The sequence below is a fragment of the Gemmobacter aquarius genome, assembly GCF_003060865.1.
Lineage (GTDB): Bacteria > Pseudomonadota > Alphaproteobacteria > Rhodobacterales > Rhodobacteraceae > Paragemmobacter > Paragemmobacter aquarius.
On the sequence record NZ_CP028918.1, the window covers coordinates 3,368,787 to 3,422,743 of the forward strand.

62 protein-coding genes, 1 tRNA gene and 1 riboswitch (2 of these 64 cut by a window edge) are annotated in these 53,957 nt (G+C 63.8%); of the genes, 23 read left to right on the forward strand and 40 right to left on the reverse strand.

The window, feature by feature from the left end:
- Window positions 1-272 carry the 3' portion of a DUF1643 domain-containing protein gene (locus HYN69_RS16275; RefSeq protein ID WP_108436670.1) on the forward strand. Its footprint begins 241 nt before the window's first position, so the window shows 272 of its 513 coding nt (coding positions 242-513); the start codon falls outside the window, past its left edge; the stop codon is at window positions 270-272.
- Here HYN69_RS16275 and HYN69_RS21815 read toward each other — a convergent pair.
- Window positions 264-1,313, reverse strand: coding sequence for a calcium-binding protein (locus HYN69_RS21815; protein WP_159082506.1), 1,050 nt, complete (start codon window positions 1,311-1,313; stop codon window positions 264-266). The genes HYN69_RS16275 and HYN69_RS21815 overlap by 9 nt on opposite strands.
- A gap of 260 nt (window positions 1,314-1,573) precedes the next feature.
- Here HYN69_RS21815 and rpsO point away from each other — a divergent pair, with 260 nt between their 5' ends.
- Entirely contained in the window at window positions 1,574-1,843 is a 270-nt protein-coding gene (gene rpsO / locus HYN69_RS16285; RefSeq protein WP_108436672.1) for a 30S ribosomal protein S15, read from the forward strand.
- Window positions 1,844-1,900: 57 nt separating this feature from the next.
- Here rpsO and HYN69_RS16290 read toward each other — a convergent pair whose 3' ends face one another.
- Together HYN69_RS16290 and HYN69_RS16295 are read right to left on the reverse strand one after the other, a co-directional pair.
- Window positions 1,901-2,197 (reverse strand): type II toxin-antitoxin system RelE/ParE family toxin, encoded by a 297-nt coding sequence (locus HYN69_RS16290; protein WP_108436673.1) that lies wholly within the window; start codon window positions 2,195-2,197, stop codon window positions 1,901-1,903.
- Window positions 2,194-2,427: a type II toxin-antitoxin system ParD family antitoxin gene (locus tag HYN69_RS16295; RefSeq protein WP_108436674.1), complete on the reverse strand. Its 234-nt coding sequence runs from the start codon at window positions 2,425-2,427 to the stop codon at window positions 2,194-2,196. Before HYN69_RS16295 ends, HYN69_RS16290 begins: the two co-directional genes overlap by 4 nt.
- Before the next feature lie 212 nt (window positions 2,428-2,639).
- Between HYN69_RS16295 and pnp the strand changes: the two genes are divergently transcribed.
- Window positions 2,640-4,778: a polyribonucleotide nucleotidyltransferase gene (gene pnp, locus HYN69_RS16300; protein ID WP_108436675.1), complete on the forward strand. Its 2,139-nt coding sequence runs from the start codon at window positions 2,640-2,642 to the stop codon at window positions 4,776-4,778.
- A 67-nt stretch (window positions 4,779-4,845) separates the two neighbouring features.
- Here the strand turns inward: pnp and HYN69_RS16305 are convergent, their stop codons facing one another.
- From HYN69_RS16305 to HYN69_RS16315, 3 genes are all read right to left on the reverse strand, one after another.
- Window positions 4,846-5,580 (reverse strand): FkbM family methyltransferase, encoded by a 735-nt coding sequence (locus HYN69_RS16305; RefSeq protein WP_108436676.1) that lies wholly within the window; start codon window positions 5,578-5,580, stop codon window positions 4,846-4,848.
- Complete coding sequence (locus HYN69_RS16310) at window positions 5,577-6,422, reverse strand: glycosyltransferase family 2 protein (RefSeq protein ID WP_159082507.1); 846 nt, start codon at window positions 6,420-6,422, stop codon at window positions 5,577-5,579. Before HYN69_RS16310 ends, HYN69_RS16305 begins: the two co-directional genes overlap by 4 nt.
- A gap of 154 nt (window positions 6,423-6,576) precedes the next feature.
- On the reverse strand, window positions 6,577-7,233 hold the full coding sequence (locus tag HYN69_RS16315) for a peroxiredoxin (protein ID WP_108436678.1): 657 nt from the start codon (window positions 7,231-7,233) through the stop codon (window positions 6,577-6,579).
- Between the two features lie 291 nt (window positions 7,234-7,524).
- Between HYN69_RS16315 and HYN69_RS16320 the strand changes: the two genes are divergently transcribed.
- Window positions 7,525-8,976, forward strand: coding sequence for an aldehyde dehydrogenase family protein (locus HYN69_RS16320; protein ID WP_108436679.1), 1,452 nt, complete (start codon window positions 7,525-7,527; stop codon window positions 8,974-8,976).
- A gap of 218 nt (window positions 8,977-9,194) precedes the next feature.
- On the forward strand, window positions 9,195-9,581 hold the full coding sequence (locus tag HYN69_RS16325; protein ID WP_108436680.1) for a GFA family protein: 387 nt from the start codon (window positions 9,195-9,197) through the stop codon (window positions 9,579-9,581).
- Here HYN69_RS16325 and HYN69_RS16330 read toward each other — a convergent pair whose 3' ends face one another.
- The 9 genes from HYN69_RS16330 to hspQ form a co-directional block, all read right to left on the reverse strand.
- On the reverse strand, window positions 9,582-11,555 hold the full coding sequence (locus HYN69_RS16330; RefSeq protein ID WP_108436681.1) for an oxidoreductase: 1,974 nt from the start codon (window positions 11,553-11,555) through the stop codon (window positions 9,582-9,584).
- 168 nt (window positions 11,556-11,723) lie between these two features.
- A complete protein-coding gene (locus HYN69_RS16335; protein WP_108436682.1) occupies window positions 11,724-12,371 on the reverse strand; it encodes a pseudouridine synthase in 648 nt (215 codons plus the stop codon).
- Window positions 12,371-13,267, reverse strand: a complete 897-nt coding sequence (locus HYN69_RS16340) for a homocysteine S-methyltransferase family protein (RefSeq protein WP_108436683.1) — start codon at window positions 13,265-13,267, stop codon at window positions 12,371-12,373. Before HYN69_RS16340 ends, HYN69_RS16335 begins: the two co-directional genes overlap by 1 nt.
- An 11-nt stretch (window positions 13,268-13,278) precedes the next feature.
- The gene (locus tag HYN69_RS16345) at window positions 13,279-13,662 is read right to left on the reverse strand and encodes a GFA family protein (RefSeq protein ID WP_108436684.1); all 384 of its coding nucleotides are present in this window, start codon (window positions 13,660-13,662) and stop codon (window positions 13,279-13,281) included.
- Entirely contained in the window at window positions 13,662-14,120 is a 459-nt protein-coding gene (locus HYN69_RS16350; RefSeq protein WP_407925236.1) for a GAF domain-containing protein, read from the reverse strand. The genes HYN69_RS16345 and HYN69_RS16350 overlap by 1 nt, the downstream gene beginning before the upstream one ends.
- The gene (locus HYN69_RS16355) at window positions 14,110-15,687 is read right to left on the reverse strand and encodes a gamma-glutamyltransferase family protein (protein ID WP_108436685.1); all 1,578 of its coding nucleotides are present in this window, start codon (window positions 15,685-15,687) and stop codon (window positions 14,110-14,112) included. Before HYN69_RS16355 ends, HYN69_RS16350 begins: the two co-directional genes overlap by 11 nt.
- A gap of 231 nt (window positions 15,688-15,918) precedes the next feature.
- Window positions 15,919-16,287: an ATP-binding protein gene (locus HYN69_RS16360; RefSeq protein WP_159082508.1), complete on the reverse strand. Its 369-nt coding sequence runs from the start codon at window positions 16,285-16,287 to the stop codon at window positions 15,919-15,921.
- A gap of 45 nt (window positions 16,288-16,332) precedes the next feature.
- Window positions 16,333-16,662, reverse strand: a complete 330-nt coding sequence (locus tag HYN69_RS16365) for an STAS domain-containing protein (protein WP_108436687.1) — start codon at window positions 16,660-16,662, stop codon at window positions 16,333-16,335.
- A 54-nt stretch (window positions 16,663-16,716) separates the two neighbouring features.
- Window positions 16,717-17,043, reverse strand: a complete 327-nt coding sequence (hspQ, locus tag HYN69_RS16370) for a heat shock protein HspQ (RefSeq protein WP_108436688.1) — start codon at window positions 17,041-17,043, stop codon at window positions 16,717-16,719.
- A 249-nt stretch (window positions 17,044-17,292) separates the two neighbouring features.
- Here hspQ and HYN69_RS16375 point away from each other — a divergent pair, with 249 nt between their 5' ends.
- A complete protein-coding gene (locus HYN69_RS16375; protein ID WP_108436689.1) occupies window positions 17,293-17,877 on the forward strand; it encodes a transglycosylase SLT domain-containing protein in 585 nt (194 codons plus the stop codon).
- Here the strand turns inward: HYN69_RS16375 and HYN69_RS16380 are convergent, their stop codons facing one another.
- Entirely contained in the window at window positions 17,878-18,477 is a 600-nt protein-coding gene (locus HYN69_RS16380; RefSeq protein WP_108436690.1) for a LolA family protein, read from the reverse strand.
- Window positions 18,478-18,775: 298 nt separating this feature from the next.
- Between HYN69_RS16380 and HYN69_RS16385 the strand changes: the two genes are divergently transcribed.
- A complete protein-coding gene (locus tag HYN69_RS16385; RefSeq protein ID WP_108436691.1) occupies window positions 18,776-20,074 on the forward strand; it encodes a D-amino acid dehydrogenase in 1,299 nt (432 codons plus the stop codon).
- Window positions 20,075-20,157: 83 nt separating this feature from the next.
- Here the strand turns inward: HYN69_RS16385 and HYN69_RS16390 are convergent, their stop codons facing one another.
- From HYN69_RS16390 to petA, 3 genes are read right to left on the reverse strand one after another with little or no spacing between them, the layout of a single operon-like run.
- Window positions 20,158-20,979 carry a cytochrome c1 gene (locus tag HYN69_RS16390; RefSeq protein WP_108436692.1) on the reverse strand — a complete coding sequence of 274 codons (822 nt, stop codon included), beginning with the start codon at window positions 20,977-20,979 and terminating at the stop codon, window positions 20,158-20,160.
- Window positions 20,980-20,992: 13 nt separating this feature from the next.
- Window positions 20,993-22,330, reverse strand: coding sequence for a cytochrome b (petB, locus tag HYN69_RS16395; RefSeq protein ID WP_108436693.1), 1,338 nt, complete (start codon window positions 22,328-22,330; stop codon window positions 20,993-20,995).
- Between the two features lie 12 nt (window positions 22,331-22,342).
- Window positions 22,343-22,906, reverse strand: a complete 564-nt coding sequence (petA, locus tag HYN69_RS16400) for a ubiquinol-cytochrome c reductase iron-sulfur subunit (RefSeq protein WP_108436694.1) — start codon at window positions 22,904-22,906, stop codon at window positions 22,343-22,345.
- Between the two features lie 347 nt (window positions 22,907-23,253).
- On the opposite strand from petA, the gene HYN69_RS16405 reads away from it, so the two are divergent.
- Window positions 23,254-23,862, forward strand: coding sequence for a phosphatase PAP2 family protein (locus HYN69_RS16405; protein WP_108436695.1), 609 nt, complete (start codon window positions 23,254-23,256; stop codon window positions 23,860-23,862).
- Here the strand turns inward: HYN69_RS16405 and HYN69_RS16410 are convergent.
- From HYN69_RS16410 to HYN69_RS16425, 4 genes are all read right to left on the reverse strand, one after another.
- Window positions 23,819-24,469, reverse strand: coding sequence for a LysE family translocator (locus tag HYN69_RS16410; protein ID WP_108436696.1), 651 nt, complete (start codon window positions 24,467-24,469; stop codon window positions 23,819-23,821). The genes HYN69_RS16405 and HYN69_RS16410 overlap by 44 nt on opposite strands.
- Entirely contained in the window at window positions 24,470-25,075 is a 606-nt protein-coding gene (locus tag HYN69_RS16415) for a glutathione S-transferase (RefSeq protein WP_108436697.1), read from the reverse strand.
- 235 nt (window positions 25,076-25,310) lie between these two features.
- On the reverse strand, window positions 25,311-25,436 hold the full coding sequence (gene ykgO / locus HYN69_RS16420; protein WP_023666132.1) for a type B 50S ribosomal protein L36: 126 nt from the start codon (window positions 25,434-25,436) through the stop codon (window positions 25,311-25,313).
- Window positions 25,437-25,505: 69 nt separating this feature from the next.
- Window positions 25,506-25,580, reverse strand: a tRNA-Val gene (locus tag HYN69_RS16425).
- Window positions 25,581-25,714: 134 nt separating this feature from the next.
- On the opposite strand from HYN69_RS16425, the gene HYN69_RS16430 reads away from it, so the two are divergent.
- Entirely contained in the window at window positions 25,715-26,575 is an 861-nt protein-coding gene (locus tag HYN69_RS16430; RefSeq protein WP_108436698.1) for an N-formylglutamate amidohydrolase, read from the forward strand.
- A gap of 59 nt (window positions 26,576-26,634) precedes the next feature.
- On the opposite strand, the gene HYN69_RS16435 is transcribed toward HYN69_RS16430, so the two are convergent.
- A complete protein-coding gene (locus HYN69_RS16435) occupies window positions 26,635-27,888 on the reverse strand; it encodes a DNA polymerase IV (protein WP_108436699.1) in 1,254 nt (417 codons plus the stop codon).
- 67 nt (window positions 27,889-27,955) lie between these two features.
- Here HYN69_RS16435 and HYN69_RS16440 point away from each other — a divergent pair, with 67 nt between their 5' ends.
- From HYN69_RS16440 to HYN69_RS16455, 4 genes are all read left to right on the forward strand, one after another.
- On the forward strand, window positions 27,956-28,462 hold the full coding sequence (locus HYN69_RS16440; RefSeq protein WP_108436700.1) for a GNAT family N-acetyltransferase: 507 nt from the start codon (window positions 27,956-27,958) through the stop codon (window positions 28,460-28,462).
- Window positions 28,463-28,527: 65 nt separating this feature from the next.
- A complete protein-coding gene (locus HYN69_RS16445) occupies window positions 28,528-29,406 on the forward strand; it encodes an SPFH domain-containing protein (RefSeq protein ID WP_108436701.1) in 879 nt (292 codons plus the stop codon).
- Complete coding sequence (locus tag HYN69_RS16450; protein WP_108436702.1) at window positions 29,406-29,678, forward strand: NfeD family protein; 273 nt, start codon at window positions 29,406-29,408, stop codon at window positions 29,676-29,678. The genes HYN69_RS16445 and HYN69_RS16450 overlap by 1 nt, the downstream gene beginning before the upstream one ends.
- Window positions 29,671-30,132 (forward strand): NUDIX domain-containing protein, encoded by a 462-nt coding sequence (locus HYN69_RS16455; RefSeq protein WP_108436703.1) that lies wholly within the window; start codon window positions 29,671-29,673, stop codon window positions 30,130-30,132. The genes HYN69_RS16450 and HYN69_RS16455 overlap by 8 nt, the downstream gene beginning before the upstream one ends.
- A 24-nt stretch (window positions 30,133-30,156) precedes the next feature.
- Here the strand turns inward: HYN69_RS16455 and HYN69_RS16460 are convergent, their stop codons facing one another.
- From HYN69_RS16460 to trxA, 3 genes are read right to left on the reverse strand one after another with little or no spacing between them, the layout of a single operon-like run.
- Window positions 30,157-30,309 carry a Trm112 family protein gene (locus tag HYN69_RS16460; RefSeq protein WP_108437271.1) on the reverse strand — a complete coding sequence of 51 codons (153 nt, stop codon included), beginning with the start codon at window positions 30,307-30,309 and terminating at the stop codon, window positions 30,157-30,159.
- 29 nt (window positions 30,310-30,338) lie between these two features.
- Complete coding sequence (locus tag HYN69_RS16465; protein ID WP_108436704.1) at window positions 30,339-30,983, reverse strand: LON peptidase substrate-binding domain-containing protein; 645 nt, start codon at window positions 30,981-30,983, stop codon at window positions 30,339-30,341.
- 27 nt (window positions 30,984-31,010) lie between these two features.
- The gene (gene trxA, locus HYN69_RS16470) at window positions 31,011-31,913 is read right to left on the reverse strand and encodes a thioredoxin (RefSeq protein WP_108437272.1); all 903 of its coding nucleotides are present in this window, start codon (window positions 31,911-31,913) and stop codon (window positions 31,011-31,013) included.
- Window positions 31,914-32,054: 141 nt separating this feature from the next.
- Here trxA and HYN69_RS16475 point away from each other — a divergent pair, with 141 nt between their 5' ends.
- The 7 genes from HYN69_RS16475 (at window position 32,055) to HYN69_RS21235 (ending at window position 38,024) form a co-directional block, all read left to right on the forward strand.
- The gene (locus tag HYN69_RS16475; protein ID WP_108437273.1) at window positions 32,055-32,693 is read left to right on the forward strand and encodes an SGNH/GDSL hydrolase family protein; all 639 of its coding nucleotides are present in this window, start codon (window positions 32,055-32,057) and stop codon (window positions 32,691-32,693) included.
- 18 nt (window positions 32,694-32,711) lie between these two features.
- Entirely contained in the window at window positions 32,712-33,266 is a 555-nt protein-coding gene (rfbC, locus tag HYN69_RS16480; protein WP_108436705.1) for a dTDP-4-dehydrorhamnose 3,5-epimerase, read from the forward strand.
- Window positions 33,263-34,303 carry a dTDP-glucose 4,6-dehydratase gene (gene rfbB, locus HYN69_RS16485; RefSeq protein WP_108436706.1) on the forward strand — a complete coding sequence of 347 codons (1,041 nt, stop codon included), beginning with the start codon at window positions 33,263-33,265 and terminating at the stop codon, window positions 34,301-34,303. Before rfbC ends, rfbB begins: the two co-directional genes overlap by 4 nt.
- Window positions 34,300-35,160: a dTDP-4-dehydrorhamnose reductase gene (gene rfbD / locus HYN69_RS16490; RefSeq protein WP_108436707.1), complete on the forward strand. Its 861-nt coding sequence runs from the start codon at window positions 34,300-34,302 to the stop codon at window positions 35,158-35,160. The genes rfbB and rfbD overlap by 4 nt, the downstream gene beginning before the upstream one ends.
- The gene (gene rfbA, locus HYN69_RS16495) at window positions 35,157-36,029 is read left to right on the forward strand and encodes a glucose-1-phosphate thymidylyltransferase RfbA (protein WP_108436708.1); all 873 of its coding nucleotides are present in this window, start codon (window positions 35,157-35,159) and stop codon (window positions 36,027-36,029) included. Before rfbD ends, rfbA begins: the two co-directional genes overlap by 4 nt.
- Before the next feature lie 92 nt (window positions 36,030-36,121).
- On the forward strand, window positions 36,122-36,304 hold the full coding sequence (locus HYN69_RS16500) for a hypothetical protein (RefSeq protein ID WP_216824617.1): 183 nt from the start codon (window positions 36,122-36,124) through the stop codon (window positions 36,302-36,304).
- A 70-nt stretch (window positions 36,305-36,374) separates the two neighbouring features.
- Entirely contained in the window at window positions 36,375-38,024 is a 1,650-nt protein-coding gene (locus HYN69_RS21235) for a peptidoglycan-binding protein (protein ID WP_216824618.1), read from the forward strand.
- Between the two features lie 6 nt (window positions 38,025-38,030).
- Here HYN69_RS21235 and HYN69_RS16515 read toward each other — a convergent pair whose 3' ends face one another.
- The 10 genes from HYN69_RS16515 to HYN69_RS16560 all read right to left on the reverse strand — a co-directional run bounded on the left by HYN69_RS16515 (window position 38,031) and on the right by HYN69_RS16560 (window position 48,029).
- Entirely contained in the window at window positions 38,031-38,723 is a 693-nt protein-coding gene (locus tag HYN69_RS16515; RefSeq protein WP_108437276.1) for a thiamine ABC transporter ATP-binding protein, read from the reverse strand.
- Window positions 38,707-40,245 carry a thiamine/thiamine pyrophosphate ABC transporter permease ThiP gene (locus HYN69_RS16520; protein WP_108436709.1) on the reverse strand — a complete coding sequence of 513 codons (1,539 nt, stop codon included), beginning with the start codon at window positions 40,243-40,245 and terminating at the stop codon, window positions 38,707-38,709. Before HYN69_RS16520 ends, HYN69_RS16515 begins: the two co-directional genes overlap by 17 nt.
- On the reverse strand, window positions 40,242-41,237 hold the full coding sequence (gene thiB / locus HYN69_RS16525; protein ID WP_108437275.1) for a thiamine ABC transporter substrate binding subunit: 996 nt from the start codon (window positions 41,235-41,237) through the stop codon (window positions 40,242-40,244). Before thiB ends, HYN69_RS16520 begins: the two co-directional genes overlap by 4 nt.
- Window positions 41,238-41,275: 38 nt before the next feature.
- Window positions 41,276-41,378: riboswitch (TPP riboswitch) on the reverse strand.
- A 39-nt stretch (window positions 41,379-41,417) separates the two neighbouring features.
- A complete protein-coding gene (locus tag HYN69_RS16530; protein ID WP_108436710.1) occupies window positions 41,418-41,864 on the reverse strand; it encodes a GAF domain-containing protein in 447 nt (148 codons plus the stop codon).
- A 33-nt stretch (window positions 41,865-41,897) separates the two neighbouring features.
- Window positions 41,898-42,974 carry an HPP family protein gene (locus tag HYN69_RS16535; RefSeq protein ID WP_108436711.1) on the reverse strand — a complete coding sequence of 359 codons (1,077 nt, stop codon included), beginning with the start codon at window positions 42,972-42,974 and terminating at the stop codon, window positions 41,898-41,900.
- An 84-nt stretch (window positions 42,975-43,058) separates the two neighbouring features.
- Window positions 43,059-44,084, reverse strand: coding sequence for a DNA polymerase III subunit delta (gene holA, locus HYN69_RS16540; RefSeq protein WP_108436712.1), 1,026 nt, complete (start codon window positions 44,082-44,084; stop codon window positions 43,059-43,061).
- On the reverse strand, window positions 44,081-44,563 hold the full coding sequence (lptE, locus tag HYN69_RS16545; protein WP_108436713.1) for an LPS assembly lipoprotein LptE: 483 nt from the start codon (window positions 44,561-44,563) through the stop codon (window positions 44,081-44,083). Before lptE ends, holA begins: the two co-directional genes overlap by 4 nt.
- Window positions 44,550-47,108 carry a leucine--tRNA ligase gene (gene leuS, locus HYN69_RS16550; protein ID WP_108436714.1) on the reverse strand — a complete coding sequence of 853 codons (2,559 nt, stop codon included), beginning with the start codon at window positions 47,106-47,108 and terminating at the stop codon, window positions 44,550-44,552. Before leuS ends, lptE begins: the two co-directional genes overlap by 14 nt.
- 68 nt (window positions 47,109-47,176) lie before the next feature.
- On the reverse strand, window positions 47,177-47,410 hold the full coding sequence (locus HYN69_RS16555) for a DUF378 domain-containing protein (protein WP_108436715.1): 234 nt from the start codon (window positions 47,408-47,410) through the stop codon (window positions 47,177-47,179).
- Between the two features lie 70 nt (window positions 47,411-47,480).
- Window positions 47,481-48,029, reverse strand: a complete 549-nt coding sequence (locus tag HYN69_RS16560) for a DUF3576 domain-containing protein (RefSeq protein ID WP_108436716.1) — start codon at window positions 48,027-48,029, stop codon at window positions 47,481-47,483.
- Window positions 48,030-48,438: 409 nt separating this feature from the next.
- Here HYN69_RS16560 and HYN69_RS16565 point away from each other — a divergent pair, with 409 nt between their 5' ends.
- From HYN69_RS16565 to HYN69_RS16575, 3 genes are all read left to right on the forward strand, one after another.
- The gene (locus HYN69_RS16565) at window positions 48,439-49,341 is read left to right on the forward strand and encodes a porin (RefSeq protein ID WP_108436717.1); all 903 of its coding nucleotides are present in this window, start codon (window positions 48,439-48,441) and stop codon (window positions 49,339-49,341) included.
- A 240-nt stretch (window positions 49,342-49,581) separates the two neighbouring features.
- Window positions 49,582-50,466, forward strand: a complete 885-nt coding sequence (locus HYN69_RS16570) for a porin (protein ID WP_108436718.1) — start codon at window positions 49,582-49,584, stop codon at window positions 50,464-50,466.
- Window positions 50,467-50,588: 122 nt separating this feature from the next.
- Window positions 50,589-51,245, forward strand: a complete 657-nt coding sequence (locus tag HYN69_RS16575) for a YggS family pyridoxal phosphate-dependent enzyme (protein ID WP_108437277.1) — start codon at window positions 50,589-50,591, stop codon at window positions 51,243-51,245.
- Here HYN69_RS16575 and HYN69_RS16580 read toward each other — a convergent pair.
- The 3 genes in view from HYN69_RS16580 to ribA are tightly spaced (at most 58 nt apart) and all read right to left on the reverse strand, a layout consistent with a single transcriptional unit that may run on beyond the window.
- A complete protein-coding gene (locus tag HYN69_RS16580) occupies window positions 51,238-53,124 on the reverse strand; it encodes an amylosucrase (protein WP_108436719.1) in 1,887 nt (628 codons plus the stop codon). The genes HYN69_RS16575 and HYN69_RS16580 overlap by 8 nt on opposite strands.
- Window positions 53,125-53,182: 58 nt before the next feature.
- Complete coding sequence (locus HYN69_RS16585; protein WP_108437278.1) at window positions 53,183-53,641, reverse strand: L,D-transpeptidase family protein; 459 nt, start codon at window positions 53,639-53,641, stop codon at window positions 53,183-53,185.
- 41 nt (window positions 53,642-53,682) lie between these two features.
- On the reverse strand, window positions 53,683-53,957 hold the 3' end of the coding sequence (ribA, locus tag HYN69_RS16590; protein WP_108436720.1) for a GTP cyclohydrolase II. It continues 814 nt past the right edge of the window; only the last 275 of its 1,089 coding nucleotides appear in the window; the start codon falls outside the window, past its right edge — the gene reads right to left on this strand; its stop codon occupies window positions 53,683-53,685.

The window sequence follows — 53,957 nt, forward strand, 5'->3', positions numbered from 1 at the left end:
GCGCCACAGATCCCCGCGTGATGCGGGCACAGCCCGATCCGGTAGGGCCTGCGAATGACACGGCGATCGGCGACAGCGCGGCGCACTGGGCCGACAGCATCATTTGCGCCTGGGGCACCCATGGCGCCTTTCTTGACCGCGGTCGGCAGGTCGAAACCTTGCTGCGTGCCACGGGGCACCCGCTTTACTGTCTCGGCCTGACCGCCAGTGGACACCCCAAGCACCCGCTTTACATCGGCTACGACAAGCAACCCGAAATCTGGTCAGGCTGACCGCAATTCGACCTCTTGTACCGTCAGCCCAGCCCCGCCCGAGATGCTGGCAATCTCGATCCCGTCGAGGCGGATCAAAGCATCGTTGCCAGCGTCTTCGACGGTAATCGCCGGTGACGGGTGCAACACCGGATCGTAAACCACGACCAAGCGGTCGGCCGCGCTGTCAAAATCGGTGACAAGGCTGCTGCCGCCCGTCCCGAGCATGAAGTCATCCGCACCCGATCCGCCAGACAACATTGTTCCCGATCCGGCCCAAAGCGTGTCATCCCCGGCCCCGCCGTTCAGCACATCGACACCCTCTCCGGCGGCGAGCAGGTCATTTCCGTCACCACCGTCAATTTCGTCATTGCCCGCGCCACCATAAAGTCCGTCATCGCCCAAGCCGCCGACGACCCTGTCGCCGCCGTCGCCGCCGCGCAGCACGTCTGCGCCCTCGCCCCCGTTGAGCGAATCGGCCCCAAGCCCGCCGGCGAGCGTATCGTCACCCGCCCAGCCATCGACAGTGTCATCGCCGGAATTGCCCCAAAGCAGGTCATCCCCTGCTCCGCCGCGCAGCCAATCGTCATCATCGCCACCGCGCAGACTGTCATTGCCATCGCCACCGTCCAGAATGTCGGCACCGGCATCACCGAACAACCGGTCATCGCCAGCGCCACCGGCAAGCATGTCGCGGCCAGCCAGCCCACGCAGGGCGTCATCCGCACCGCCACCGTTCAGCACATCATTCCCGCCGCCGCCGACCAGATCGAGCTGCGCGCCCGGCGTGTCGGGACTGTCGTCCGACTGCGGCATCCCGTCGTCGCTGGTCGGGTTCAGCCGAAAGCTGGCAGGGCCGGTGTCATCGGTCGCCAGATGACCGTCGGGCAGCAGCGATGATTCGGCCAAGGCAACATCGGTACTGTCCGCTTCCGGTTGCTGCGGTTCGCTTTCCTCGATGTCGGCAGGGTCGTCATCTGCTTGATCATTGGACATGCCGGTGACGGCATCTACCATGATGCCCGCCGCGAACAGACCCATCAGGCTCAACAGCCCAAGCATAATCGCACCCCATACACCCTGCGCACCCCTGCGCCGATAGCCAGATTGCTTGGCCAAGGTGAATAATCGTTTGCCGCTTGCAAAAAAGCGACCCTTTTTTCGACACGTGGTTAACGGTGCCGCCCGGTTTCTGGCACTGCGGGCTTTTCTTTTACGGGGATTTCCCCTATACGCCCGCATCCTTTGCTTGCCAAAGGTGCCAACGGCCCTGCTGGACGACATCCCGGCTTGTGCCTTCACCCTCTTCACAGGAGACACCGATGTCGATCACCGTCGAAGAAAAAGCCCGCCTGATCAAGGAATACGCCACCAAAGAGAACGACACCGGCTCGCCGGAAGTTCAGGTTGCGATCCTCTCGTCGCGTATCGCCACGCTGACCGAGCACTTCAAGGGCCACAAGAAAGACAACCACTCGCGCCGCGGCCTTCTGATGATGGTCGCCCAGCGCCGCAAACTGCTCGACTACCTCAAGGGCAAGGACGAAGGCCGCTACCAGTCGCTGATCGGTCGCCTCGGCCTGCGTCGCTAACGCGAACACGGTTAACCAACGGAACGCCCGTAGCGAAAGCTGCGGGCGTTTTGCTTTTCAGTCGGTCAGGAATGCCAGCCAATCGGTCCGCCCATGGACCACGCGGATCACCTCGAGCGTTTCGCCGCTTTGAAAGATGATCAGATGGGCGCGATAGGGGTGCAGACGCAAGGGCGGCACGAATTCGGTGCGAAGCCGCGCGATCTCGGGATGCTCGGCCAGCAAGTCGAATATTTTGCCCAGACCCGCAAGATAGGCCTCGGCCTGACGCGATCCCCATTCCGCAAGCGTATGGTCCCAGATTTCTGCCAGATCGGCTTCGGCCAAGGGGCGTAGCTGAACCGGTCGCGTCACGCCTTGCGCCGCGCCGCCAGAAACGCGGCCATGTCGAACGGGCGCGGCGGCCCGCTTGCCATACCCTGCTCGGCCAATGCCTGAATCTCGTCCCGCGCCTTTGCCCGTTCCTGATCGCGGCGGATCAGGTCGCGCATATAATCGCTGACATTTGCAAATCTTCCGTCGCGGGCCTGCGCCTCGGCATAGGCTTTCATCGCTTCGGGAAGGGAAATGTTCATCGTCGCCATTCCGCAAAAGATGCGCGCTTGGCAAAGTTTGTCAAGACACCCCCCGAATCTCCACGCTTCCCAAACACACGCTTTTGCTGTATGCGCGCCCAATCTGCGACGTGAGGCCCGCCCCCGGCCGCATGCAAAGGATAGGGGGCGGCGGCAATGGGGCCGCCATTGACACGAGAGACACGGCAGGGGCCGTGGGTGCTCTCAGATAGGATCCGCTGATGTTCAACGTTCATAAGAAATCGATCCAGTGGGGCGGTGAAACGCTCACGCTGGAAACGGGCAAGGTCGCGCGTCAGGCCGACGGCACCGTGATCGCCACGCTGGGCGAGACCTCCGTCATGGCCAACGTGACCTTTGCAAAGGCCGCAAAGCCGGGGCAGGACTTCTTCCCGCTGACCGTGCATTACCAAGAGAAATACTATGCCGCCGGCAAGATACCGGGCGGCTTCTTCAAGCGTGAAGCGCGGCCTTCCGAAAAGGAAACGCTGACGTCGCGTCTGATCGACCGTCCCTGCCGCCCGCTCTTCGTCGAAGGCTTCAAGAACGAAGTGCTCGTGATGTGCACGGTTCTTTCGCACGACCTGCACAACGAACCCGACGTTCTGGCGATCATCGCCGCCTCGGCAGCGCTGACCATTTCGGGCGTCCCCTTCATGGGCCCCATCGGTGCGGCCCGCGTCGGCTTCTCCAAGGGCGAATACGTCCTCAACCCGTCGGTCGACGATCTGCAGGGCCTGCGGAACAACCCCGACCAGCGCCTTGACCTTGTCATCGCCGGCACCAAAGACGCCGTGATGATGGTGGAATCGGAAGCCTACGAGCTGACCGAGGAAGAAATGCTCGGCGCGGTCAAGTTTGGCCATGCAGCGATGCAGCCGGTGATCGACCTGATCATCGACCTCGCAGAAGTGGCCGCCAAAGAGCCGTTCAACTTTGACGCGCCCGACTATTCGGCCCTTTACGCCAAAGTCAAAACCGCTGGCGAAACCCAGATGCGCGCCGCCTTTGCGATCAAGGACAAGCAGGAACGCACCAACGCGATCTCTGCCGCCGTGACCGCCATCAAGGGCGCGATGTCGGAAGCTGATCTTGCCGATGCCAACCTCGGCTCGGCGATCAAAAAGCTGGAATCCTCGATCCTGCGCGGCGACATCATCAACGGTGGCGCACGCATCGACGGACGCGACAACAAGACCGTCCGCCCGATCGTTTCCGAAACCGGCATCCTGCCGCGCACCCACGGCTCGGCCCTGTTCACCCGTGGCGAAACCCAGGGCCTGGTCGTGACCACGCTGGGAACGGGCGAGGATGAGCAGATCATCGACGCCCTGCACGGCAACAGCCGCTCGAACTTCCTGCTGCACTACAACTTCCCGCCCTATTCGGTCGGCGAAGTCGGTCGCGTGGGATCCCCGGGTCGTCGTGAAATCGGTCACGGAAAACTGGCATGGCGCGCCCTTCAGGCCGTGCTGCCCGCCCCGACCGACTTCCCCTACACCATCCGCGTCGTGTCCGAGATCACGGAATCGAACGGCTCGTCCTCGATGGCTTCGGTCTGCGGCGGATCGCTGTCGATGATGGACGCGGGCGTTCCGCTGAAGGCTCCGGTCGCTGGCGTGGCGATGGGTCTGATCCTCGAAGATGACGGCCGCTACGCCGTTCTGACCGACATCCTCGGCGACGAAGACCACCTCGGCGACATGGACTTCAAGGTTGCGGGCACCACCGCCGGCATCACCTCGCTGCAGATGGACATCAAGGTTGCAGGCATCACGCCCGCGATCATGGAGCAGGCTTTGGCGCAGGCCAAGGACGGGCGTCTGCACATCCTCGGTGAAATGGCGAAGGCCATCTCGGCACCGCAGGGCTTCAGCGAGTATGCCCCCAAGATCGAAACGCTGACCATCCCCACCGACAAGATCCGTGAAGTGATCGGCTCGGGCGGCAAGGTCATCCGCGAGATCGTCGAACTGTCGGGCGCCAAGGTCGACATCAACGACGACGGCATGATCAAGATCGCCTCGTCGTCGGCAGAAGCCATCAAAAAGGCCTATGACATGATCTGGTCGATCGTGGCAGAACCCGAAGAAGGCCAGATCTACACCGGCAAGGTCGTGAAACTGGTCGATTTCGGCGCTTTCGTGAACTTCTTCGGCAAGCGCGACGGTCTGGTGCACGTTAGCCAGATTGCGTCCAAGCGCCTGAACCACCCGAACGAGATCCTGAAAGAAGGCCAAGAGGTCAAGGTCAAACTCCTCGGCTTTGACGACCGCGGCAAGGTCCGTCTGGGCATGAAGATGGTCGATCAGGAAACCGGTCAGGAAATCGCCGAACCGAAAGAGCAAGCCGACGCGTAAGCGGAGCTCTTGTTCAAGACAAAGGCCCCGGCAGCGATGCCGGGGCCTTTGCTTTTGAAACCGTTGCTCAGTCGCGTGTCCATAGGCCGACATCGGCAAACCGCTGCCGCAGATGCAGACCCGAAACTTGCAAGGTTCCGATGATCTCGTCTTCGGTCGCAACACCGCCCTGATAGACGGCGGGGTGCATCTCCATGATGACCATACCCGCGGCTTCCAGAACCCGCCTGTCTGTCGCCACCATCTGCGCCTCAGCGCCTTCGATATCGCAAACCAGCGTAAAGCCGTCGGGTGCGCCGATGTCCTGCCAAAGGGTTTCCAGCGTTACAGCCTTTACCTCGATGACCGATGCCGTGTCACCCTCGCGCGCAAGGTGGTTGGCATGCACGTTCCCGCCCACCGAAAAACGGGCCACAGGTCCGCCATAAGCCACGGCCGCATGCTGCACTTTCGCCAATGGACGCCGCGCCACGGCAGCGTTCAGGGCACAGGCTTCAAGCAAAGCGGGGTTCGCCTCGACGATCACATGGGCAACGGTGTCGGCCAGACGCGACGCTATCAAGGCCGATACGACCCCCATCGACCCGCCCAGTTCAATCACCGGTCGATCCGGCGGCAGGTGTGCTGCGATCAGCTTGGCTTCCTCGGCCTCGTATTTGCCCTGCAGCAGCGCACTGGCGCAACCCGGCGTATCCATTTCGGGCAAGGTGACGGAAATGCCATGGAATTCAAACGTCCAGCCGTGCAAGGCCACATGACGCCTGACACGGCGCCAGCGCATGAAATCGCGCAAGAAACTCATTTCGTTTTATATCCGCCGTGATCGCCAAGCGACGAAAGCGCCCCCATCAATTGTCCCAGACTGCGCGACCGGCGACGGGTGGAAAAAAGGTTGTGCGGAAGCAGCAACTCTCCAAAGGCAGGAAACAGCGTGCGTAGAAACGGCATGGGACGGGCGTGCTTTTTCAGCACGAAATGCCGCGAGCGCGCCATGTGATAGCCCTTGAACCAAGCCAGTTGTGCCGTTCGCGAAGCCCCCGTCCCTTGCAGATGCCGCACCAGCGCCTCGGGAACGCACCAGAGCGATCCGTGCTGCGACAGCCGAACGGCAAGATCGTGGTCTTCGTGATACAGAAAAATCGCCGGATCGAACCCGCCCACCGCCTCGAACAAGCTGCGCCGCACGAAGAGCGCGCACCCCGAAAGAACCGGAACCTGCGTCGTGGTCTGCGGCAAGGGCGCACGCGTTCCGCCATCGGGCAGAAGAATCGATGTGGTCTTGAATTTTGACCGCCCTTCCGCATCGACCACGCGCGGGTTAGCGGCTGCAAAATCGGGCCGCTGGCGCGCGGCTTCTTCGAGCGCGTCGATGCAACCGGGGGCAATCACTGCGTCGGGATTGACGAAAAAGATGAACTCGGTCTTGACCAATGCGGCACCGGCGTTGCAAGCCCGCCCGAACCCCTGATTTCCTTCGTTCCGCAACAAATCCGCGCCAAACTCGGCGGCAAGGGCGCTGATGCCATCGCTTCGCCCGTTATCCACGACGATGCAGGGCGTCTCGCCACGAACCGATTCGAGCAATTCCCGAATGACGGTGCTGCTGTTAAAAGAAACCGTAACTATGGTCGTATTGTTGGACAAAAGAAACCTGCTCGAAAACCACGCGCAAACAGCAAACGGTTTCGAGGCGCGAAGGTCAAGCCGACATAATCCGTTACGCGTGATTGCGCCGGTAGTAAAAGTCTATGTGGGGGTAATCCGCCAGCCGGACCGCCCCCACAACCGTAAGTGTATATTAACGCGGCGCTTTTGCAAAACGCAAGTAAGGAAGCTTAATATCAAGCGCGCCGAACCGCTCCGTCGCCTGTTCATTGTTAAGTGCCAGCGCCACGATCACATCCTGTCCGGGCACCCAGTTTGCCGGAGTGGCCAGCGGCACACCGTCCGTCGCCTGCACGGCATCGAGCGCACGCAGGATTTCGGCAAAGTTCCGGCCAACCGACATCGGATAGGTCATGGTCAGCCGCACTTTCTTGTCCGGTCCGACGATATAGACCGTCCGCACGGTTGCCGAATGCGCGGGGGTGCGCCCCTCGGTCGGCAGGTAGTAATCGGCGGGCAGCATGTCATAGGCCTTGGCCACTGTCAGCGACGAGTCGTCGATGATGGGAAAATCTGCCGGAGCACCGCCGAAAGCCTCGATGTCGCGCTTCCACTTTTCATGGTCACCGACCGAGTCCACCGACACGCCGATCACCTTGGTGTTGCGCTTCTTCCATTCCGCCGAAAGCTGGGCGACCGCCCCGAATTCGGTGGTGCAGACCGGCGTGAAATCGCGGGGATGCGAAAAGATGATGGCATATCCTCCATCCAGCCAGTCGTGGAAACGGATCGTGCCGGCCGTCGACTCGGCGGTGAAATCGGGGGCGATATCATTGATGCGAACAGACATGGGCGTCTTCCTCTTCTGTGGTTGCCAAAGAAATACGCCAAACGGAACGAAGTTTCACCCCCCTTGGCGCAACCGCCCTCAAAAGAGAACAACCGTCCGCCTGCGCGCCCTCGGCGTGGCAGATTTTCCGCTTATCGCCACGTGCCGCACAACCGATCCCGCCCCGCGCCGCCGCAACGCACCGCCGTTCCGGCCAGCCCTGCATCCGTTCCCGACCTTTTCGCGTCGTAAGGTGGTTGCGGACTCGGCTACCCCCTGCCAAAATATGATCAAATCGAAATGGAGGCCCCCATGCTCATCAAGCGCGACTTCTACATCAACGGGCGCTGGGTCGCCCCCGTCACGCCGAATGACCTGCACGTCATCGACCCCTCGACCGAAGAACCCTGCGCCGTCATCTCGATCGGCAGTGCCGCAGACACCGAAGCCGCCGTCGCAGCGGCTAAAGCCGCCTATCCCGCATGGGCGGCCACGCCCCCAGCCCGGCGCAAGGAGCTGGTCGCAGGCATCCTCGCGCAATACGAAAAGCGGGCCGAGGAAATGGCTCAGGCCATCGCCATGGAAATGGGCGCACCGATCGACTTTGCCCGTTCCGACCAGGCCCCCTGCCTGCCGTGGCACCTGACAAACTTCCTGCGGGCCTTCGACCAGATCCATTGGCTCAAACCCCTTGGCGACCATGCGCCGGGTGCAATGATCGCGCTGGAACCGATCGGGGTCGTCGGCCTGATCACGCCATGGAACTGGCCGATGAACCAGATCGCGCTGAAAGCCATTCCCGCCATGCTGGCAGGCTGCACCTGCGTTCTCAAACCGTCCGAGGAAAGCCCGCTCAACGCGATGCTCTTTGCCGAATTCTGCCACGACGCGGGCATCCCTGCGGGCGTGTTCAACCTCGTGAACGGTGACGGTCCCGGCGTCGGCTCCACCCTTTCGGCCCATCCCGATGTCGAGATGATCTCTTTCACCGGCTCGACCCGTGCAGGCAAGGCAATCACCAAAGCCGCCGCCGAAAGCCTCAAGCGCGTGACGCTGGAACTGGGCGGCAAGGGCGCGAACCTGCTGTTCGCCGATGCCGATGACCGCGCCGTGCTGCGGTCGGTCAAGCGGATGATGGAAAACTCGGGCCAGTCCTGCAACGCCCCGTCGCGCCTGCTGGTCGAACGTTCGGTCTATGACGAAACCGTTGCCAAAGCGGCCGAGATCGCCAACGCCATCGCCGTCGCCCCCGCCATGCAACCCGGCAATCATATCGGCCCCGTGGTCAACAAACGCCAGTGGGACCAGATTCAGGGCTATATCCAGAAAGGCATCGCCGAAGGCGCGCGCCTTGTTGCCGGTGGCCTTGGCCTGCCCGAAGGGATGAACAAGGGCTACTTCGTACGCCCCACGATCTTTGCCGATGTCAAACCCGGCATGACAATCGAGCGCGAGGAAATCTTTGGCCCCGTCCTGTCGATCATCCCCTTCGAGGATGAAGCCGAAGCCGTCCGCATCGCCAATGACACGCAATACGGCCTGACCAACTATGTCCAGACCGGCAGCCCCGAACGTGCCAACCGCCTGTCGCGCCAACTCCGGTCCGGCATGGTCGAGATGAACGGCAAACCGCGTGGCGCAGGCTCGCCCTTCGGTGGCGTCAAATCCTCGGGCCGCGCCCGCGAAGGCGGCATCTGGGGGCTGGAGGAATTCCTCGAGGTCAAAGCCATCTCGGGCTACGACAGCAGCATCGCTGCGGAATAACCCCCACCCCGACCCTCCCCCCGAACGGGGGAGGGAGCAGCACCCCTGCCCTAGGCGGGCACAACACCCCGTTAACGTTAACGCAGCCGTCTGCTCTCACGTTGGCCCAAATATCCTCGGGGGGCGACGCGCAGCGTCGGGGGGCAGACAGCCCCCCTTCCACATCGGCCAAGGAACAAGCCCGCCCGCCCTGCGCTATCCCCGCAAAGGGGAGAACCATGCGCGCCACCGGCCATTGCCTTTGCGGCACCATCAGCTACCGCATCGACAGCCAAGACCCGCTTCCCGGCGTCACGCTTTGCCACTGCGCGCAATGCGCCCGCTGGTCGGGCAGCCTTGCGGCTTTCATCGCCTGCCGCCCGTCCGAACTTTCCATCGAGGGTGAACCGGCATGGTTCCAATCGTCGCCCGACACCAGACGCGGCTTTTGCCCGACCTGCGGCAGTGCGCTCTTCTGGCAGGCCGAACCGGGCAACCGCGTCTACGTCACGGTCGGAACGCTCGACCTGCCCACGGGCCTGACAATCGCCGAACACATACACACCGCCAGCAAGCCCGATTGGTACGACATCCTCGACCCAGCCCCGCAAAAGGCCGGGGAATGATCACACAGCCAGCCCCACCTTGCGCCCGTCATGAAACGCATAGGGTGCCTGCCTTGGCGCGGCGCAATCGCCGATCCGGTGCAGCACCTTGCCGGCAATCGCCTCTGGTAACGGATCGAACGCCACATTCGTCGTCGCCATCACAAGCGCCGAGGCGGCCAGCGTCTGCTCGGCCCCGTCCAGCATCGACCGCACCGTCACCCCGTTGCCATGCCAGCGGGTGATGACATGTTCGGTCAGCATCACCGCCCCCGCCCGCGCCAGCCGCCCCCGCGCCGGACCGTCCGCCGAAGTGCGGGCGATCTCTTTGCCCACGAAGGCATCCGGCGTGACCACGATCACCTTTTTACCCTGCTCGGCCAGCGCCCAAGCCGTGCCGACCCCGCGCCAGTTGCCGCCTTCGTCATAGACCACCACCGTATCCCCCAGCCGCGCCTCGCGCCGCAGCACCTCCTCGGGCGAGAACACACCCCCCGCATCGATCCCCGGCAACCGCTCCTCGCCCGGCACCCAGCGCTGGAACCCCGTGCCATCCGGCAAAGACCCCGTCGCCACGATCACCACCTCGGCCCCGTGCGCCGCCACCTCGCCCTCGTCGAGATAGCTGTTCAGCCGCACCACCACGCCCAACTTGGCCAGCTGCCGCTCGTACCAGCCGATCAGGTCGGCAATCTGCCCCCGCCTCGGCTGCATCGCCGCCAGCCGGAACTGCCCGCCCAGATGCGCCGACGCCTCGTGCAATTCCACGCCATGCCCGCGCTCCGCCGCCACCCGCGCCGCCTCCAGCCCCGCAGGCCCGCCACCCACCACCAGCACCGACCGCTTGATGGCCGCAGGGGTGAAGCGGTCGCCGCCCCACTCCCATTCGCGCCCCGCGCTCGGGTTGATCAGACAGGAAATCCAGTAATCCCGCGACCTGCGCCCCCAGCACATCTGGTTGCAAGAAATGCAGCCCCGCACATCCTCGGCCCGCCCTTCCATGGTCTTTCGCGCCAGATGCGGGTCGGCAATCTGCCCCCGCACGATCGAGACCAGATCAGCCTGACCGCTAGCGATCACGCTTTCCGCATTCTCGGGCGTCCGCACATGCGCCTCCGATGTCACCAGCGCATGTTTGACCACGCCTTTCAGCACCTCGGTCACCGGAGCAGTCAGCTTTTCACCGAACAGAAAGGTCGGCATCAGCCGTTCGAAATCCAGATACCCGCCATGCCCGCAGGTGACATAATCCACATGCCCGGTCGCATCATGCAGCGCCACGATCTCGGACAGGCTTTCCACCCCCAGCGTCACGCTCTGGCTATCGGACGTGCTCACCGCCAGCCCGATGATGAAATCCTCGCCACACTCCCGCCTGATCCGCTCGATGATCGTCCGCGACATCCGCGTGCGGTTTGTCAGCGATCCACCCCATTGATCGTCACGCCGGTTGCTCCACGGCGTCCAGAACTGGTCGAGAAGCGAATGATAGGCCGCCCAGACCTCGACCCCCTGAAACCCCGCCGCCTTGCAGCGCACCGCCGCCGCGACATGCGCGTCGATCAGTTCCCATATCTCGGCCTCGGTCACCTTATGCGACCCGTCCGAATCGTGATAGCTCGGCCCGCCCGAGGGCGACCAATGCGGCGCAAAGCTCAGGTCCGAATCGCCATGCGCCCCGATGTGGTAAAGCTGCTGCAAGATCACCGCGCCCGCTTCCTTGACCGGCTCGGTCACCTTGCGGAAATGCGGGATCACCTCATCCGTGCCATGCAGGAAATTGCCCCGCGTCAGCACCCCCGTGCGATGCACCGGCACCGGTTCGGCCACGATCATCGCCGCCCCGCCCAGCGCCCGTTCCAGCAGATAACCCGCCGTCCGCGCCCCCGGCAAACCGCCTGTCGCCATGTTGTTGGTATGCGCCCCGAACACGATGCGGTTCCGCAGGGTATGCCCCCGCAACGCGACCGGCGACAGCAAGTGACGATGTTCCATGGCCAGCCTTTCCCGTGTCTGACCGAAGCCTAGCGCCCCCGCCCGCCTTGGTGTGAGTGTCAAAGGCGACGCTTCACGGCAACGATCCGCCCTGCCCGTTTCACCTTTGCCCAAATACTCACGGCGCAACACCGGCCCCGCAAATGCCGCCTGCCGGACCGCCCTGCCCTAGAACGGGCAGACCGACGCGAACGAAACCCAGCCCTTCGTTTCCGGATGGTGCAGCCCCAACGTTTCCGCGTGCAGCATCAGGCGCGGGAAGGCCAGCGCAGCTCCGTCTGCATAGATCGGGTCGCCAAGGATCGGATGGCCCAGTTCCGCCATATGCACCCGCAACTGGTGGCTGCGCCCCGTCAGCGGAAACATCCGCACCCGCGTCTCGCCATTCCCCCGCCCGATCACTTCCCAATCGGTCACGGCCTGCCGCCCGTTCACATGGTCGACCATCTGCTTGGGGCGGTTGGGCCAATCGGCGCAAAGCGGCAGGTCCACCCGCCCCTTATCCGGTCCCACAACACCCCAAACCCGCGCGACATAGCTTTTCTTCGCCCGCCGCTTCTCGAATTCCTGCCCCAGAAAGCCCTGCGCCACCTTGTCCCGCGCAAAGATCATCACGCCCGAAGTGTCGCAGTCGAGGCGATGCACCAGCAGCGCCTCGGGGTATTCGTCAACCAGCCGCGCAATCAGGCAATCCTCGCGCCCTTCCAGCTTGCCGGGCACCGAGAGCAGCCCCGAAGGCTTGTCGAGCACGATGATCCGCCCGCCGATATGCAGCACCGAAAGCGGCACATCGGGCGGATCATAGGTGAATTCCATCATTGGATGGTATGGCCCGCCGCCCGCAACGCCGCCGCCAGCGCGCGGATATGCTCAGGCCCCACGTCGCAGCAGCCACCGACGATGGTCGCGCCCTGCGCCACCCAGCCCATCGCGAAACCCACATATTTCTCGGGCGTCAGATCGTGCCTGTGCGTCAATGCTGCGACCGTCGGGGCATCTTCCAGAAACCCGTCCGAGATATGGGTGAACCCGTTGGCATAGGCCCCGAAGGGCACGCCGAAGCCCGCCACGATGGCCATGGCATCCGCCATCGCCTCGGGCACCGAACAGTTCACCAGAATCGCCGCCGGATGGTAGGCATCGACCAGCCGCTGCAAATCGGCCACCGGCTCGCCTGACCGCAGTTTGCTGCCGTCACGGTCGTCGACCGTCACCGACAGCCACACCGGCTTGCCGCCCGCCAAGGCCCCGCGCAGCGCGCCCTCGGCCTGCAAGACGCTCGCCATCGTCTCGCACAGGATCATGTCGACCTCTGGCCCGATGATCCGCGCGATTTCGGCGTATTTCGGTTCGGCCTCGGCCAGCGGCAGCGTCACATCGGTGCGATAGGTGGCAACCAGCGGACCCATCGACCCTGCGATACGGCCCGACCCATGCGCGTCCCGCGCCGCCCGCGCCTCGGCCACGGCGCGGCGGTGCAGATCGTGGAACAGATGGTCCAGCCCGAATGGCAAAAGCCTGTCATGGTGGATGGCATAGGTGTTGGTCGTGGCGACCGTCGCCCCGGCGGCGAAGTAATCGTCATGGATCGCCCGCACCAGATGCGGATGGTCAAGCATGACCCGCGTTGCCCAAAGCGGTGTCGGCTCGTCGCCCGACCGCGCCACAAGCTCTTGCCCCATCCCGCCATCGAGAAGCGTAATCGCCGCCATATCCGTCTCCCTCAAGACGCAGCCGTGAATTGCGGCAAACCGTCGGTCAATTGGTAATAGTCGCCCTTGTCGTCAACATACCAGTGGCAGTCAACGGCCACGCCGGTCGCTCCGTCGATGCAGCCCGCGCCGATCGAAATCGCGTCGCCTTCCACAGGGTCCCAGAACAGGCTGGACCCGCAGGTCTTGCAGAACCCGCGCCGCGCCGTGGCACTCGACTGGAACCACGCCAGCCCGTCATCCTTGACGATCCGCAGCGCCTCCCTCGGCACGCTTGTCGCTGCCCAGAAATGCCCGCTCGTCTTTCTGCATTGCGTGCAGTGGCAGGCGATGACGGGGCGCAGGGCGGCATCGGATTCAAACACCACCGCCCCGCACAGGCACGACCCGCGCATCAGACGGCATCCTTGAACACGCGGGCCATAAGCGGCACGATCCAATCTTCATCCGCCTTGGTAAAGGCAGCAGGCGTGTTGCTGTCGAGGTCAAGCACGCCCAAAAGCACCCCCGCCCCGTTCCAGACCGGCACCACCAGTTCCGACCGTGTGGTCGATGAACAGGCGATGTGGTCGGGAAAGTCATCGACATCCGGCACGTTCAACACGCGGCCCGACCGCGCCGCAGCGCCGCAAACCCCACGGCTGAACGGGATGACCAGACAGCCATGCCCGCCCTGATATGGCCCGATCTTCAACAGTTCCGGCGCGACCACACGGTAAAAGCCGGTCCAGTCCGAAAAGGGATGGCGATGGTGTATTTCGCACACCACCGTCGCCATCAGCGCCACCGCGTCGGTTTCGCCCTCGCACAGCGACAGGATCGCCGCCGAGATGTCTTCGTAATCAATAGCCAAGCGCGCACCCGTCTTTTCGTGGGTCGGACCCGCCGACCAGAACCCCATCCGTCCCGATGAAAATCGCCTGTGACCCGCCAATCGGCTCGTCCGGAACCGAAACCTCATGCCCCATTTCCGCCAGCCGCGCCCTGACGGCATCGGAATAACCGCGCTCGACCTTCATCCCGTCCAGCGCCCCGAATGCCCGTGGCGCGTCCATCGCCTGCTGCACGCCCATGCCGAAATCGACCAGATTGGACAGGAATCGCACATGGCCATTGGGCTGATAGGCCCCGCCCATCACGCCAAAGGGCATGGTCACGCGCCCACCTTCCCGCAGCATGCCCGGAATGATCGTGTGCATGGGGCGTTTGCCGCCCGCCGCTTCATTCGCATGCCCCTCGGCCAGCGAAAAGCCCGCGCCACGGTTCTGGAAGTTGATCCCGAACTTGTCGGACGCAAAGCCCGAACCGAAGCCCCAGAACACCGAATAGATCAGGCTCACCGCCATGCGGTCACGGTCGACCACAGTGATATAGATCGTATCCTTGTGCACCGCCTCGGAAATCGCGGCAGCCGCAGGCATGGCACGGTCAAGGTCGATCAGCGCAGCCAGCCGCGCCGCCGTATCGGGCGCCAGCATATGATCCAGCCGCGTGATGTGGTCGGCATCCGCAAGAAAACGGTTGCGCGCGTCATAGGCGAGCTTGGCCGCCTCGGCCTCGATATGGGCCCGCTCGGCTCCGGTCGGGTCCATCGCCGCGATGTCGAAGTGGCCCAGAATGTTGGCAAGCAAAATCGCCGTCGCGCCCTGCCCGTTCGGCGGATGCTCGACCAGTTCGACCCCCTTGTAGACACCGGAAACCGGCACGGTGTAATCACAGGCGACACCTGCGAAATCATCCAGCGTATGCGTCCCGCCCAAGGCTTGCAGCGATGCGACCATATCCTCGGCCACCTCGCCCTCATAGAATCCCGCGCGCCCCTGATGCGCGATGCGGCGCAGCACCTCGGCCTGACCGGGGGCGCGGAACGTCTGGCCCGCCGTGGGCACCGCACCGTCAAGCAGGTAGAACTGCCGCGCCGCCCCCTTCAGCGATCCGGCATCCACCGCCCAATCAAAGGCCACGCGCGGCGCCACCGGCACGCCATGATCTGCATAATGGATCGCGGGGGCCAGAACCCGGTCCAGCCCCAGCTTGCCCCAATCGGCCGACAGACGGCAAAACGCATCGATAGCGCCGGGCAGCGTGACCGCCTCGATCCCTTGGATCGGCACGGCGGTCAGCCCCTGCGCCCGCATCGACGCGGCAGACAACCCTTTGGGCGCACGCCCCGAACCGTTCAGCGCGATCACATCCTCGCGCCCTGCCGGTTTTAGCAACACGAAACAGTCGCCGCCAATGCCTGTCATCTGCGGCTCGCAGATACCCAGCAGCACGGCACCCGCAATCGCCGCATCTACGGCATTGCCGCCCGCTTGCAGAATGTCGATCGCAACCTTTGCGGCGAGGGGGTGCGACGTCGCGCACATACCGTTCGCTGCATAGACCGCCGAACGACCCGGCATATGGAAATCGCGCATGCTGACCCTCCGCTATTGAAGGGCAAAGCCTAGGCCGCGTGGGGGGGAATGCCAAGCGGCAGAGCGATGGAACCCCGGCTGCGCCCGCTAGGTGGGGGCTGTCGCACGCGCCGCCGGGGTGAAGCTTTCAGTGCAGCTACTTGTCCCTTATCGGCAAATCAGCGGGCGTTTTTAGGGGCGAAACACGCCTTTTCTGCGTCATGCCCCCAGAGCGGGAAACAGTCGGCAGCATCACGCCACATTGTCCACATCCATGCGAAATTGCAGGATATTGCAGCCCATCCTGCTTTCCTGACAGATCCCGCTGGCCAGGGTGCGAATCAATCCGGTGCCGAACCCGCCTTCGGGCAGGGCAAGCGGGTCGCAGGCTCTGCCGATACCCAAGGCCGGCGCAACACCGCCTCTGTCAACCACCCGCGCCTCTATTGATCTGCCGCGCAAGCGCAGCGCGACGGCCACCGGACCCGCATCCCCGGCATAAGCATGTTCGGCCACGTTGTTCAGCACCTCGGCCAGCACAAGCAGCACACAATCACGGTGGTCCGCCCCGAGCGGTCCAAGCACAGAACCCTGTTCGAACCGCTGAAGCGCTGCCCGCACCGAAACGGGATCCGCACGGAAATGGCTTCGCTCAAAGACCATCGCTCACCCCGTCAACGCATCCTCGACCTGTGGATGGATCGTGAAAACCGAGTCCATGCGCGTCAGCCGGAACACCCGCTCAACCGCCGGAGTAAGCGCCGCCAGTTCAAGCGCCACCCCGTCGTCCAGAAACTTGCGCGCCGCAACGACAGCGCCAAGCCCCGAAGAATCAAGGAAGTTCACCGACCCCAGATCAAGGATGACACGCCCTTGCACATTCACCACTGCCTCGCGGAAGCGGTCCTTGAAGGCAAGAACTCCCGCCGCATCCAACCGCGCCTCATCCGCGCGAACCACCGTGACACCGGTTTCGCGCCTGACCGTAAGCTGCATCACACCCTCCGTTCTGCCTGTACCGGCAAAGACTAGGCGCGAAGCGGTAAAGATTCAGTTCATCTGGAACTGCAGCGGATAGCGCCCGTCCTCGAAGTCACCGAACAGGTCGGACAGATCGGGATGGCCAACGGGTTCGCCGGTTTCGTCGGGGATCAGGTTCTGCTCGGACACGTAAGCCACATAGTAGCTTTGGTCATTCTCGGCGAGCAGATGATAGAACGGCTGGTCACGGCGCGGACGGCTGTCTTCCGGAATTGCGTCATACCATTCTTCGGTGTTGTTGAAGCGCGGATCGACATCGAAAACCACGCCGCGGAAGGGATGCTTCCGATGCTTGACCACCTGCCCGAGGCAGTATTTCGCGTGCGTCGTCATCATAGCGTAGCAACCCCCGACTCCCGTAAATAAGACGTTAGACTGCGTCTTGTCCATCCGAGAGGCTGGCCGATACAGGAAACAGTCTGTGAACCCTACCCCCACAGTCGCTGGCCCCACAGTCGCTGGCCCCGAACCCGCAGCGGCGCAGGCCTGCCCATGCAATCGTGAAGTGGCTTAACCCTTTGCCCCATTTCCACGGGCTCGTTTTTCCCCTAAACTCACCGCAAAAGAATAAACCGCGAGGGGCAGATGAGCAGACTTCTCCGCGCGTCGATACTGTTGCTGTTTCTGGCCTCCTGCGGGGGTGGCAACTATTCGGCGCCCAGACAACTGGACAACGCTTGCGCCATCGTGGCCGAGCGTCCGCAGTATCTGCGTGCCATGAAGGCGGCCGAACGCCGCTGGGGCATTCCGATACACGTGCAGATGGCGACGATCCATCAGGAATCAAAGTTCATTGGCAATGCACGCACCCCGCATCGCTATGCGCTTGGCATCATCCCCATGGGGCGCCAGTCTTCCGCCTATGGCTACAGCCAGGCACTCGACGGCACATGGGACGAATACCGTGAAACGGCGGGCCGCTCGGGCGCCCGTCGCGACCGCATACAGGACGCGACCGATTTCATGGGTTGGTACATGGACGAGACGACGCGAAAGCTGAACGTCCCGAAATGGGATGCCGCCAGCCAGTACCTTGCCTATCACGAAGGCCGCAGCGGATTTGCCCGCCAAAGCTACCTTGGCAAGCCGTGGCTCATGGACGTCGCCGCCAAGGTCGGGAACCGCGCCGAGATGTATCGCAGCCAGTTGCAGGGCTGCGGCAAGCTCTGATCACTTGCGCTTATCGGCTTCGATTGAAATCGAGAACAGCGAGGGCGGCAAATCTCCGCCCTTCTTCATCTCGCCCAGAATGACGGTTGTCTGGCTGCCCAGATCGTCGGTGATGATCCATTGCCGCAATTCGACAGGGTTCGGGGTAAAGACCAACTCGATAGAGCCATATTCCGGATGCGCCGGATCCTGCACGGCAAGCCGGGTCGTGGCGTCCTGCTCGACATGGCCGACCACCATCTTGGCCCGTGCCAGATCGACATTGGCATCCAGAATCAGGCTAAGCGGCGTACGGCTGAGCGGATATTGCTCGGGCGGCTGGTTCGACTTGGCGTCAAAGATCGCAACCTGGCCGCCCCCCGCCAGCACAAGGCTGTCGTCCGGCGGCGCATATTCGAACCGCACCCGACCCGGCCGCTTGATGTAAAGCATACCGGTCGAGATCGTCCCGTCGGCATTCACCTGGGTGAAATCCGATTGCACGGTGCCAAGCCCGTTCAGGTAACGGTTCAGCTCTTTCAGCTCGATCTTTTCGGCATGCGCCGGAAAGGCCAGCGCAAGGACGGCGAGCGGGGCAAGGAGGGCGGCTTTGATTTTCATACTCCCAACTATAGCAACGCCCCGCCCCGCTTCACAGGGGAGGAGGCAAGACATCGCAGAAATGTGCCGCTTTGTGCCGCTGCGTGATCCGTTATTTGGAGCAAGGATCGTCGGACCCAGCCCCTTTCTGCATGTTTTTCTTTCGCCGTATCTTTCATCGTCTGAAATTTTCTTCTTCGAATGCCATTATTTCGATAAAATCTTCCAAAGTGAAAGGTTCCGCCGACAACCTTTGACAGGAAATCCCGCCCGGCTCGCGGCATCCTGCACGAAACCCCTCTGACTCGGATGGCGCAGCATGAAGATCGTGGTTCTTGGCTCTGGTGTGATCGGCGTGACCTCGGCGTGGTATCTGGCAAAGGCCGGACACGAGGTGACGGTGATCGACCGTCAGGCAGGCCCTTCGCTGGAAACCTCTTTCGCCAACGCGGGTGAAATCAGCCCCGGTTATTCCTCGCCATGGGCCGCGCCTGGCATTCCGGCCAAGGCGGTCAAATGGCTGTTCATGAAACACGCGCCGCTGATCATCCAGCCCCGTCCGGATCTGGCCAAGCTGACGTGGATGGCGCAGATGCTGGCCAATTGCACCACGCCTGCCTACCAGACGAACAAGCGCCGCATGGTGCGCCTTGCCGAATATTCGCGCGATTGCCTGATGCAACTGCGCGCCGACACCGGCATCAGCTATGACGAACGCACCCAGGGCACGCTGCAACTGTTCCGCACGCAAAAGCAGGTGGAAGCTGCCGCCAAGGATATCGACGTCCTGCGCGCCGATGGTGTGCCCTTCGAAGTGCTCGACCGCGACGCCTGCGTTGCCGCCGAACCCGGCCTTGCCGCCGCCCGTGACAAGATCGCAGGGGGCTTGCGCCTGCCCGGCGACGAAACCGGCGATTGCTTCAAATTCACCACCAGCCTTGCGACCATGGCCGCTGCGCTTGGCGTGACCTTCCGCTACGGCCTGTCGATTGACGCGCTGGAAGCCGACGCAGGGCGCATCACCGCCGTCCGCACCAGCGCAGGCCGCATTACCGCCGATGCTTTCGTGGTGGCCTTGGGCAGCTATTCACCGCAGCTTGTGGCGCCCTTGGGCATCAAACTTCCGGTCTATCCGGTCAAAGGTTACTCGATCACCGTCCCGATCATGGACGCTGCGCGCGCGCCCGTCTCGACCGTGATGGACGAAACCCACAAGATCGCAATTACCCGTCTGGGTGACCGCATCCGCGTTGGCGGCATGGCCGAAATCGCAGGCTTCGACCTGTCGCTGAACCCGAAACGCCGCGCCACGCTGGAACATTCGGTCGAAGACCTGTTCGGCGGCGCGGGCGACCAAGGCCGCGCCACCTTCTGGACCGGCCTTCGCCCGATGACCCCCGATGGAACCCCTGTCGTCGGCCGTTCGCCCGTGTCGAACCTGTTCCTGAACACCGGCCACGGCACGCTCGGCTGGACGATGGCAGCCGGTTCGGGCCGCGTCCTTGCCGACCTCGTCAGTGGCCGCTCGACCGAGATCGAAAGTGCCGACCTCGGCTTTGCCCGCTACCAGCCCAAAGCCCGCAAGGCAAAGCCGTTGGGTGCAGCCCTGCCTGCCTGACCTCGACCGGACATCGTAGAACGACAACGGGGCCGGGGGTACACAACACCCCCGGCCCCGATTTTTGGTCCGGAAGGACCGCCTCAGGCGGTCTTCTTGCCTTTGACGCCTGCCCAGATGCGCTTGTTGGTCAGATACAGCAGCGAGGCGAAGACGATCAGGAAAAGCACGGCCTTGAAGCCGGTTTCTCTGCGGTCCATCAACTTCGGCTCGGCGGTCCACATCAGGAACGACGACACGTCCATCGACATCTGGTCGACCGTCGCGGCGGTGCCGTCGGCATAGGTGACCTGATCATCCGACAGCGGAGGCGGCATCTTGATCCAGCCGGTCGAGAAGGCGTGGTTTTCGTAGAAGACCGACCCTGCCTCTTCCTTTTCCTCGCCGGTGTAGCCGACAAGGAGGGCGTGGATGTATTCCGGGCCACCCATCCCGCGGAACAGCTGGCTCAGACCAAGTCCGTAGGGGCCGTGAAAGCCGGCACGGGCCTTTGCCATCAACGACAGGTCCGGTGCGCCGGCTGCGTGGTTGGCGGGGAAGTTGTCGGCCGGAACCAGCGTGCGCGCCGACCCGGTTTCCGGGTCGATCAGCTGCGGGTTTGACGCTTCGTCGTTCACCGAAAGGTTCGCCGCATAGGCGCGGACCTGATCTTCCGGCAACTGCGGTCCGCCATCGTCCGCAAGGGTGCGGATCGGGACGAACTTCAGCCCATGGCAGGCCGAGCAAACCTCGGTATAGACCTGCAGCCCGCGCTGAAGCTGGTTGCGGTCGAACTTGCCGAAGGGGCCTTCGTGGGCGAAGGTCACGTCTTCGATGTGAACGGTGGTCTCGGCGGCAAAGGCGCTGGCCCCCGCGACCACAAGGGCCGCGGCGGTTGCTGCGCTGAGTGCGATATTGCGGATCATGTTGACTGTCCTCTCACTCGGCCGCGATGGTCTTGGTCCCGCCCATATTGGGCGAGTAGTGGGCATTGAAATCGTCTTCGATCGTCGCCGGCACCGGCAGCGGCTTCTCGATCACGCCAAGCAGCGGCAGGATGATCAGGAAATAGGCGAACCAGTAGTAAGATGCGATCAGCGACACCCACGCCGTGAACGGCGACGGGGTCTGGCTGCCGACCCATGTCAGCACCACGAAGTCGATTGCCAACAGCGCGAACCACCATTTGAACATCGGGCGATACCGGCCCGAACGCACCGACGAAGTGTCGAGCCACGGCGCAAGCGCCATGACCGCGATGGCGCCGAACATGGCCAGCACACCGAAGAACTTGGCGTCGACGATGCCAAAGGTGATGAACTGGGTGATTTCCACGATCAGAACATCGGCGGTAAAGGCGCGCAGGATCGCGTAGAACGGCAGGAAGTACCATTCCGGCACGATATGCGCGGGCGTCGCCAGCGGGTTCGCCTCGATATAGTTGTCGGGGTGGCCAAGGTAGTTCGGCATGAAGCTGACAACAGCGAAGAACACCGCAAGGATCACGACAAGCGCGAAAAGGTCCTTGATCACATAGTAAGGCCAGAACGGCAGGGTATCGCGCTCCGCTTCTTCCTTCGACCCGCGACGCACTTCAACACCCGTGGGGTTGTTGTTGCCGGTCGTGTGGAAGGCCCAGATGTGCACGGCGACAAGTCCGGCGATCACGAAGGGCAGCAGGTAGTGCAGCGAGAAAAAGCGGTTCAGCGTGGCGTTGTCCACGGCAGGCCCGCCCAGCAGCCAGGTCTGGATGCCCGGCCCGATGCCCGGGATGGCGCCGAACAGGCCGGTGATAACGGTTGCGCCCCAGAACGACATCTGTCCCCACGGCAGCACATAGCCCATAAAGGCGGTGCCCATCATCATCAGATAGATCAGCATGCCGATGATCCACGTGACTTCCCGCGGAGCTTTGTAGCTGCCGTAGTAAAGCCCGCGGAAGATGTGCAAGTAGACGGCGACGAAGAACAGCGACGCCCCGTTGGCATGCAGATAGCGGATCATGTAGCCGCCGTTCACGTTGCGCATGATATGCTCGACCGAGGCAAAGGCCAGGTCGACATGCGGCGTGTAATGCATGACCAGCACGATGCCGGTGATGATTTGCATCGCAAGGCAGAAGGTCAGGATGATGCCCCAGATCCACATCCAGTTCAGGTTCTTGGGCGTGGGCAACATCAGCGTGTCGTAAATCAGCCCGGCAATGGGCAGGCGCTTGTAAAGCCACTGCTCACCCTTGCTTTTGGGCTCGTAATGGTCGTGCGGAATTCCGGCCATCTTCTTGTTTCCTTACCCGAGCTTGATCGTGGTTTCGTCGGTGAACGCAGCGACCGGCACCGGCAGGTTGCGCGGTGCGGGGCCTTTGCGGATGCGGCCTGCGGCATCGTAGTGCGAACCGTGGCACGGGCAGAACCAGCCGCCGAAATCCCCGGAATCGCCCAGCGGCACGCAGCCGAGGTGGGTGCACACCCCCATCATCACCAGCCATTCGCCCGCTTCGTCGAGCGTGCGGTTGGCGTCGGACGCGTCGGCGTTCGGCTTGTTCGCGTTCTCGCCGAGCGGGTCGACCAGATCGGTCAGCGCGACGGCGCGGGCCGATTCGATGTCTGCCGGCGTGCGGCGGCGGATGAACACCGGCTTGCCAAGCCATTTGACGGTCAGCTGGGTGCCCGGCTCGACCGAAGACACATCGACGAAGATCGAGGCAAGCGCCTGGACATCGGCCGAGGGGTTCATCTGGTTGACCAGCGGCCAGACGGCTGCGCCGGTGGCGACAGCTCCGGCTCCGGCCGTAGCGTAGTACAGGAAATCGCGGCGGGTGCCGGCGCCTGTGGTGTCGTCTGCGTGGGACACGAGATTTTCTCCCTATCAAGACCGCGGGTTCCGCCCGCGCTCCATATGCCAGTCGGACCGCAGTCTCCCGCAGCCTTGCCGAGCGGCTTTTAGCCAAGCTGTGCTCCTTCGTCCAGCGGACAAACGGGCGCAGTCGGGCCAAGCGGTCACTCGGGCACGGGAATCTTGCGGCCTGTGGTATCCATGCGCGTCTTTTGTATCTTTGCGCGACAGGAAAGGCTTCGGGACCGTGCCCAATAAACTATGCTCTGCGCTGCCCCGCTTTCCAGCCCCTGCGACAAGACGTAGCGAAAGCGGAAAGGGGCGGATATAGAGCGCGAGCGGTGCAAGCGGTAAGGACAGGCGCGATGTGGAAGCGGATAAAGGCGGTCGTGACACGCTTGCGGATATGGCTCGTGCTTGCGGTTCTGGCGCTGACGGTGGCAACCGCACCGCGTCACGCCGAACAGATCGGTGACCGCCTGCAAATTGCCTTGCCCATGGCAGCCTGGGGATGCGCCGCCGTCAACGGTCAGGCGGGCGAATATGCGCTGCGCTTCGTTGCGATGTGGCTTGCGACTCATGGAACGAAGAATGTCTTGGGCGATGCACCCGTCAACATCCGGCCACACGGCGGCGGAAACGGTTTCCCCTCTGCCCACACGTCGGCTTCGGTCTTCGGCGCATCATCGCTCGTGCATGACTGCGTGACCGGAAACCCCTGGGTGCAAGGCGTGGTGATCCTGTCCGCAGGCTATGTCGGCGGGTCGCGGATGGAGGCACGGGCTCATGATGTGTGGCAGGTACTGTTCGGCGCGCTGTATGGCTGGCTGTTCGAACGCCTGCTGCGCCGGCCGTCGCGGGCGCGGTCCGCTGTGGTGCGCGGTCTGGTGCAATTGCGCGGCTGGCTGGTCTGGCCCTTTGCCGCACTGTTCAGGCGATCAGGCCGATCAGCAGCCGGACCGCGAAACCGGTGAACATCACCGCCGCCGTGGCGTGCAGCACCCATCCGGCACGCAGATAGGCGCGCAACGCGGCAGGGGTCGAGAACGCCATGGTATAGGCCGCGTGCAGCCCGAATGACAACGCGCAGGCCCCGGCGCACAGCAGGGCGATATCGGCAGCCGTAGCGCGGGTGGTGGGAAACATCGCCAGAACCGCAAGCCAGCTTGTCAGCGCCTTAGGGTTTAGCGCGTTCACCGCCAGCGAACGGCGAAAGCCAGTGGCAAACCCCGCACCGTCGTTGCGGGTCGGGCGCGCAGTGCCTCGGTCCCTGAAGCCCGCAACAGCCGCCTTTGCATAGCGCCATGCAAACCACAAAAGCAGGCCGACTGCGGTTAGCGTCAGGGCAAGCGTCGCGCCGGGAATCACCGTAAGCACCGTTGCCACACCCAGCGTCATCGACAGGCACCAAAGCCCGATGCCCAACCCCACCCCCGCCGCCGACCCGAAGCCCGCAGCCCGTCCCGACCCGATCGCCAGCGCGATGGTGTTCAGCACATTCGGCCCCGGTGACGCGATATTGGCCGCCAGAAAGACCCAGACAGTCAGGAAATCATGCCATGGAAGGAATGGGGGCAGCATTCAGGCGGGCTGAGTCTCGATCATCGACGGACGCTTGGCGAACTCGCCATACCACGCCGCCAGATGCGGGCGCGTGTCCCTCCAGCCACGGGCATCATGCCGGAAATCGACATAACCCAGCGCACAGGCCACCGCGATCTGTCCGGCATCGAGCGGCCCGCGCAGTTCCGCCATCCATCGCGACTCGAGCGTATCCAGCGCACGGTCCACCTTGGCCCATTGCCCTTCGACCCAAGGGTCATAGCGATGCTGCTCGGGACGAAGCCGCCATTCGTAGACCATCAGCAACGCCGCATCGAGGATTCCATCGGCCGTCGCTTCGATGGTCAATCGGTCCCAAAGCGCCGGCCCGGTGCCGTAAAGACCCGCCTGCGCGAGGTCGTCGAGATAGCGGCAGATCACGCGGCTGTCGTAAAGCGCCGGCCCGTCCGGCCGTTCGAGGGCGGGCACCTTGCCCAAGGGGTTGGCTTCCAGCGGGGCAGTGCCAGGATCGATGGGCGAGCCCGAACCGGTCACCAGCGTGACCTGCGGCAACAGGCCGGTTTCATGCAACAGCACCATGACTTTGCGGACATAGGGCGAGGTGGGCGAGTGGTAGAGGCGCATGACTTGGCCTGTCTGGATCGATCCGGCAAACGGTAGCCCCGCGCCCCTTGCGCTGCAACAGCGGTTTCTCACGAAGAAACCGCGACGGAATTTGACGCAAATTCCGCGTCCCGACCGTTGCCACCGATTTCTGCGTCAGAAATCGGCGCGGAGTTTGCGTCAAACTCCGCCCTTGCCCGCATAAATGCAAAAGACCGCCCTAAGGCGGCCCTGCATAGTCCAGCTCGGAAACGTCTCAGCCCTGACGGGCCTTGTAGCGCTTCTGCGTCTTGTTGATCACATAGACGCGGCCCTTGCGGCGCACGACCTGGCAATCGCGATGACGCGTCTTGAGCGAGCGGAGCGAGTTCGCAACCTTCATCGTTCTTCTCCCATTCGCGGCGCGCAGCGCCTTGAAATCTGTTGAGGCCTTCCGGGGAAAGCGTTGAAATGGTGGGCGGTACTGGGATCGAACCAGTGGCCACTACGATGTCAACGTAGTGCTCTACCGCTGAGCTAACCGCCCACGCGCCGCAACTTCCCCGCCCTGTCAAATAAAAAGACGCGGGCGGTTCCGCGTCGGTGCAGGGTCTATAAAAGGAGTCGCAGCGGGGTTCAAGGGGTTTTGGCATCGGAAAAAATCCCGCTATACCTATTGGCATGGATCATGACGCCTATCACCTCTGGCTGCCCGAACGCCGCGACACGCCGGTGGTGTTTTCCTCTCCCCACAGCGGGCAGGATTATCCGAGCGCCTTTCTCGATGCCAGCCTGCTCGATGCGCATGTCATCCGCTCGTCGGAAGATGCCTTTGTGGACAGGCTTTTCGCCCATGCCCCGCTGGTCGGCGCGCCCTTGATCGCGGCACGGGCCCCCCGCGCCTATATCGACCTGAACCGCGCCGCCGACGAACTCGATCCCGCCGTGATCGAGGGCGTCATGCGGGTCGCCCACAACCCGCGCGTCTCGTCGGGCTTGGGGGTGATTCCCCGCGTCGTGGCCGGAGGGCGGGCGATCTATCGCGGCAAACTCCCCCTGCGCGAGGCCGAATACCGTCTGCGGACCCATTGGCAACCTTATCACGAGGCTTTGAAACGGCTGATCGACGAGTCGCTGGCCATGTTCGGCAAGGCGGTGCTGATCGATTGCCACTCGATGCCGCACGAGGCGATCGAGGCCCATGCCCGCCCCGGCCAGCCCCGCCCCGATGTTGTTCTGGGTGACCGCTTCGGCGCAGCGGCCGGGCGCGATGTGGTCGAACGGATCGAAGCGGCCTTCGCCGGTGCGGGCTTGCGCGTGGTCCGCAACGCGCCCTTTGCCGGCGCCTATATCGCGCAGGCCTACGGGCGGCCATCGCGCGGCGCGCATGTCGTGCAGGTCGAGATCGACCGCGCGCTTTACATGGACGAGGCCCGGATCGAACCGCGCCCCGATTTCGAGGCGTTCCGGTCGATGATGGCAGGCGTGATCGCGGAGCTTGCGCAGATCGGGCGGGACCAGGTGCCGCTGGCTGCAGAATAGGACCAAATTCCTTCGTAAGAAATTTGCCAATTTTCTTCGCAAGAAAATTCGGCCCGGCCTTACCGCAGCGCCCTGCCCTTGATGATTGCGTCATTCCCGAAACGGGCGCGGATCGCATCGGTCGCGCGTTCGGCGGCGGCGCGTTTTCCGGCATCGGGGTCAAGCAGGTCGCCGTGCCGGTCGGCCTCGGCCTCGGCCACCAGATCGGCGATACCCACGCCGATCAGCCGGAACGGGCCTTGGGTTCCGGCATGGTCGTAAAGCTCGCGCACGGCGCGATAGATGCGATCGGCGGTCTGGGTGGCATCGCCCAGCGCGTGGCGGCGCGTGACGGTCTGGAACGCCGTCGATTTCAGCTTCAGCACGACGGTCTTGCCCGCAAGATGCTTGGCCTTGGCACGGTCCGACACCTGTTCGGCCAGCCGCCACAGATGCCCGTCGAGGATGTCGGCGTCGGACGTGTCCTCGGAAAAGGTGGTTTCCTTGCTGATCGACTTCGGCCTTTCATCCCGCTGCACACGGCGATGATCGATGCCCCTCGCAAGATGCCACAGCCGGTCGCCCATGCTGCCGAAACGCGCGTTCAGATCACGCCGGTCCCAGCGCAGCAGGTCGGTGATCGTGCGGATGCCTGCCTGTTCCAGCGCGGCTTGCGTGGCCGTGCCGACCCCCCAGATGATACGGACCGGACGCTTGGCCAGAAACCCTTCGGTTTCCGCCCGCCCGATGACCGAGAACCCGCGCGGCTTGTCGAGGTCCGACGCGATCTTGGCCAGAAACTTGTTGTGCGACAGCCCGACCGATCCTGACAGGCCAAGCTCATCCTCCATCCGCCGCAACAGACGGGCCAGTTGCACTACAGGCGGAGCGCCATGCAAGCGCGTGGTGCCGGTCAGGTCAAGAAATGCCTCGTCCAGCGAAAGGGGTTCGATGGCAGGCGTCAAATCCTCCATCATCGCCCTGATCTGGCGGCTGACCGCGACATAAACCGACATGCGCGGCTTCACCACCACCGCTTGGGGGCACAGCTTCAGCGCCTGAAACATCGGCATGGCGGAACGCACGCCGTTGATGCGCGCGATATAGCAGCAGGTCGACACCACGCCCCGCGTGCCGCCACCGACGATGACGGGCTTGTCGGCCAAGTCAGGATTGTCTCGCTTTTCCACCGAAGCGTAAAAGGCATCGCAATCCATGTGGGCGATGGAAAGGTCGAACAACTCGGGGTGCGACAGGACGCGCGGACTGCGGCACGACGGGCAGCGCGGGCCGCTGTCGAACTGGGTCAGGCAATCGCGGCACAGGGCTGGCATGGCGAAAGGTTAGCACAAGGCCCACGCCCTCTGCTAGGCTGCGCGGGGTTCAATTGGAGTGGCGGGAATGACAGTTCAGGTGCGGGCAGCGCGATCACCGGCCGATTTCTCTGCGGTCGAACGGATGCAGGCGGAAATGGCGGAATGGGATGCCGCAAAATGCGCTGCATTGGGCTGTCCGGCCGATGCGGTCAAAGGGTCGTTTTACGGCGAAGATGCCGCAAAGTTACGCTCCACGTTCGACGGCCATGGCGCGATGATGCTTCTGGCGGTCAAGGATGGACAGGTGCTCGGCCATGCGGGCTTCACCGGCTTTGATGCCAAGGTGGCCGAGGTACAGAAGGTCTGGCTCGAAAAGGCCGCGCGCGGTGCGGGAACCGGCAGTCTTTTGATGTCCGAACTCAAGAAGGCGATGGTTGCTGCAGGCTACCACGGCGCCTGCCTCGAGACGGCCAGCTTCATGCACGATGCGATCCGCCTTTACGAACGCCACGGCTTTGTACGCGCTTTGCCGTTCCGCAACGCGCCCACCGGACTGGGACCGATCACCCTCTTCATGCGCGCACGTTTCTGACCGCTTGCGCTGCGGCGGGTCAGCCCTCATCTTCACGTTGTAATGCCTGGCAGGAGTGACAGTCGATGGACGAGCCTTTGTTCGGTGGAAATGCAGTCTTTCTGGCGTTTGCCGCCTTTATCATCCTGTGTATCTTTCTGGGTGTCCGGATCGTGCCGCAGTCGGAAAAGCATGTGGTCGAACGCTTCGGTCGGCTGCGGGCCGTGCTAGGGCCGGGCATCAACTTCATCGTGCCCTTCCTCGACCGCGTGCCGCACAAGATTTCCATTCTGGAACGCCAGCTGCCCAATGCCAGCCAAGACGCCATCACCGCCGACAACGTGCTGGTCAAGGTGGAAACCAGCGTCTTTTACCGCATCACCGAACCCGAAAAGACCGTCTACCGCATCCGCGATGTCGACGGGGCGATTGCCACCACCGTGGCAGGCATCGTGCGGTCGGAAATCGGCAAGCTGGAACTCGATCAGGTGCAATCCAACCGCGCCCAGTTGATCGAACGGGTGCGCGAACAGGTCAGCGCCATGGTCGACGACTGGGGGGTCGAGGTGACGCGGGCCGAAATCCTCGACGTCAATCTCGATGACGCGACACGGGCGGCGATGCTGCAGCAGTTGAACGCCGAACGCGCGCGGCGCGCGCAGGTGATGGAGGCCGAAGGGCGCAAGCGGGCCGTGGAACTGGCCGCCGACGCCGACCTTTACGCCGCCGAACAGGCCGCCAAGGGCAAGCGCATCACGGCGGATGCCGAGGCTTATGCCACCGGTGTCATCGCCGTGGCGATCAAGGAAAGCGGGCTTGAGGCCGCGCAATATCAGGTGGCGCTGAAACAGGTCGAGGCCTTGCAGGCCGTGGCCTTGGGCGATGGCAAGCAGACGGTGCTGTTGCCGACTGCGGCGCTGGATGCGTTCGGCGATGCGTTCAAAATGCTTAAAGGGCGCGGCTGATGGCACTCTGGCAGGTCTGGTGGGTCTGGATCGTCGCGGGCTTCCTGCTTGGGGGCCTCGAGGTGCTGGCGCCGGGGTATATCTTCCTAGGCTTTGCCATCGGCGCGGTGCTGACAGGTGCCTTGGTCGGCCTTGGCATCATGGGCGGCGGCTGGCCTGCGCTGTTGCTGGTCTTCGCCGTCATGTCGCTGGCCGCATGGTTCGCCCTGCGCCGCACCATGGGCGTGCGCGAGGGTCAGGTAAAGGTCTGGGACCGCGACATCAATGACTGACGGCGACCCCGATTTCGTGGGGGCCAAGGCGGTGCTTTTGTGCGTGGACCGCGTGCTCGTCTATCAGCGCGACGATTTCGCAGGGCTGCCTTGGGCGGGGCTATGGGATTTGCCGGGCGGCGGGCGCGAGGGCAACGAGAGTGCCCAAGCCTGCGTGCTGCGCGAGATTGCCGAAGAATTCGGGCTGGCCCTGCCCGAACGGCGGTTGCTGCTCCGGCAGGAATTGCCGTCGATGGCAGATCCGGCGCGGGCGTCATGGCTGTTCGGCGGCTGGCTGGACGAAGCCGAGATCGCCGCGATCAGGTTCGGAGACGAGGGGCAGCGGTGGGAAATGATGTCCGTCGCCGGTTTCATGGCACATGGCGCGGCCATCCCCGAAATGCAGCGCCGCGTCGGTCTGGTCTGGAGCGCGTTGGGCAGGGGCGCGAAATGCATCACCGGCCCGACGGAGTAGGGTGCGCGTTCACGCGCACCACGGTCAACCGAGGGTGCGCGCTTCCGAAATCAGCATGATCGGAATCCCGTCACGGATCGGAAAGGCAAGATTGGCCTCTTTCGACACCAGCTCCTGCTGCGCCGCATCATAGGACAGCGTCGCCTGCGTCACGGGGCACACCAGCGATTCGAGCATGCGGCGGTCGAAAACGGTTGGCTGGTCGGTCACTGCATCACCTCTTCCCCCGAACCGCCGCGCATGGCGAATTCGATCAGCGTCACAAGCGTCTCGCGCCGCGTGGTCAGCGACGGCGCCTCCAACAGCGCCTGTTTATCTTCCGGCGTGAACGGGCACAGCATCGACAGCGAATTGATCAGCAACTCGGTTTCCGCCTCTTTCAGGCTCGACCAGTCAGTCGACAGATTCAGCGACAAGAAGAACCGGTTCAGCAGCGACAGGAATTCCGCACGCTGGAACCCCGCATCTTCCTCCTGAGGGCCAAGGTCGCGACCGAAACCCGACCAATCGACATTGCAACGCCGATAAGGCGCAAAGCCCTGCACTTCCTCTTTCACCCGAAACCGCGAGATGCCGGAAAGCGTGATCATGTAACGCCCGTCTTCGGTTTCCGAAAACCCCGTCACGCGGCCCGCACAACCGATGGCGTTCAGCCGCTTCTCCCCCGTTCCCGGAACTTCGCGCGTCTGGATCATCCCGATCAGCCGATGCTTGGTTTTCAGGCAATCCTCGATCATCGCCAGATAGCGCGGCTCGAAGATATGCAAAGGAAGGCGGCCACGGGGCAGCAAAAGCGCTCCGGGCAGGGGAAAGACGGGAACCGTTTCCGGCAAGTCGGCTGCGTGCATCATGGGGGGTCAGATAGCCCGCACAGGGGGTTAGGCAAATATCATCGACGACAGGCGGCGACGGCCTTTCAGCACCACCGGATCGGTGGGCTTCAATGCCTCGAAAATCGTCATCAACTGCGTCTTTGCCGCCGCATCGTTCCATTCGCGGTCAAGCCGGAACAGATCGAGCAGGGTATCTACAGCCTCGTCCACCTTGCCCGCCGCATGCAGCGCAAGCGCAAGGTCGAAGCGGGCCTGACGGTCCTCGGGGTTCTTTTCGACGGCGGTGCGCAGGTCTTGCTCGGGTCCGGCATTGGCCGCCTGTTTCGCCAGTTCGATCTGGGCGCGAACGGCGTCGATCTCTTTTGCCTTGGCAATGGCGGGGGGCGCTGCACCAAGCAGCGTTTCTGCTTGCTCCAACTGGTCAAGCGCAAGATGGCAACGGATCAGCCCCGAATAGGCTGCGGCATTCTCGGGTTCTTCGCCAAGGATCGCGGCAAAGGTCTCGACCGCATCGGTCACAGCACCCTCGGCCAACATCTGCTCGGCAGCTTCCAGCGCCTCGGCCAATCCACCGTCACCGCCAAGCGCCGCGACGCGGTCGACGAACTGCTTGATCTCGGACTGCGGCACCGCGCCCTGAAATCCGTCAACCGGCTGGCCCTGCCAAAAGGCATAGACCGTGGGGATCGACTGGATACGCAACTGGCCCGCGATCATCTGGTTCTTGTCCACGTCGACCTTGACCATACGGACCTTGCCGCCCGCCGCCTTGACCGCCGCTTCAAGCTGCGGGCCAAGCGTCTTGCACGGACCACACCACGTCGCCCAGAAATCCACGATCACCGGCACGTCACGGCTGGCGTCGATCACGTCGGCCATGAAGCTGGCTTCGGTGGTGTCCTTGATCAAATCGGCGGCGGGTGCGGGTGTTTCGCCCAAGTTGAACATCGTCATTTTCCTATCCGGCCCTATCAGGAAATGCTTTGCCCCTATATGCGCATCCAAGCCGGAAAGGCCAAGAGGCAAAGCCGCTTTACCAAAGCGGTGCCGCGCCCTAGCCTGCCGGAAATTCAAGCCCGAGGGGATGAGATGCCGGTATTGTTCACGTTCGGAGACAGCAACACCCACGGCACGCCGCCCATCGTAGACCGTGGCGTCTATGCCCGCTTCGGGCGCGGCGTGCGCTGGCCCACCGTGGCGCAAGCGGCCTTGGGCCCCGATTGGGAACTGGCCGAAGAGGGCCTGCCCGGACGCACCGCCGCCTTCACCGATCCGGTGATGGGCGACATCATGGACGGGCGTGAAGGGCTGAAGATGGCGCTGCAAAGCCATGGGCCGGTCGATGTGATGACGCTGATGCTGGGCACAAATGACGTAAAGACCCGCTTCGCCGCAACGCCGGAAATCGTGGTGGCGGGCATCGCGGGGCTGCTTGACCTTGCCATGTCGATGGAAATGCAGGCCCGCCACGGCGGCTTCAAGATCCTGCTGATCTGCCCGCCCCCCGTCGTCGAGGTTGGCCCGATCAAGACCGAATTCTGGGGCGGTGCCGCACGGTCGCAAGCCCTGCCACCGCTTTACGCCGCCTTGGCGCAGTCGCGCGGCATCGGCTTTCTCGATGCGGGCAAGGTGATTTCGGTCAGCATGGTCGACGGCGTGCATTATGACGAGGCGGCGCATAATCGGCTTGGCCTTGCCGTGGGTCAGGCGATAAAGGCACTGCTGTAGTGGTTCGGAGTTGAGTGCATGCAGATCGATACAACCGCGCTGCAAGGCGTGCTTGTCCTGACCCCCCGCCGCTTTGGCGATGCGCGGGGCTGGTTCGTCGAAACCTTCAACGCCGGTCGCATGGCCGAAGCGGGCATCGACATCGGTTTCGTGCAGGACAACCATTCCTTCTCGACCACCAAGGGCACCTTGCGCGGGCTGCACTACCAGAAACCGCCCCGCGCACAGGACAAGCTGGTACGCTGCTCGCAAGGCGCGATCCTCGACGTCGCGGTCGATGCACGGGCGGGGTCTGCCACCTACGGCCATTGGGTCGGGGTCGAACTGACGGCCGAAAACGGGCGGCAACTCCTCGTGCCCAAGGGGTTCCTGCACGGCTTCGTCACCCTGACCGACAACACCGAGGTGCAGTACAAATGCTCGGACGTTTACGCGCCCGACTGTGACGGCGGCGTGCACTGGGATTCGCTGGGCATCGACTGGGGCGTGACCGACCCTGTGCTGTCCGACAAGGACCGCATTGCCCCCGCCTTTGCCGATTGGCAATCGCCCTTCGCAGGGGGTGCACTATGAAGATTCTTGTCACCGGAGGCGCGGGTTTCATCGGGTCCGCCGTGGTGCGTCTGGCCGTGGCGCGGGGGCATGCGGTCGTCAACCTTGATGCGCTGACCTATGCGGCCTGCCTCGACAACGTCAAATCGGTGGGCAATTCGCCGCTCTACGCATTCGAACACGCCGACATCCGCGACCGCGCAGCACTCGACCGCGTGTTGGCGCAGCACCGCCCCGATGCGATCATGCATCTGGCTGCCGAAAGCCATGTCGACCGGTCGATCGACGGGCCGGGCGATTTCGTGCAGACCAACGTCAACGGCACCTTCAACCTGCTCGAAGCCGCCCGCGCCTATTGGGTGCGCGAAGGCCGCCCCGAAACCTTCCGCTTCCACCACATCTCGACCGACGAGGTGTTCGGAACGCTCGGCGCGACCGGCAAGTTCACCGAAGACACGCCCTATGCCCCCAACAGCCCCTATTCCGCGACCAAGGCGGCAAGCGACCATCTGGTCCGTGCATGGCATGAAACCTATGGCCTGCCGGTGGTGATGACCAATTGCTCGAACAATTACGGCCCCTTCCACTTCCCCGAAAAACTCGTACCGGTCGTCATCCTGAACGCCTTGGCCGGCAAACCCATTCCGGTCTACGGCACGGGCGAGAATGTGCGCGACTGGCTTTACGTCGAAGACCATGCCGACGCGCTGCTGACCGTTCTGACACGCGGCACCATCGGCCGCAGCTACAACATCGGCGGCGAGAACGAGGCCCGCAACATCGACCTTGTCCGCATCATCTGCGCGCTGCTCGATGAAATGAGACCCCAAGGCGCCCCCCATGACCGGCTGATCACCTTTGTCGCCGACCGCCCCGGCCATGACCTGCGCTACGCGATCGACCCCGCCCGCATCACCGCCGAACTGGGCTGGCGCCCGTCGGTCACGGTCGAGGAGGGCCTGCGCCGCACGGTGCGCTGGTATCTCGACAACGCGCCCTGGTGGCAGGCCCTGCAAGACCGCGCAGGGGTAGGCCAGCGGCTGGGGGTTAAGGCATGAGGGTTCTCGTCTTTGGCCAGACCGGACAAGTCGCGCAAGAACTGGCGCGGCGCCTGCCTGCCGGTATGACTGCCGAATTTCTCGGACGCGACCGCGCAGACCTGTCCGACCCTGCCGCTTGCGCGGCTGCGGTGCGGGCATCACATGCAGATGCCGTCATCAACGCCGCCGCATGGACGGCGGTCGACAAGGCCGAAACCGATGAGGCTGCGGCCCATGTTGTGAACGCCGCCGCCCCCGCCGCCATGGCGCAGGAATGTGCCGCACTTGGCCTGCCCTTCCTGCATGTCTCGACCGACTATGTCTTTGACGGCGCGGGAACCCTTGCCTTCCGCCCCGACGATGCCACTGACCCGCAAAACGCCTATGGCCGCACCAAACGCGCGGGCGAGGTTGCTATCAACGATAGCGGGGCGCGGGCGCTTATCTTGCGGACAAGCTGGGTCGTATCGGCGCATGGCGCGAATTTCGTGAAAACCATGCTGCGCCTTGGCGCATCGCGCGACAGCCTGAACGTCGTCGCAGACCAGATCGGTGCCCCCACCCCCGCCGCCGCAATCGCCGATGCCCTGTTCACAGCCGCCCGCGCCATGGCGAACGGCCAAGCCGGCGGGGTTTACCATTTCGCAGGCGCGCCCGACATCAGTTGGGCCGATTTCGCGCGGGCGATCATGGCAGGCGCGGGCCTCGGCTGCGCTATCAACGATATCCCGACCAGCGACTATCCGACACCGGCGAAACGACCGCTGAACTCGCGCCTCGACTGCAGCGCGTTCGAGCGCGATTTTGGCGTGGCGCGGCCTGACTGGCAGGCAGGGCTTTCGGACATTCTATACGAGTTGGGGGGCGCGGCATGAACCGCAAGGGTATCATTCTGGCAGGCGGGTCTGGCACGCGGCTCTGGCCGATAACGATGGGCGTCTCAAAGCAGCTTTTGCCGCTTTATGACAAGCCGATGATCTACTACCCGCTCTCGGTCCTGATGCTGGGCGGCATCCGCGAGATTGCCATCATCACCACTCCCGAAGATCAGGCGCAGTTCCAGCGGCTGATGGGCGACGGGTCGCAATGGGGGCTGTCCTTCACCTATATCACCCAGCCCTCACCCGACGGGTTGGCGCAGGCCTATCTGCTGGCCGCCGATTTCCTGAACGGTGCGCCCAGCGCGATGGTTCTGGGCGATAACATCTTCTTCGGTCACGGCTTGCCCGACATCCTCGCAACCGCCAACGAACGCGAAACCGGCGGCACCGTGTTCGGCTACCGCGTGGCCGATCCCGAACGCTACGGCGTCGTGGCGCTCGACGCGACCGGCCACGTCACCGGCATCGTGGAAAAGCCCGCCGTGCCCCCGTCAAACTATGCCGTGACGGGCCTTTACTATCTGGATGGTCGCGCGCCGGAACTCGCTGCACGCGTCAAGCCTTCGCCACGCGGCGAGCTTGAAATCGTCGACCTCTTGGAACTCTATCTGGCCGAGGGCAGCCTGCGCGTCGAAAAGATGGGGCGCGGCTTTGCATGGCTCGACACCGGCACGCATGGCAGCCTGCTCGACGCGGGCAACTTCGTCCGCACCCTGACCGACCGTCAGGGCTTGCAGGTGGGCAGCCCCGACGAAATCGCCTATCGCTCGGGCTTCATCACCGCCGACGAACTGGCCGCACGGGCCGAGGTGTTCCGCAAGAACGACTATGGCCGCTATCTGGCGGGTATCCTCGCGGAATGACATATTCATAATACATGATGCCTTTGCCGCATCATGCGCTAGGCTTGCCCCAACCGTCCCTTCAGGGGCGGCTTTCGAAAGGAGGCAACGGGATGCGTAAATTGATCGCTTTGGCCTGCGTGATCAGCTGGTCGGGGTTCTGGGCCTTTGGCTACCTCGCGCTGTCCGCCAGGATCGACGACCCGGCCCAGATGGTGACGGCGGGGATTCTTGCCTTTCTCGGCTTCATCACGGGAATGTTCACCTACATGCGGCTGTCGCGTGACATGATCTGATCCGTCCGGCCTGTCGGAACAAAGCGGGCGGGACACGGGTTTCAGTCCGAACCCGCAAAAGGGAAAGCCCATGTATCGCGTCACCCTGACCGCCTTGCTATTGCTAAGCGCAGCGCCCCTTGCCGCGCAGGACCGCGCCGTGATCATCGGAAACGAGAATTATTCCGACGGGGCCGACATAACCGAGGCCGACGCCGCCCTTGACGCAGTCGACCCGCTGCAAGGCGCGGGCTTCACCGTGACAAGCGGCTCTGACATGCAGGCCCCCGAGATGCGCGGCCTGCTGTCGCCCCTGATGCAAGGCACCCCCGAGGAGGGGCGGCTTGTCATTCTTCTGTCGGGCCATTTCGCACAGGCTGCCAATGATAGCTGGTTTCTGGGCGTCGAATCCTCGATGCCCGATCTCGCCACGGTCGACGGTGTCGGGGTTTCGGTCTCCACAGTGCTGGAAATCGCCGCTCAAGCTCCGGGCGGGGCGGTGGTCGTTCTGGGAACCGAACCACGCCGCCTGCCGCTGGGGCCGGGGCTTGACCCCGGCATCGGCACGGTCGCCGTGCCGCAGGGCGTCACGCTGATCCGCGGCGATGCCGCGCGGGTCGCAGATTTCGCGGCGCGCGCCTTGCCCCTGCGCGGGCAATCCATCGCCGCGATGCTCGATGCCAACCCAGACCTGACCGCCGATGGATTCCTGTCCGGTCTCGTCCCGTTCCGTCCCGCCAGCGAAACGGCGGCGGCTGATCCGCTGCCCGGACCTGATGCCGAAGCGGTTTTCTGGGAAAGCACCCAAGCCCAAGGCACGCTCGGCGCCTATGACGCCTATGCCAAACGGTATCCCAAAGGCCGCTACCTGGCCGAAGCACGGGCCGAAATCGCCCGCATCAAGGCCGAACCCCAGCGCGAGGCACGTTCAGCCGAAGAGGCGCTGGCCCTCAGCCGCGACGACAGGCGCGCCATCCAGCGCGGGCTGACGCTTCTGGGCTTTGACACCAAGGGAATCGACGGCGTCTTCGGCGCAGGCTCGCGCACCGCAATCGCAGGCTGGCAACGCAAGAACGGGTACGAAGCATCGGGATTCCTGATGCGCGAACAGATCGTCAAACTGACCGAACAGGCCGATGCACGCTCTGCCGCGCTGGAAGCAGACGCTGCCGAAAAGCAAAGGGCGATCGAGGCCGAAGACCGCGCCTATTGGCAAGACACCGGCGCCGCGGGCGACGAGGCGGGCTTGCGTGCCTATGTCACCCGCTTTCCCGACGGGATTTATGCCGATGTAGCCGCAGAACGCCTGCGCGCCATCGACGCCGCCCGCATGGGCGAGGCCGAGGCGGCAGACCGCGCGGCATGGGATCTGGCATCCCAGGAACAGACCGAGGCATCGTACCGCGAATACCTCCGCAGTTTCCCCGACGGGGCCTTTGCCGCCGAAGCACAAGCCAGCATCGACGCGCTTGGCGCCGAGGCATCGCAGGGCGATCAGGTCGCGGCATGGGAAGCGGGTGAAGCCGCCCTTGGCCTTGGCACCGGCGGACGGCGCGCGATCGAAGGCAGGCTCGATGCCCTGGGTCTGAAACCCGGCAAGGTGGATGGCACCTTCGACGACCGCGCGCGCCGTGCGATCCGGCGCTTTCAGGACTCGCGCGGGATGGAGCCGACCGGCTATCTCGACCAGACCACGACCGTCGCCCTTCTGGCCGGTGCAGTCTTGCGCTTGGGCGACTAGGCTCGGTCAGCCCAGATAATCTGCCAGCGCCTTGGGCGGGTTGGCGAACAGCCGCGCCGTATCCTCGGGTGGCTGCGCGGTTCCGTCGGCAACCAGAATGGTCTGCCCGCCAAGCCGTTGTGCGTCTTTGGGATCATGCGTCACCATCAGCACCGTGGCCCCCGTCGCGTCAGCGACCTCGGCCACCATAGCCAGCATATCGGCCTTGAGCGCAGGCCCCAGCGCCGCAAAGGGTTCATCCAGCAGCAACAAGGGCCGCGCCCGCAACAGCGCCCGCGCCAAGGCAACGCGCCCCGCCTGCCCGCCCGACAACTCGGCAGGCCGCCTATTGCCCAGCTCCGCCAGACCCGTCCGCGCCAAGGCCTGCGCGACCTGCTCTAACTGTTCCGGGGTCGGGCGAAGCCGCGGCGAAAGACCCAACGCAAGGTTCTGCATAATGGTCAGATGCGGGAACAGGTTCTGGTCCTGAAACAGGATCGTCACGGGCCGCTCTCCGGGCGACAGCGACGCAAGGTCTTGCCCCTGCCACAAAACGCGCCCGGCCTCGGGCTGCACAAAACCGGCAATTGCATTCAGCAGCGTCGATTTCCCCGCCCCCGACGGCCCGATGATCGCCACGCGGGCACCCATAGGCACCGAAAAATCGGCCACCAGCCGAAAGCCGGGTTCGGTCAGCACAAGTTTATCGAGTTGCAGCACGGCGTCCCATCCCGTCAAAAAGCGCGAAAAGCGCAAAGCTTGCGGCCACCAGCACCAGCGCCGCCCCTGCCGCCGCATCCATCCGGTAAGCGCCCATCAGACGGTGCACATACAGGGGCAAGGTGGCCCCGCTCTCTCCGGCAAAAAGCGTGATCACGCCCAGATCACCCATCGACAAAGCCGCCGCCACCCCCGCACCAAAGCCCAAGGGGCGCGCCAGACGCGGCAGCGCGACCCAGCGCAACCGCGCCACACCGGTCAGCGCCAAAGACCGCGCCAGCCTGTCGTAATCGGCATGAAGCGCCCGCGCCTCGGGCAGCAGCAACCGGTAAGCATAGGGCAGCGACAACAGCGCGTTGACCATCACGGTCACGGGCAGGGCCACAGCCTCGGGCCGCACAAAAGGCTGCACCGTCAGGAACAGCCCCGTCCCCAGCACCAGCCCCGACACCGCAAGCGGCAAGGTCGCAACCGTGTCGAACAGCCCCGCCCCGCGCGCGCCCCGCGCCACCGCCAGCGCCAGCACCAGCGCGGCCCCCATCGTGACTCCCGTCGATAAAAGCGCAACCGCGACCGACCGGACCAGCGCCGCCCAAAGCCCGGCGGGCAAATCGCCCAATCCGCCAACCCCGCGCCAGACCACCGCGCCAAGCGGCACAAGCAGGAACGCCGCCGCCAGCATCACCGCCAGCGCATCGGCCCCGCGCCTCCACCCCTTTGGCGCGCCAACCCCGATCCGCCGCCCCAAGCCACTGCCGAAACCGGCACGCCCCAGCACGGCCCAGCCCAGCGCCACCGCAACGGCCCCCAGCCCGAACTGGATCACCGCCAGCGCCGCCGCCCGTGCCGGATCATAATCGAACCGCAGCGCCTGATAGATCGCAAGCTCGACCGTGGTCGCCCCCGGCCCGCCGCCCAGCGTCAACGCCACCGCGAAACTGGCAAGGCAAATGGTGAACACCACCACCGCCGCGCCGGGCAGCACCGCTCGCAGCATCGGCCATTCCAGATGCCGGAACTGCGCGGCGGGCGGCATCCCCAGCGATTGCGCCAGCCGGAAGCGTTCGGCCGGAATCGCCTGCCACCCCATCAGCAGCATCCGCGTGACAAGCGGCAGGTTCAGGAACACATGGGCCAGCACCACCCCGTGCAGCCCGTAAATCGACAAAGGCGGCAAACCGGCCAAAGCCAAGCCATCGCTGACAATACTCGACCGTCCAAATACGGCCAACAGGCCGAGCACCGCCACGATCACCGGCAAAAGGAACGGCGCCCCCATCAGCGTGATCAGCACCCCGCGGCCAAGAAAGCGCCGCCGCGCCAGAGCCCGCGCCACGGGCACCGCCAAGGCGCAGGAAATCACCGCCGACAGCGCCGCTTGCAGCACCGTAAAGCGCAGCGCCGCCAGATCGGCAGCCGTGGGCCACAGGCTTCCCGCCCCTGCGCCCACGACACCGGCCATGCCGAGCGTCAGCCCCGCGACAAGGGCGGCGACAGCGGCCGCCCCCGGCGCGTGGCTCATTGCGCGAGCGCCGCTTGCCATTCGGCCAAAGCGCCATCGCGCGCCGCCGCCGCCTCATCCGCCGACATCAGCAGCGATTTGGCAGGGCGGAAGCGATCAAAGCCTTCGGGCAGGCCCCCAGCAGGCGTCACCGCCGGATACATCCAGTTCGTTGTCGCAATGGTCGACTGGAAGGCATCGCTGCCGATAAAGGCAAGGAACCGGTCGGCAAGCGCGGGCTGATCGGTCGCTGCCAGCTTTCCGGCCACCTCGACCTGCATGTAATGGCCCTCGTCGAACACGGCGGCGGCCTTGGTATCATCGCTTTCCGCAATCAGGTGATAGGCAGGCGATGTGGTGTAAGACAGCACCATGTCCGCCTCGCCTTCGGTGAACAACCCGTAAGCTTCCGACCATCCTGGCGTGACGGTGACGATGTTATCCGCAAGTCCGGCCCAGATATCCTTGGCCCTATCGCCGTAAGCCGCCTTGACCCACAGCAAAAGCCCCAGACCGGGCGTCGATGACCGCGGGTCCTGGATGACGATCTTCAGGTCGGATGCGGCAAGCGCCTCGAAGGATGTCGGAACATCGGTTACCTTGGTCTTGTCATAGACCATCGCAAACCACCCCCAGTCATAGGGCACGAAATCGGCATCCTCGAACGGTACGGGCAGCGTATTGGCCCATGTCTGGCCATGCGGCGCGAACAGCCCCGTGGCCCGCGCAGCCGCCGTCAGGCTGGTATCCAGCCCCAGCACCACATCGGCATCTGACGCAGCGCCCTCCATCTGCACCCGCGCCAGCAGTGCCGCGCCATCGCCCGCCGCGACGAACCGCAGGTCGCAGGCGCAATCGGCCTCGAACGCCTTTTCCACCGCAGGGCCGGGGCCCCATTCGGCAACGAAACTGTCATAGGTCAGCACTGTAAGCACAGGGGTTTCAGCCGCAGCGGCACAGGCAAAACCCGTGGCGACAGTGGCAAAACCCAGCGCAAGGATCGAAGTTTTCATGTCTTCCTCCAATTGCGACGGGACAGGTCGGGCTTGGAGGTCTTTCCACGCACCTTCCCTCCGCCGGTATGATCCGGTTCAGGTTCAACGGGTCCGCTTTCGCATCTCAGCCTGACAGGTCAGGCACCCCGAGGTGATGGTGAACATAGGCCATGCCTTGCCAGACGCAAGGGGCCGAAATCAGCCTTGCAGGCCGGAAAACAGCCGATCGCCCAGAACCGCGTCGCGGCTGTCAGCCACAAGCGACAGGTAAGCGGCCAGCCGTTCCGGCGTGAAGTGCAGGGCTTCGGCCAGCAGGTTGACGGTCGCAACGACCGTCCCGCCCGAATCGGCAAGCGGAATGTTCAACGCCGAACCCAGCCCCATCGATGTGATCAGCGCATGGTCGAAGAAATGCTGTTCGAACTCGGCCGGTGTATTGGCCAGAAAATACTGCGCCTGCCGGATGCAATGGTCGAACCACGCGTCATCCAGCATCGGTTTGGTGCCCTGCGCCGGATATTCCACCGGATGCGAGGTATAGGCGCGGCGCGACAGGCCATTGGCGCGGTCAAGGATCGACACGGTGAACAGGCGCGTGCCAAGGGCTTCGCAGTCACGGTGTAGCTGTTCGATAGGGCTTTGCATGGCACGATTAGGCCACGGCGCGGCGGGCAATGTCTAGGGGGTAGCACTTCGCAGACGGGCGGCAAGCAGCGCAATCAGGTCCGACCGCGTGACAAGCCCCGTCAGCCTGCCACCCTCCAAAACCGGCACGGCTTGCTGGTGGCCATCCGCCAACAGATCCATCAGGGTCGCGGCAGTCGTCCCGGGCAAGGCAGTTTCGACCGGCGTGACCAGATCGGCGGCGGTAACCCTGCCATCCGTCAGGCCAAGCAGGGCCGACTGGTCGATCAGCCCCGCGTAATGGCCGCCCTCGCTGACCGGCAGCGTCTTGAAGCGGTGGATGCGGAACACCTGCGCCAGCGTTTTCAAGGGCGTCGTGGGTGGCACGGTGACCAGATCGCGCGACATGATGTCGGCGGCGGTCAAATCGCCCAGATGCTGCGCTGCCGCTTCTGCCTCGGCCGCCGTGATGACGCGGGCAAGATCTTCGACCCCGATGTTCGGCGTCATCCGCAACCGGTCGAGCAGATGGCCAAGTTCGGGCGCGGTCAGCCCAAGACGGCGATCCGGCAGCGCATCCTTGGTGCCATGGGGCGAAGGCGCGGGCTGGCGGAACGGATATTTCCGCCCCGTCAAGGTGTTCCAGCCAATACCCGCGACCACAAGCAGCACCGAACCGGCAAAGACCGGCGTAAAGGCAAAGGCCCACGTCGGCGGCTGCGCCCCGCTCGCCGCGATCACCGTGGCCAGCGCGACCGCTCCGGCAGGCGGGTGGAACGCGCGGGTCACCCCCATCACCGCAATCGCAAGCCCCACGGCAAGCGGGGCCGCGACAAGCGGGTTATCCGTCAGGTGCAGCACCGCGATTGCGGCAAGCGCCGACAGCGTATTGCCCGCAATCGCGCTGAAGGGCTGGGCCAGCGGGCTGTTCGGCACGGCAAAGATCAGGAAGGCCGACGCGCCAAAGGGCGCGATCAGGGTCAGGTGGGCCAGATCGGCCCCACCCGACAGCGCCCACAGGATCAGGTCGCAGACCAGAAGCCCCAGCGCCGCACCGACTGCGGCGCGGGTGACTTCGGCTGCGTGCGGGGCAGCCATGACGGGGCCGAACATACGGATAAATCGGGTCATGGCGGGCCTTTGGTTGCCGGTTCGGTCACTTCTACAAAGCCTGCCCCCGAATGGTAAGGGGGCGCACTCCCTGAAGCCGACACGTCACCCCCGCCGTTGCGACATCATGGCCAGACGGATCAGCGCGCGCTCGATCAATGCCATGGTCGGTGCGCGCGACGTCGACCGAAGCGTCAGATCGGTTTCCACCAGCAGCGTTATCGCATCTTCCAGCTTGCGGCTGCCCCAGTTCGATGCCTGCCGCTGCATCGCGTCCCGCGCCTTGAACGGCACGCCGCGCGCCTTGGCGATGCCCGACGACACCCCGCCCGGATCGGTCACGGCAGTATGTAGCGCGCGGAAATGGCGCATGGCTGCGATGCACAGCGTGACGGCAGCGGTGCCCTGCGCCTCCAGCCTGCGAAACAGCGGCGCGATGTCGTTCTGGCGGCCCTCGGCAACGGCCATGATCAGATCATCCACCTCGGCCTCGACAGTGGCAGGCGCAAGCGTGGCAACCTCCAACGGCGTCAGCGGGCTTGGGTCGCGGTATTTATAAAGCGCGATCTTGTCGAGCGTCTGGCGGAAATCACCGGGGTCCAGCGCACGGGCAAGGTTCGCGAGATCGGTCATCGCCTCGCGGTCGATCGATGTCAGCCCCGCCTTGGCCAGCGCCGCCTCGATCTCTTCGCGGCTGGGCGGATCGTCGTAAAGCCCGGCACAAAAGGCGGCGGGGTGCTTTTCGAACAGCGTCTTGAGCGTCGATTTCGCCGTCAACCCGCCAGCCGTCACGACAATCTGCGCGTCGCCCGCGCGCCATTCCATCAGCGCAGTCTGGATCGTGGCGGTCAGCGTATCGGTCGCATCCTCGACAAAGGCGACACGCGGGCCGGGAAAGAAGCCTTGCGACTTTATCGCATCGAGCAGCGCCGCAGGGTCTTTCCGCAACTCGGCTGCGGCGATCCGCGCAAGCCGCATCTCGCCTTCGCCCTCTGGCCCGATCAGCGCCGCGATCACCTCTTGCCGTTTCAGGGCCACCCGCATCGCATCTGCGCCGAAAATCAGCAGGCCGGTCTTGGCAGGGTCGGGTTTGGCGAAATACCGCGTGGCTTCAATCCCGCGAAGGATCATGGCAACTCGGCGATCAGGCGCGTGACGATGTCATCGGCAAGGATCTGCATCAACCGCGCCGCTGCAGCCTCTTCGGCGGCGATGCCCGCAACGGTCGACCCGGTGGCCGACCACGAGGTGAAATTCCGCACCGTTCCACCGGCAACCCGCGCCTGTGTCGCGCGGTCGGTCAGGGTATAGGCGACACTGCCCTTTAGCTGATAGCGCGTGGTCTCGTTGTCGGGCGTGATGCCCCCGCTGATGCTATAGACCGTCACGCTATAGCCAAGGTCATAGGCCGGCGCGTCGGCAGCGCCAAGACGGGTTTCCAGCCGCGAGGCCAGCGCAAAATCGTTCCGCGTGGCCGGCACCTGCACCGCAACGCGGCCCCGCAGCTTTGTCCCCGCCCCTTCCGGCGCATAGGCGGGCGTAAAGCCGCAGCCTGCAATCAGCAGGGCTGCGAGCAATGACAGGACTGTGCGGCGGTCAGGCAACGACATTGATGATGCGCCCCGGGACGACGATGATCTTCTTCACAGGCGCCCCTGCAAGGAACTTGACCACAGCTTCGTCTGCAAGGGCGAGTTTTTCAACCTCGGATGCAGGCATGCCCGCAGGAACGGTGATTTCCGCCCGCCGCTTGCCGTTGATCTGGATCGGCAGGGTCACCGAATCGTCCACCAGCAGCGCAGGGTCGGCCTTTGGCCAAGCGGCCTGCGCCACAAGGCCAGCGCCGCCCAGCATATGCCAGACTTCCTCGGCAAGGTGCGGCGTCATCGGCTGCATCAACTGCGCCATGGTCAGCATCGCCCCCCGTTTCGCCGCCACGCCAGCGCCCGAACGCGACAGCGTGTTGGTGAATTCGTAAAGCTTGGCGATGGCCTTGTTAAAGGCGAAGCCGTCGATCCCGCGCGTCACCTCGTCCACCGCCTTGGCCGTGGCCTTGGCCAGCGCCGCATCTTCCGCCGGATTGGCCGCCGCATCGGCCCGCGTCAGCTCGTCCGCGATGCGCCACACACGGGCAAGGTGCTTAAAGGCCGCCTCGGCCCCCGATGCCGTCCATTCCACATCCCGCTCCGGCGGGCTGTCCGACATGACAAACCACCGCGCGGTATCTGCCCCGAAATCGGTGATGATCTTCAACGGATCGACCACGTTCTTTTTGGATTTCGACATCTTGGCCGAAGGGATCACCTCGACCACCGTGCCATCGGCAAGGGTCGCGCCCTGCTCGCTGCGGATGATATCTTCGGGCAGGTGATAGACAGGGCGGCCATTGGCGTCGGTCGTCTTGTAAATCTCGTGCGTCACCATGCCTTGGGTAAAGAGCGCGTTGAACGGCTCGATCGCGCGGGCGGGCAGATGGCCTGTTTTGTGCATCGCACGGGCAAAGAAGCGCGAATAGAGCAGGTGCAGAATCGCATGCTCGATCCCGCCGATGTACTGGTCGACGTTCATCCAGTAATCCGCATCCTCGGCCACGGTGGGCGTGGTCGCACGGGGCGCGGTGAAGCGGGCGTAATACCACGACGAATCGACGAACGTGTCCATCGTGTCGGTTTCCCGCCGCGCCGCAGCCCCGCACTTCGGGCAGGTGCAATCGCGCCAAGTCGGGTGTCGGTCCAGCGGGTTGCCCGGCTGGTCGAACGTCACATCATCGGGCAACTTGACGGGCAGGTTCGCCTTCGCCTCGGCCACCACGCCGCAGGTCGCGCAATGCACAACCGGAATCGGGCAGCCCCAATACCGCTGGCGCGAAATGCCCCAGTCGCGCAGGCGATAGTTCGTAACGCCGCGCCCCACCCCGTTCGCCTCGCATTGGGCAATCGCGGCAGCGACCGCTTCCTCGCCGGTCTGGGTTTCAGCACCGGCAAAGCCGCGCACATAGCGCACGCGCTCGGATTTCATCGGAACGAAAGCTGCGGCAAGCGCCGCCTCCTCCGCACCCTCGGCCACAAAGACCGGCTTGATTGCCAATCCGTATTTCGAGGCGAATTCGAAATCACGCTGGTCATGCGCCGGGCAACCAAAGATCGCGCCGGTGCCGTAGTCCATCAGGATGAAGTTGGCGATGTAAACCGGCAGTTCCCAACTGTCATCGAACGGGTGCAAGACCTTGATGCCCGTGTCCAGCCCGCGCTTTTCGGCCTTTTCCAACGCCTCTTCGCTCGTGCCAATGCGGCGACATTCAGCGACGAATTCGGCAACCTTCGGATCGTGGCGTTCAAGCTGCTTTGCCAGCGGATGGTCGGGCGAGATCGCCGCAAAAGACGCGCCAAGCAGCGTGTCGGGGCGGGTCGTATACACCTCGAGCCGGTCGAATCCTTCCGGCGCGCCCGTGGTGGTAAAAGCAAACTGCAGCCCGCGCGATTTGCCGATCCAGTTCGCCTGCATCAGGCGCACCTTTTCCGGCCAATCCTTCAGCGAATCCAGCGCCTCGAGCAACTCGCCCGAATAGTCCGAGATGCGGAAGAACCACTGCGTCAGCTCGCGCCGTTCGACCACCGCCCCCGACCGCCAACCGCGCCCGTCGATCACCTGTTCGTTGGCAAGCACGGTCATATCGACCGGATCCCAGTTCACCACCGCGTTCTTGCGGTAGACAAGGCCCGCTTCCATCATGTCGATGAACATGGCCTGTTGCTGGCCGTAATATTCAGGGTCGCAGGTGGCGAATTCGCGGCTCCAGTCGATCGACAGGCCAAGCGGCTTCATCTGCGCCCGCATGTCGGCGATGTTGCCGTAAGTCCATTCCTTGGGATGCCCGCCCCGCTCCATCGCCGCGTTCTCGGCGGGCATGCCAAAGGCGTCCCACCCCATCGGATGCAGCACCGAAAACCCAGACGCTGCCTTGTATCGGGCGACCACGTCCCCCATCGTATAATTCCGCACATGCCCCATATGGATGCGCCCCGAAGGATAGGGGAACATCTCCAGCACGTAATACTTGGGCTTTGCGGGATCGCGCCGCGCCGTAAAGGTGCCAGCGGCCTCCCACTCGGCTTGCCATTTCGGTTCGGTCTGGCTTGGTTCGTAGCGCGACATCAACTGTTCCCCGGCGTATCCTGCGGGCGTGGTTATACCCGCAGGTGCGCCAAGGTCCAGTGATTGCGCTAGCGCGTCGTGTCGCGCCGGACCGCGACGGCATCGCCCGACAGCGTCCGCAGCCACGGCCCGATCTGCCAAAGCGCCGAAAGGCCGACAAGAATATAGACGATCCGCGCCAAGGCGGCATCCTGCCCGCCGAATATGGCCGCGACCAGATCGAACTGGAACAGCCCGACAAGCAGCCAATTGATACCGCCGATGATGATCAGCAGAAGCGTGATGATATTGATGGTGCGCATGTTTCCCTCCGCCGGAATGCGAAAGGCCAACCATGCGGCGCGGATAGGGTTCCCGCGCAGGTTGCAAAGGTCAGAGATTGCTGTCCTGAATCCGCAACTGCCGTGCGCGGGTCAGAATGGCATCCTCGACCGCGCGCACCGTTTCAGGCGCGACGGGGCCACCACCACGGCTTTGCAGCGCAACCTTCAGGCTGCGGGCATCAAGCGCGGGATCCTGCACATAGATCGTCGCCCGATACGCACGGCCCGATCCGGGCGGCGTGCCATAGCCCGTGACGATCACGCCGGTAAACGGATCAACCGATTCGACGGGCAGGAAGTTCAGCACGTCGAGCGAGGCTTTCCACAGATACTTGTTCACCTCGACCGTGGTGTTCGGATCATCTGCATTCTTGAACAGATCGAACAGCGTCGAGCGCGGCTGATCTTCCCCGCTCGCGCGGGCGAGTGCTGCACGCTGTGCGTCGGCGCGGGCCTTCGAGTCGGCCTGCTGCGCGGATGGGATGCCCCCGCGGCGGAACGGGTTGCTGTCACCGCTGCCGATTCCCGTGCCGCACCCTGCGAGCGCGAGAAGAATGCCGCCGACCAGCGCGATCCGTGCAAAGCGATGCAGGTCCATGCCCACCCCCGTTAACCTGTCGGGTCGCGGCAGCTCTTCAGCCGTTTCCCTGTTGGGGTTGTCTAGCCCAGCGATCCCGGCGTGCCAAGGCTTTTCCCGGCACGGCACAGATCGCCTCGCGCGCACGTGTGGCGCACGTGTGGCGTACGCGCGGCCGTACGTGCGGTCGTACGTGCGGTAGCAGTGGTATGGCGTCAGCCGGGACGTTCTGCAGATCGCGGGGGCATTCGGCAGCCAATGGCCAGCGATCCGCAGCCCGGCGGGGGTGTGGCCGAGTTGCACCACGCCGGACCGCATTAAGAACGATTAACATGCGAGCGTTGCATTCGGGTCTGTAAGGAATGATTAACGATCCATCCCCACTCCGGATTCCCCTGGGCTGGGTTCCTTACAGACAACGAGGGAAACTATGAAAAAGATTCTTCTTGCGACCACGATCCTGGTTGGCACCGCTGGCTTCGCCGCTGCCGAAGTAACCCTGTCGGGCGACGCCCGCATGGGTGTGACCAACAACACCGACTCGGGTGATACCGAATTCTCGAGCCGCGCTCGCGTCAAGTTCACCATGTCGGGCGAAACCGACGGCGGCCTGTCGTTCGGCGCTTCGTTCCGCGCTCATGAAGCAGGCGACGCAAACGGCAACACCGAAATGTCTTCGGGCTCCGTGTTCATGTCGGGCGCTTTCGGCACCATCACCATGGGCAACGTTGCCGGCGCTGCTGAAGCTGCCGTTGGCGACCTGTCGGGCGTTGGCTACACCGGCCTCGGCGACTTCTCGGACACCGTTTTCCTGACCGGTGACGGCGCAGAAGGCGAGCCGATCGTCCAGTACGCCTACACCGCTGGCGACCTGTCGGTCTACGTGTCGACCTCGGACGGCGCACAAGTCGAGAACTACGCTCTCGGCGTCGGCTACAAGATGGGCGACTACAACTTCGGCCTCGGCTACGAATCGTCCAGCAACGCGTTCGGCGCTCCGGATGGCGCGACGCACCTCGTCGCTTCGGTCGGCGGCACCTTCGGCGCGATCTCGGCCAAAGCCGTCTACGGCAAGGCTGACGTGTCGGGTCTCGACGCTGACCAGTACGGTCTGTCGGCAACCTACACCGCTGACGCTCTGGCTGTGACCGGCTTCTACAAAGTCGTCGACACCTCGGCTCTGCCGGGTCCGTTTGGCAAAACCACCGCAACGGGCATCGGCGCTTCCTACGACCTCGGCGGCGGCGCTGCGGTCAAGGGCGGTGTTGTCAACGTCGACTTCGGCCCCGTCGATGACTCGGTCTATGACCTGGGCGTGACCTTCTCGTTCTGATCCACGGATCAGGGCGATACGGAAAGAGCGGGCCTCGTGCCCGCTCTTTTCTTTTTTACGGCAAACACTTAGCGCCATTCATGGCCGCGGGGGGTGATGCGTTAATGCACCTTGGTGTGGCGCGACTGCACCACGGGTCTGCGTTTTGCGGGATCTGACAACCTTTGCGTTCCCAATCACCGCAATCGCAGATTAGTAAGCATCCATCGAAGTGTTTGATAACCCGTAAGGAGAGTACCTATGAAAAAGATCCTGCTCGCCACGACCATGTTCGTCGCAGCCTCCGCCGCCGCCCACGCCGAAGTGACGCTGTCGGGCGACGCCCGCATGGGTGTGACCAACAACATCGCCTCGGGTGATACCGCGTTCACCAGCCGCGCTCGTCTGAAGTTCACCATGTCGGGCGAAACCGATGGCGGCCTGTCGTTCGGCGCTTCGTTCCGCGCCCATGAAGCTTTCAACGCCAACCGCGACGCCCTCACCTCGGCAGGCTCCGTGTTCATCTCGGGCGCTTTCGGCAAGCTGACCATGGGCAACGTTGCTGGCGCTGCCGAAGCAGCCGTCGGCGACCTGTCGGGCGTTGGCTTCACCGGCCTCGGCGACTACTCGGATACCATGTTCCTGACCGGTGACGGCGCAGAACCCGAGCCGATCGTCCAGTACGCCTATACCGCTGGCGATCTGGCGGTTTATGCCTCGGCTACCGACGGCGTGACCCTGAAAAACTATGCTCTTGGCGTGTCGTACACTATGTCGGGCTACAACTTCGGCCTCGGCTACGAATCGACTGACGCAGCTGACGGCCCGGGCGTTGACGGAACCCACCTCGTCGCTTCGGTCGGCGGCACCTTCGGCGCCGTCGCGGCAAAAGCAGTGTACGGCAAAGCCGACATCGGCGCTGGCACCACCACCCAGTACGGTCTGTCGGCAACCTACACCGCCAACGCTCTGGCTGTGACCGGCTTCTACAAAGTGGCCGACGCTGCTACCAAAACCACCGCAATGGGTCTCGGCGCTGCCTATGACCTCGGCGGCGGCGCTTCGGTCAAGGGCGGTCTTGTCAATGTCGACGTCGACGGTATCGAAGACACCGTGTACGACCTGGGCGTGTCGTTCGACTTCTGATCCATCAGAACCTGATCGTGAAAGGGCGGGCCTTGTGCCCGCCCTTTTGCTTTTGCACCCCGCTTTGCCATGGCATCCGCAGCGCAGGGCGCTATCTTGCCGTCAAACAGACGGGGGGCGGCATGTCGCTTGCGGATATTTCGGCGCGGATCGTTGCCGCCACTCAAGCATCGGGGCGCGATGTAAATTCGGTGCATCTGATCGCAGTTTCCAAGGTGCAGCCGCTAGAACGGGTCGAATCCGTGCTGACCGCCGGACACCGCCTGTTCGGTGAAAACTACGTGCAGGAAGCAGCAGGTAAATGGCCCGACCTGCGCGCACGTTTCGGCGCGGTTTCCGTGCATATGATCGGCCCGCTCCAGACCAACAAGGCGAAAGTCGCCGTTGAACTGTTTGATGCGATCCACACAGTCGACCGCCCCTCGCTGGCAGAAAAACTGGCCCGCCTGTCACAGGACCGCGGTCAATGCCCCGAGCTTTTCGTACAGGTCAACACAGGGGCCGAGCCGCAAAAGGCAGGCGTCCTGCCTGACGATCTCGACGCTTTCCTGACCATGTGTCGCGGCCTAGACCTGCCCGTGCAGGGCCTGATGTGCATCCCGCCCGAAGGCGAGGATTCGGCCCCGCATTTCGTGATGCTCGCAGCCATGGCCGCACGAAACGGCCTGTCGGGCCTGTCGATGGGCATGAGCGGAGATTTTGAAGCCGCAATCGCAGCGGGCGCAACCCATGTGCGCGTCGGGTCGGCAATTTTCGGGGCGCGGACCTACGCTAACTGATCCACGCACGGGCAAAAGGCGGCAGCGCAACCATCCCGTCATGCACCGCAACCGGCAGGTCCGACAATTCGTCATGCAACCGCACGGTCCCCTGCGCGCGCAGCCAGCTTGCAGGCAGATGCACCCAGTCTTCCGAAAAGTTGAACAAACACAACAGATTGCCGGTCGGCGTCTCACGCGTAAAGGCAAAGACTTGCGGCGTGTCGCAGGGGATGACGCGGGTCGCATTGCCCGCGTGAATCGCCGCTGTTGCGCGGCGGCGGGCCAAAATGTGCCGCGTTCCGGCAAAGACCTGCGCTGCGGGCGTCTCGCCGCTATGGCGCGCTTCGGCAAGCTGCCAATCCATCTGCGGGCGATGAATCCAACGGCTGTCATGTGCATGCTCGGGCACCGTTTCGTAGCTGCGGTCATTCAGCAGCGCCAGCTCGTCCCCCATATAGATCAGCGGTATCCCCCCGAAAGCCGCGATCAACGCATGGCCCATCAGGATACGATTGATCGCATGGTCGATAGCCGTTCGGTCATTGGCCCCCAGCGCCGTTTCAAGCCCCGCGAGCGAGGCGAAACTGCCGGAAATCCGTTTGTCACCCGTGGCTTCGTTGTGCTGGAACAGCGCCCCGCGCGAAAACGTGCCGGGAAAACTGCCTTCGTAAAAATCGGACAGATACGCGCGGTGCGCGGGGCCGGACAGGCCAAGCGCCGCCGCATCCTCATCCGTCACCGCCCAGCCGATGTCATCATGGCAGCGGATATAGGTGGCATAGGTCGCATTGGTCAGTTTCGGCGGGAAGTGGGTCGCCAGCACATGGCGCATCATCCGCGTGTCACGCGTGGCCAGCGACGACCAGAACTGCACCATCAGGCTGTTGTGATAGGCCAGGTTCCCGGTCCGTCCGTCATGGATGCCACGGCCAAGATAGGGCAGCATCTCGGCCGGTGCGACAATCGCCTCGGCCAGATGGATCGTCGCAGGTGCTGCAATCCGCGATGCCGCACGCAGCGCCTGCAAGATCATATGCACCTCCGGCTCAGACTGGCAGCGCGTTCCAAGCCGTTTCCACATGAAGGCCACAGCGTCCAGCCGCAGAATATCGGCCCCCCGATTGGCGAGGGTCAGCATGATGTCGGTGATCTCGAGGAACACCCAAGGGTTGGCCCAGTTCAGATCCCATTGATGTTCGTTGAACGTCGTCCAGACCCATTTCCCGAAATCCGGATAATGCGTGAAATTGCCTGGCGCGTTGTCGGGGAACACCTCGACCAGCGTTTCTTCATAGCGCTTTGGAAGATCGGGCGCGTCGAACATCAGGTAGTAATCCTGATATTTCGCATCCCCCTTCGCCGCCTTTTTCGCCCAGGCATGTTCCTTGGCCGTGTGGTTCAGCACCAGATCGATGCAGAGCGAGATGCCGTTTTCGCGAAAGGTGCGGGCCGCGGTTTCGAAATCATCCATCGTGCCATAAGCGGGGTTGATGGTGCGGTAATCCATCACCGAATACCCCCCGTCCGAATCGCCCGGGCGGGGTTTCAGGCAGGGCATGAAATGAACGTAAGTAATGCCCAGTTCTTTTAGATAATCCAACCGATCCAACACCTTGGGGATCGTGCCTGCAAAGCGGTCGATGTAGAACACATAGCCCGCCATATCGGGGCGCAAGAACCAGTCAGGCTCCAGATCACGCTGCAGATCGAGCCGTTTCAGGTCGGCAGGCCGCGCCTTCCACGCCTTGCCAAGGGCTTTCAGAAGCGCCTCGCGAAAGGCCGGATAATCAGGGCGATGGCCATAAAGCGCATCCAGCATGGGCCAAAGATCGGGCGCGCTGCGGTTCAGGCGCAGCGCGAAAATCTCGTCATCCGTAACGGACGGCGTCTTGACCATAATCGCTTCCTCCGCAGACGGGCGAACTATAACCGCTCCAAAGCGGTTTGAAAAGCGGTCAGGGACGGATGATCAGGCGGCTTTCATGCCGGATGCGGTTGGCGATCCACAACAGGTCAGCCCTTGCGAAACCCACGCAGCCCGCCGTGCCATGGCGCGGCCTGCGCCAGGTGTGGACAAAAATCGCCGAGCCGCGCCCCGGAACGGAAAAGGGCCAGTTCCAGTCGGTCAGCAAGATCAGATCATACATCGGATCAGGCCGCGTCAGGCGTTCATGGCCAAACCCGTGGGGCGCGCGCACCATCAAGTTGTAATCCGGATCACGCGGATCATCCGACCACAGGTCCGACGGACCAAAGGGCAGCGCCCAGTCCGGCAATTGCCGGGGCGACAGGCGGTCAGGACGATACAGCATCCCGACGAAGCGGTGCGTCCCAAGCGGCGTCTTTCCGTCCCCCTCGCGCTTGCGATCGGTCACGCCGTCCTTGCCGATCGAACAGGGAAAACGCCGCCCCATGAAGCGTGCACCAAACGGCGTGACAACCAGATCAGACGGCTTCACAAAAGATGCCCCGACTTCGCAGCCTTGGTCGCCAGATAGGCCGCGTTCTGCTCGGTCTGGCCAACATGCAGCGGCACGCGTTCGGTCACGGTCAACCCGCAGCTTTCCATCATGGCCAGCTTCTTGGGGTTGTTGGTCAGCAAACGTACCGCCGAAAACCCCATCTGCCGCAGAATGCCCGCACCTATGCGGAAATCGCGCTCGTCATCCTCGAACCCCAGCCGGTGATTGGCCTCGACCGTGTCAAACCCCTGATCCTGCAGGGAATAGG

Excerpts from the sequence above, each read along its gene's own strand:
- HYN69_RS21815 (WP_159082506.1), bottom strand. The coding sequence starts at position 1,313 with ATGCTTGGGCTGTTGAGCCTGATGGGTCTGTTCGCGGCGGGCATCATG.
- rpsO (WP_108436672.1), top strand. The coding sequence starts at position 1,574 with ATGTCGATCACCGTCGAAGAAAAAGCCCGCCTGATCAAGGAATACGCC.
- HYN69_RS16295 (WP_108436674.1), bottom strand. The coding sequence starts at position 2,427 with ATGGCGACGATGAACATTTCCCTTCCCGAAGCGATGAAAGCCTATGCC.
- pnp (WP_108436675.1), top strand. The coding sequence starts at position 2,640 with ATGTTCAACGTTCATAAGAAATCGATCCAGTGGGGCGGTGAAACGCTC.
- HYN69_RS16305 (WP_108436676.1), bottom strand. The coding sequence starts at position 5,580 with ATGAGTTTCTTGCGCGATTTCATGCGCTGGCGCCGTGTCAGGCGTCAT.
- HYN69_RS16315 (WP_108436678.1), bottom strand. The coding sequence starts at position 7,233 with ATGTCTGTTCGCATCAATGATATCGCCCCCGATTTCACCGCCGAGTCG.
- HYN69_RS16320 (WP_108436679.1), top strand. The coding sequence starts at position 7,525 with ATGCTCATCAAGCGCGACTTCTACATCAACGGGCGCTGGGTCGCCCCC.
- HYN69_RS16325 (WP_108436680.1), top strand. The coding sequence starts at position 9,195 with ATGCGCGCCACCGGCCATTGCCTTTGCGGCACCATCAGCTACCGCATC.
- HYN69_RS16330 (WP_108436681.1), bottom strand. The coding sequence starts at position 11,555 with ATGGAACATCGTCACTTGCTGTCGCCGGTCGCGTTGCGGGGGCATACC.
- HYN69_RS16335 (WP_108436682.1), bottom strand. The coding sequence starts at position 12,371 with ATGGAATTCACCTATGATCCGCCCGATGTGCCGCTTTCGGTGCTGCAT.
- HYN69_RS16340 (WP_108436683.1), bottom strand. The coding sequence starts at position 13,267 with ATGGCGGCGATTACGCTTCTCGATGGCGGGATGGGGCAAGAGCTTGTG.
- HYN69_RS16345 (WP_108436684.1), bottom strand. The coding sequence starts at position 13,662 with ATGCGCGGGTCGTGCCTGTGCGGGGCGGTGGTGTTTGAATCCGATGCC.
- HYN69_RS16355 (WP_108436685.1), bottom strand. The coding sequence starts at position 15,687 with ATGCGCGATTTCCATATGCCGGGTCGTTCGGCGGTCTATGCAGCGAAC.
- HYN69_RS16365 (WP_108436687.1), bottom strand. The coding sequence starts at position 16,662 with ATGCAGCTTACGGTCAGGCGCGAAACCGGTGTCACGGTGGTTCGCGCG.
- hspQ (WP_108436688.1), bottom strand. The coding sequence starts at position 17,043 with ATGATGACGACGCACGCGAAATACTGCCTCGGGCAGGTGGTCAAGCAT.
- HYN69_RS16375 (WP_108436689.1), top strand. The coding sequence starts at position 17,293 with ATGAGCAGACTTCTCCGCGCGTCGATACTGTTGCTGTTTCTGGCCTCC.
- HYN69_RS16380 (WP_108436690.1), bottom strand. The coding sequence starts at position 18,477 with ATGAAAATCAAAGCCGCCCTCCTTGCCCCGCTCGCCGTCCTTGCGCTG.
- HYN69_RS16385 (WP_108436691.1), top strand. The coding sequence starts at position 18,776 with ATGAAGATCGTGGTTCTTGGCTCTGGTGTGATCGGCGTGACCTCGGCG.
- HYN69_RS16390 (WP_108436692.1), bottom strand. The coding sequence starts at position 20,979 with ATGATCCGCAATATCGCACTCAGCGCAGCAACCGCCGCGGCCCTTGTG.
- petB (WP_108436693.1), bottom strand. The coding sequence starts at position 22,330 with ATGGCCGGAATTCCGCACGACCATTACGAGCCCAAAAGCAAGGGTGAG.
- HYN69_RS16405 (WP_108436695.1), top strand. The coding sequence starts at position 23,254 with ATGTGGAAGCGGATAAAGGCGGTCGTGACACGCTTGCGGATATGGCTC.
- HYN69_RS16410 (WP_108436696.1), bottom strand. The coding sequence starts at position 24,469 with ATGCTGCCCCCATTCCTTCCATGGCATGATTTCCTGACTGTCTGGGTC.
- HYN69_RS16415 (WP_108436697.1), bottom strand. The coding sequence starts at position 25,075 with ATGCGCCTCTACCACTCGCCCACCTCGCCCTATGTCCGCAAAGTCATG.
- ykgO (WP_023666132.1), bottom strand. The coding sequence starts at position 25,436 with ATGAAGGTTGCGAACTCGCTCCGCTCGCTCAAGACGCGTCATCGCGAT.
- HYN69_RS16430 (WP_108436698.1), top strand. The coding sequence starts at position 25,715 with ATGGATCATGACGCCTATCACCTCTGGCTGCCCGAACGCCGCGACACG.
- HYN69_RS16435 (WP_108436699.1), bottom strand. The coding sequence starts at position 27,888 with ATGCCAGCCCTGTGCCGCGATTGCCTGACCCAGTTCGACAGCGGCCCG.
- HYN69_RS16440 (WP_108436700.1), top strand. The coding sequence starts at position 27,956 with ATGACAGTTCAGGTGCGGGCAGCGCGATCACCGGCCGATTTCTCTGCG.
- HYN69_RS16445 (WP_108436701.1), top strand. The coding sequence starts at position 28,528 with ATGGACGAGCCTTTGTTCGGTGGAAATGCAGTCTTTCTGGCGTTTGCC.
- HYN69_RS16450 (WP_108436702.1), top strand. The coding sequence starts at position 29,406 with ATGGCACTCTGGCAGGTCTGGTGGGTCTGGATCGTCGCGGGCTTCCTG.
- HYN69_RS16455 (WP_108436703.1), top strand. The coding sequence starts at position 29,671 with ATGACTGACGGCGACCCCGATTTCGTGGGGGCCAAGGCGGTGCTTTTG.
- HYN69_RS16460 (WP_108437271.1), bottom strand. The coding sequence starts at position 30,309 with ATGCTCGAATCGCTGGTGTGCCCCGTGACGCAGGCGACGCTGTCCTAT.
- HYN69_RS16465 (WP_108436704.1), bottom strand. The coding sequence starts at position 30,983 with ATGATGCACGCAGCCGACTTGCCGGAAACGGTTCCCGTCTTTCCCCTG.
- trxA (WP_108437272.1), bottom strand. The coding sequence starts at position 31,913 with ATGTTCAACTTGGGCGAAACACCCGCACCCGCCGCCGATTTGATCAAG.
- HYN69_RS16475 (WP_108437273.1), top strand. The coding sequence starts at position 32,055 with ATGCCGGTATTGTTCACGTTCGGAGACAGCAACACCCACGGCACGCCG.
- rfbC (WP_108436705.1), top strand. The coding sequence starts at position 32,712 with ATGCAGATCGATACAACCGCGCTGCAAGGCGTGCTTGTCCTGACCCCC.
- rfbB (WP_108436706.1), top strand. The coding sequence starts at position 33,263 with ATGAAGATTCTTGTCACCGGAGGCGCGGGTTTCATCGGGTCCGCCGTG.
- rfbD (WP_108436707.1), top strand. The coding sequence starts at position 34,300 with ATGAGGGTTCTCGTCTTTGGCCAGACCGGACAAGTCGCGCAAGAACTG.
- rfbA (WP_108436708.1), top strand. The coding sequence starts at position 35,157 with ATGAACCGCAAGGGTATCATTCTGGCAGGCGGGTCTGGCACGCGGCTC.
- HYN69_RS16500 (WP_216824617.1), top strand. The coding sequence starts at position 36,122 with ATGCGTAAATTGATCGCTTTGGCCTGCGTGATCAGCTGGTCGGGGTTC.
- HYN69_RS21235 (WP_216824618.1), top strand. The coding sequence starts at position 36,375 with ATGTATCGCGTCACCCTGACCGCCTTGCTATTGCTAAGCGCAGCGCCC.
- HYN69_RS16520 (WP_108436709.1), bottom strand. The coding sequence starts at position 40,245 with ATGAGCCACGCGCCGGGGGCGGCCGCTGTCGCCGCCCTTGTCGCGGGG.
- thiB (WP_108437275.1), bottom strand. The coding sequence starts at position 41,237 with ATGAAAACTTCGATCCTTGCGCTGGGTTTTGCCACTGTCGCCACGGGT.
- HYN69_RS16530 (WP_108436710.1), bottom strand. The coding sequence starts at position 41,864 with ATGCAAAGCCCTATCGAACAGCTACACCGTGACTGCGAAGCCCTTGGC.
- HYN69_RS16535 (WP_108436711.1), bottom strand. The coding sequence starts at position 42,974 with ATGACCCGATTTATCCGTATGTTCGGCCCCGTCATGGCTGCCCCGCAC.
- holA (WP_108436712.1), bottom strand. The coding sequence starts at position 44,084 with ATGATCCTTCGCGGGATTGAAGCCACGCGGTATTTCGCCAAACCCGAC.
- lptE (WP_108436713.1), bottom strand. The coding sequence starts at position 44,563 with ATGTCGTTGCCTGACCGCCGCACAGTCCTGTCATTGCTCGCAGCCCTG.
- leuS (WP_108436714.1), bottom strand. The coding sequence starts at position 47,108 with ATGTCGCGCTACGAACCAAGCCAGACCGAACCGAAATGGCAAGCCGAG.
- HYN69_RS16555 (WP_108436715.1), bottom strand. The coding sequence starts at position 47,410 with ATGCGCACCATCAATATCATCACGCTTCTGCTGATCATCATCGGCGGT.
- HYN69_RS16560 (WP_108436716.1), bottom strand. The coding sequence starts at position 48,029 with ATGGACCTGCATCGCTTTGCACGGATCGCGCTGGTCGGCGGCATTCTT.
- HYN69_RS16565 (WP_108436717.1), top strand. The coding sequence starts at position 48,439 with ATGAAAAAGATTCTTCTTGCGACCACGATCCTGGTTGGCACCGCTGGC.
- HYN69_RS16570 (WP_108436718.1), top strand. The coding sequence starts at position 49,582 with ATGAAAAAGATCCTGCTCGCCACGACCATGTTCGTCGCAGCCTCCGCC.
- HYN69_RS16575 (WP_108437277.1), top strand. The coding sequence starts at position 50,589 with ATGTCGCTTGCGGATATTTCGGCGCGGATCGTTGCCGCCACTCAAGCA.
- HYN69_RS16580 (WP_108436719.1), bottom strand. The coding sequence starts at position 53,124 with ATGGTCAAGACGCCGTCCGTTACGGATGACGAGATTTTCGCGCTGCGC.
- HYN69_RS16585 (WP_108437278.1), bottom strand. The coding sequence starts at position 53,641 with ATGGGGCGGCGTTTTCCCTGTTCGATCGGCAAGGACGGCGTGACCGAT.